This is a genomic window from Paenibacillus sp. PastM-3, assembly GCF_029893965.1.
Lineage (GTDB): Bacteria > Bacillota > Bacilli > Paenibacillales > Paenibacillaceae > Paenibacillus_AQ.
The window spans coordinates 172,193-217,487 of sequence record NZ_JARXXP010000008.1; the positions used below are offsets into that span (position 1 = coordinate 172,193).

Here is a 45,295-nt window from a genome sequence, read left to right on the forward strand (position 1 = left end):
CACCACGAAGCGCTTGCAGGGCTGCCGTTTATTCTGGAGACTCCATGGATCGGAAAGGATGCCAAGAAGCTCCGCCCGATGTATGAGATCGAAATCGCCCTGCTGCGCGGTAATGTGGCAGAACGCTTCGGTGCAGAATTCCTGCAGGAAGTGGAAGAGCTGCATTCGTTCTTCGCCAAGCAGGAGCTTGATTCGCGCCGGTACGTGCTCGATGTATGGGAGCTGCTCAAGAATGACGCCAAAGCCAAAAAGGCTGACCCGCGTGAACCGCTGGAAAGGCTGTATGATAATGTTCTGGCAGCCGGACTCTTCCCGCAGCTTAGTGAGGAAGCCGTCAATCAGCGCCTGATCGCCTGGCTGGCAGGCAGACAGGCACTCGTGAACGCTTAAGCAAAACTACAGAATGTGCTAGAAGATGAGAGGATGGACAGGGGACTATGGAATTACATGTAAAAAGAGATCATTCTTCAGGCGGACAATATCCGGACCGGGCGCGCATGCTCATTTCTTGTCCGGACGGGCCGGGTATTGTAGCGGCTGTCTCGCATTTTTTGTATCAGCATGGAGCAAATATCGTCCAGTCAGACCAGTATACAATGGACCCGGACGGCGGTATGTTCTTCATGAGAGTGGAGTTTGATCTGCCCAAGCTGGAAGAACGGCTGGATGAGGTGCGCAATATTTTTGGCGGAGTTGCCGAGCGCTTTAAGATGGACTGGCAGATTTTTAATGTGAGCCATAAGAAAAGACTGGCGATCTTTGTTTCCAAAGAAGACCACTGTCTGGTTGAGCTGCTCTGGCAATGGCAGGCCGGTGATCTGGATGCGGATATTGCCATGGTGGTCAGCAACCATACGGATATGCAGGCCTACGTTGAATCGTTCGGCATTCCATTCCACCATATTCCGGTTACGGCTGAGACCAAGGCTGAGGCTGAGAAGCGCCAGCTGGAGGTTATCGGCAGCGACATCGATGTGATCATCCTCGCCCGCTATATGCAGATCATCTCACCGTCGTTCATCGAGCATTACCGGCACCGGATTATCAATATCCATCACTCGTTCCTGCCGGCGTTCGTCGGCGGCAAGCCTTACGCGCAGGCTTACCAGCGCGGGGTGAAGATTATTGGTGCAACCGCCCACTATGTCACCGAAGAGCTGGATGGCGGACCGATTATCGAACAGGACGTACAGCGGGTCAGCCACAGCGATGATGTGAACGAGCTGAAGCGGATCGGCCGTACGATTGAGCGGGTTGTGCTGGCGCGGGCTGTGAAATGGCATATTGAAGACCGCATTCTTGTGCATCACAATAAAACAGTAGTGTTTAACTAACCCTATAGTTCGGAAGAGCATCACAGGTAAAAAAGCATTTTACCGGCATTTTGGCGAAGTCTGCCAAAGTGCCTTTTTTCGTTCCAAAAAACAGTACTTAAGGAGGTAAGGGCTTGGTTTCACAGCGCAGACAACTGTTAAAACGCAATTATCTGTTTGCCTTTCTGATCCTGTTCGCCGGGTTCGGCGGCCTGCTCGGCTACGATTTATACTTCAAGCCTTATGTACTCTCACAGACAGTAGTCAAAATTAAAGCGGCCGACGGCGGATTTATTCCAAAAAATGTTCAGCTGCAGCAAAGCGATCTCTATCTCGATTCAGTCCAGACCAAGGACATTCCTTCAGGTGTGATTACGGAGTTCAGCCAGGTAAAGGACAAGATAACCAATGTCAATCTGATGGACGGCAGCATTCTTACCTCATCGCTGGTCGATGTCAGTGACCTGGAGCCGCAGGCTGATGAAGGGATTTTCCCCATTCCCAAGGAGGCGATTTATGCCATCAACGGCTCGCTGCGCAGCAGGGACAAGGTGGATATTTACCTGGTGGAAGGCGATAAAGCAGACAGACCGGGGAGTGGAAGCGGTAATGCTGATGGTGGCTTCCCGCCGTCAGGTACAACTGCACCTGCACCTGACAGCGGACAGAAGGACTCCGGGTCCACAACAGCCGCCCGAAGGGTGTTTCTGAGCGGGGTCACCGTGAACTATGTACGTTCTGAGGATAACAATGATGTGCTGGATTCGGAGAACGGCAACACCAATAACCGCGTTACTTCAACCGGCAAGGTGGCGGCACCTGAATTAAAGCTCAAGAAGAGCGACGGCGAGCTGCTGGGACAGTATCTGGAGCAGGGTCTCAAGCTGTGGATTGTTCGTGTGGAGTAGGAAGGAGGAGCATTCATGAAAATATTCAGTCTGGGGATCGAGCAGCTGACGATTAATGAGATCAAGCTGGCCGGATTTACGGTCATTACGCAAAATGTACTGCCAGAACCGGCGCACACCGAAGGCCATCTGCTGCTTGTAACAAGTGAACAGGTCCCAGTGTCCGCTTTAACCGAACTAAGCCGCCAATACACGCAGTCCACGATCCTGTATCTGTATCTGCAAAGAGGGGTGCACGGCTATCAGGCTATTCACATGCTGTGTGAGAGTCTGGGGATGTTTTTTGTGCCCCCTCGCTCCACAGCCTCGGCAATTATTGAAAAGCTGCGTTTTATTACAGAGGAGGAACGTGTAGAACGCGGTAACCTGGTAGGATTTTTCGGCTCGGGTCCGGGAATTGGCTGTACCAGTGCAGCCAAGCTGTTCGCCAGACGGATTGCCGCCGCAGGGTTTCGTGTGATTTTACTGGGGCTCGATCTGTATGATCCCGGCTATGACCGTAAAACGCATATCAGCCTGGACAGGCTGCGGCCGCGGATCACCGGCAAGATGCTTCATGGTGAGGACTTCGAAGGGCTGGTTAAGCAGGACGGATATGTATACCTGCCCGGCAATTTCGACTATTTGAGCGTCCATGATTACCAGGAGGAGGAGATCGCTTATCTATTGGCAGAAGCGCGTATGCATGCGGATGTGGTGGTGGCTGATTTTGGTTCGATTCCCGAAAGCGCCGCGTGGTATACCGGAATGCAGAAATCGGCACTGCGCATGATGGTTACGCATCCCAGACACGAATACAGGCTGCAGGCTCTGATGGAGCTTGCCGGACATATGGAGCTGCATCCGCAGGATTTTCAGTGGATCATCAACCGCAGCAATGTGGAGGAATTGTCCTCGCCCAAAAGTCTGGCGCTGCGCTTCGGCTGTGAGATTTTGCTGGAGCTGCCATATTATCAGCCGCTGCTTGACAGCCTGCCTTTAGGTAAAAAAGAGCTTCAGCACGTGGATGATAAGGTTCACGCCCTGCTGGTCTCTCTGGGACTTGCGCTGGAAGTGCGGAAGCGGGGGATCTTTCAATGATTGAATACCGTGAGGAGATGCGGCCGAAGCCGCGCAGGGTGAGCGGACAGCGTTATGTCAGTCCGGGAGGGCGGAAGCAGAACCCGCAGGCAACTGAAACAGAATTGCCTTTCAATCTGTCCGAGCAGTGTGGAGCGGATCTGTTACCTGAAGCACGGCCTCTTTTTTCTCTGAAACAGAGTGTTCTGCGTACCAGCAAGCCGGGAAAAGAGGACTTCTATGCTTTTTTGCAAAAAATGAAGCAGGACATGAACGCAGGGCTGGAGCGGGAGGATGACAGCTATTTCGAGCTGAATGCCAAGGCGCTGATTGGTGATCCGCAGGCGGTTAGCTTTTTTATGAATGAGATTGAAAAATATTTGCGTAAGACACCGTTCACCGGCGAAGTGCCGGAGGCTTATGGGACTGCTGCAGAGGCACTTTTTCATGAATGGAAAGGATTTGGTCCGGCTTACCGCTGGTTCACAGACCGTGCCTACAGTGAATCTACCGGGCTGCAGATGATCGGACGGCAGATTTTTTATAATCACCGCGGCAAGTTTGTTGCTTATCCGTATGAGATGCCCTCGCTGGACCGGGTGGAGCAGCTCAAACGCTCTCTCCTCAAAAGCGATCCGGGCAAAAAGCTGAACAAAGACAATCCTTCAGTGGAGTTCAAAATGGATGATCCGCAGTGGCCCGGCCGGTTCATCCGGCTTGCGATTTGGGTATCGCCCAGGGTGTGGGACGGGTTCACAACTATTTCCATGCGGCGGCAGGTGGTTGAGTTTCTTGATCTGGAGGATCAGGCGGGAACAGAATGTATCCCGGCAGAAGCCATAGAGCTAATCCGTGCGCTGGCCGGCACATTCCGCAACACAATCATCGCGGGGGCAGTGGGTTCAGGCAAAACAACCTTTGCCAACACGATCGTCGGCGAACAGCTGCTGGGCTCAAGCTCCTGCATGGGTGTGGTGATGATCGAGAAGCATCCGGAGTCGATACTGCCTTACCAGATTAAAGGTCACCGGATTATTCCGATTCAGGCGGCCAACGAGGAGCTGATGGAGGTCGGGGTGGAGTCACTGCGCCATGATCCGAACATCCTCTATATGACTGAAATGCGTTACAACGAGTGGGAGTTTTATCTCTGGAGCGGCGAGAAGGGCTATGACGGGATTACAGGAACCTTTCATACGGTTGATGCTGAGGATATTCCGTACCAGGGTGCTTTTGCAGTCTCCACACGGATCGGCGGCAGCCTGAAGGGACATCTGATCTCGGCGCTGAAGTCGTGTGAGCTGGTGTTTATTCTGGAAAGTGTTCCGGACGGGAAGAAGCGGCTGACGCGGATCTCGGAGGTCTTTTATGACGAAGAGCGTAACTCGGTATTTGCCAATGATCTGATGCGCTGGGAGGAAGAACGTTCGGCCTGGAGCTATAATGACAAGCTGACCGGGAAGCTGATGGCCAAAATGACCAAAAAGAATGCCGCAGCTATGCGCGTATTCATCCGGGAACTGGGGCACCTGGCAGCAATGAAACCGATGGAGGAGCCGCTCAAGGAAAGCCTGAAGTCAAAGATTGTGCTGAACGAATGAGGGGGCGTTAGGCGTGGAGCTTGCTTTTTATATCATCCGTTTTGCCCTGCATTTGCTGGTTGTTTTTGGTCTATGGCTGATGGTGAAACCGCTGATTGAGCGGCATTTACGGCAGCTGGGGCAGAAAGTCGATTTGCAGATGAATCTTAGAAGGAGTTTGCTCCGCAAAAAAGTCAGCAGGGCGGATAAGCGGGTCTGGCTGTACCGGCACCTGGATGATCTGCTGTATTTTGCACACCGGAGATATGAGCCTGGAATCAGCGTGATACGCTTTTCGCTGCAAACGGCCTTTCTATTCGCTGCCGTCTTTGTGTCCACCATGCTTACGCTAAGGGAGCTGCCCGGGCATATGAGCTTCAGCAATCCTTTTTTGGATGGAATCAGCTTCGGGGAGCGGATGCCTATTGAGGAGGCCTGGCGGCTTCCGCTGTTTGTATCGGTCCTTACGGCAAGTATTCCATACCTGCGGTTGAGATACACCTGCGCCCAGCGGAAAGTACGCGGAAGCTACGATCTGCTTGATGTGATCAAAATTGCTTCTAAGTTCACGCACCTGTCGGTGGACAGCATTTTGTCAAGGACGGCTGATTTTTTGACCGAGGACAATGTGCTGAAAACACCGCTAAGGCTGCTGGGAGCGGGATTTGCCAATTACAGCAATGAATATGAGCTTAAGGAGGAGGCGATGCGGTTCTCGGGTGCGATCGGCACTACTTTTGCCATAGAGTTTGTATCTGATCTGCTATATTGCGAGAAGGAGGGGACCCGTCATCTCAAAAGCTCGCTGATGATGCTGAACCGCTCGATGGAGCAGCAGCGGGAGACCATTTTGACGGTAAAAGCAGGCAGCCGGGATGCAATCAGTCTGGGGATTTACGGGAATTTAGTTGTGCTGGTATCCTCCGTCGGAACCTTCATGTATATGCTGAAGCCTGATGTCTATTTCAAACTGCAGTTTCAGACGAGCGTCGGTCTTGCTTTTCTGATGGTCATTATAGCCGGACTGTTCGTATCCTTCCTGATCAGTACCATACTTGCCAGGCCCAAACTGGACTACCACTGAGGTGATATAAAGATGGAACGGTTATTGCTTTTGATTGCTATTTGCGGCGTTGTTTATCTGGCCTTGCTTGTATTTGTGAGCAGCAGCAGCAAGCAGGAACGTTATGCATTACGGCTGGGGATCAAGTGGACAGCACTCGGTGAAAAGATGCAGAATGAACGGCTCCAGCAGCTGCTGCAATCCAGCGGGCTTTCGGTATCAGCAGGTAAAATCAGGATTTTCCGATATTCGGCGGCACTGCTGTACCTGGCGGTCCAGGCGGTTGGCGGTTTTGTGCAGGTTGCCCCTTTTTCCGGTGCGGACTTATTGATAGCTCTGCTTATCCTGATCGTCAGCAGTCCCATGCGTTATCTGCCGTTTGGCTGGCTGTTGGCCTGGCTGCATCAAAAAACGCTGATCCAAAAGGACGGCGAGCTGATCTCCTTCATCCGGCTATACGAGAACAACCGGCTGCGCAAGCGCGGATATGTACAGTTCGGCGCTTTCTGCGCGGGGACGGCCAATCAATTCCATTATATCCGGCAGGAGCTGTACGAGCTGTCCGAGCGGGCGGTGGATGAGGGAACAGAGAAGGCGATTGAATGGTTTTGCGGGAAATTCCCGGAGAGGCATGCTTTTATCAACGATATCCGCTCTATTCTGCTGGCAACGGAAGGGATGGATGACGATAACGAGGCCGCCAACTATTTGCGGGAGCAGGGCAAGATTATCACCAAAATATCCAGTGATCAGTATTTGAAAAAATGGTCCTTCATCGGCGACGTCTCTACTATTATCAACGTTATCCCCTCAATCGCCACATTCCTGATGATCGTATCGCTCGCGATGCAATACATCATGCTAATTAAAGGGAATTTTAACGGAGTGGGAATGTTCCAGTGATTTTAATCACGATCCGGCATCCAAGAATTTGCTTGGATGAGGTTTTTGATATATTCAAGCAGCGTTTAAAAATATAAAATGAAAAGGGAGATATTTACAATGAAAAAAGACGCTATTTCCACTGGTTTGTTTATCGCTATCGGATTCCTATGTGTGGCAATTGTTATCGCGATTCTTGTCCCTGTAGTCCGTGATGTAGTCAATGATGCGGACGATAACAGACCGGTTATTCCGGGAGTAAGTGTAAGCGTAATTCAGTCCCAAGAGCCTGGCTTAGCAACAACAGCGGTACAAGCTCCAACCCGGCCTGCGGTCTAAGCCGTTATGAAAAAGGATTCGATCTCAGTTGCCATGTTTTTGGCCATCGGTTTTGTAATCGCGGGGATTTTTATCACGGCAGCTACCCATATAATCGGCGGCAGCCAGGATGATATCATCGAACATACCAAGCAAGTTGAGCAATACTAGAAGGAGGGACGGGTGTGAAGGAAACGGTCCTCCGGGCATTGTTTATGTGGCTGGTCTTATTTATTCTCCTTCAGCCTATTTTTACTTACATCGATTATCTGCTCGATCTGCAGGTCAAAGCCAACACTTCCTACCTCACACAAAAGGCAGCTACAGAAGGAATAGTCACCAGCTCTATGAAAAATGAGGTCATTGCCAATCTGAAGGCTGTTGGCTTTCCGGAAGCTTCTATTGTGATTTCCAGCAATACGGAGTTTGTGCAGGAGCGTAAACAGCGGCTTGACGTGTACATTAAGGCTCCGCGGTTAAACCTGTTTCCATATAATTTTTCCAGTGGGTCGCAGCCGACTCATTATTATGGGCATGGTTCTATTATGAGTGAATATCTAGATTAATTGAGGAATGGGTCTGAGCTATGGACTATGTGATTAAACTGGCCTTTGTCCTGCTGATCTTTGTCTACTCCTGGTTTTTTCAGATTCAAAATCAGGAGTGGGACATGGTGCGCAGCATGCTGAAAGATGCCAACAACATGGCTGTACACGATGCATCACAGGAGCTTAATGAAGCCGAGCGTGCACGGGGACGCCTGATTATTGATCCGGCTGAAGCGTACAACACCTTCCGGGAGTCACTGCAGTTAAACCTCGGACTTGATGACAGCTTATCTCCTATCACGGGCAGCAGGCTGCAAACACAAGTGAAGATTATGAAATTCGACATTGTCGATGATTCAACAGGAGCGGGTTTTCCGTTCCTTTACGAAGACAGTACCTACGGCATCACCAAATACATACAAGGCCCTTCGGTCATCGCTGTTATTGAGACACAGCATCCCGTCCTGATCTCCCGCTCCAAAGTCCAGGAGGCTATTATCGTACCGGTGGTGCAGGAGTATAGGACGGATGATTAGGCGAGTGACTGATTAGTCCAAGTCCGCAGTTAAATCTAAAACATTAAAGGGGATACTATTATGAAAAAGTCGATTGTTAAAGTAACTACAGCCGTATTTTTGTTAAGTCAGCTGCTCTCAATGGGTGGGGGATTCCCGGATGGTCGGGTTTCTGCTGCAGCTGCAGCCCCCAGTTCCGCCAAACCTGCAGCCACAGTTATGACTGATAATTTGTTTAAATACGGGCTGAAGAAGGATGTTGAGCTGCCTGTAACACTTACGGCTGGTGGGCTGAGTTATACACTCGAGAAGATAATGATTTTTGATTTTAAGTCAAAGGAAGCAGTCGGTTTACGAAAGACTTATGGTTATGGGGAGGAAAGCGGATTGTTATTAAATCCCCAATATATGGTGTGGACGAAATTTACGGTGAAAAATAACAGCAATAAATTGTTTGATACTCTTAATGGCGGTGAAAAGTGGGTTTTACAATTCCAAGGTCTTAACCCTCTTGAACCCGTTTACAGATTAGCTAAGATGAACGACAAATCAGCTGTGAACCGTATGAGACTTAATCCTGGAGAGCAGCTATCATCCTACCAAGCGTATATGTTTAAAGGCGATTTTAATTATTTTCGAATCAATCTATATTTTAATGGTGCATTTGCAGAAAAATATATTGTAGAGGATAACTAGGATTGTTATGAAAAAACGAATTATTTACGTAATCTTGCTGGCGATTGTGTTCTCAAGTTTACCTGAATTTACGTTTGCTGCCGACTCTACAACTGCCTCTATAGCTATTCCAATATCATCAGGTTTAACCGGCTCCGACAATAGCGCTAAAACATTTTCTTTAGATTTACCGAGTACTGTCACTTCATCATCTATATTAGCAAGTACGCTGAAATACAATGGTAATAACGCTATTGTTGGGAATCTTTCTGTTGTTGAGGGGAAAGTTAAACTTACTCTCAAAGGAAATCAGTCTGTTAAAACAATTGATGTACAGGGTTATAGAGGTTCTCATGAAGCGATATACACTTCTAATATATATAACTCCATTTGGTTGTATTCTGATGGGAGACGTTGGCAAATCAATGAGTACGATGAAAAAAATGATATTAACAATGCACACCGGGATGTTCAAGCAACTGATGGTGTTCCCTCAAAGAATCCACCTTCAACACTCGTTAGTGCGGGGCCTCTGCAGGATAGGGCCTATTTAAAATGGTATAATGGCTCAAAAACTGAAGTGATTGATTCTGATGCTGTTGTTCAGTCAACGATCATACCCCAGATTATTAGTTACAGTAATTATGTGAAAAATGAACCGAAATTTAAGAATAATAGAGTTATTCTTAACTATTGGATTCCTAACTCTGTGAAATACGCACCTGAATCTACAGAAGGACTTTCTGGTGTTGCGGAAGGCAGAAGATATTTTGCTACTGTTAACTACTACTACACAGCTACCGCAAAAGTTACTACATACAGCTATGCTGGTACTGTCACCTTCGAGTACAAGCTTCCTACGGAACCAACCTTAACTGGAGAGGTGGGATTACTTGCACCTAATCCAAACCCCGAGAAATATTCAGATAAGGCAGTACCGGTAAAGTTGTCACTGAAAGGTTCACTGGCTGCTTACACTGATACATCCAACATCCTGGAATGGGTTTTTTATGCCAAAAAGACTGGCAATGATGGATCATTAGTCACTAAAAAGGATACGAAAAAGGTGCTTTCCAGTGACCAGCAGTTTGATTTCGAGATATCAAAGCAGGAAGCTGCTACACAGCCAAAATTCACCCAAAATTACACATTGACTGTTACCGTTAGGTTTGCAAAGCCGGTGGTTACAGCATCCGGAAGCATATCTACATTAAGTGAAACCTTTACCATCAATGCTGGAACCTATAACGGTCCACCGCCAAGTAGCATACCTATTCCTACGCCTACACCAGCTATTGGTAAACCTCCGATTGCCCGAATCACCATGCCTGACCAAGTTGTTGCCGGTGAAAAGTTCATCGTATCCGGAGCCGAATCCTTCGATCCTGACGGCACAATCCTCACGTACTCTTGGCAGCATCCTAATGTAAATCTTGCATTATACGGTAAGTCCAGTGATACCTCATATGGTCTAGACTCCATTGATACTACGCAAACCATCACGCTTACAGTTACAGATAACGACGGTCTTACATCTACTACCACACGCGACATTAAGGTAGTAGCTCCTGCACCAAAAGCCAAAATCGAACTCCTGGGAACCTTGAAGCAGAATCGGAAGATAACAATACGGAACGGGACTAAGAACATATCCGATGATTTTCCAATCGTAGAAAGTAGCACACGCTTTACTATCACTGCAGTCTCTGGTGGGTCCAATGCAGATATAAAATACAGCGGGAGTTTAGTAGGAGTAAAAGAAGTGGATGTCCTGATGAAAACTCCTGGTCAGTACAAAGCTACCTTATATGTCGTTAACACAGCGGGTTATTCCGGCACAAGCTCGTGGACATTCACCGTTGCCCCTGACGAAGCGCCTGTACCGTACATTTCGATGCCATTAATAGTCTACCGTGATCCGGACAATGGGAATAAGGCAAGTGTAACACTGGAGGACTTCACCGTTTCACCTGACTACGACTACCTGGCAACACGAGTCTGGGAATATCGTTATGATTCAGATAACAACGGTAATTTTACAGGAGAAGCATGGACTCAGTTAAGTAACGCTAACCTTGACCGCATAAATTTTTATCCGGCAAAAGTGGGCAGATACGAGATCCGTTTAACCGTGACAGAAGAATTTGGCCAGCCGACAATTGATGCCTTTGTGACTGCGTCAGATCGCAGATCTGCGAATACTGATACGCAGCCGGTGCTTGAACGAATTGTAACCGTTGAAAATCGTCCGCCAACATCTGATTGGTCATGGTAAAAGAGGGGATAATTAGATGAAAAGACGAGAGAAATCATATGTATATATATTTATTTGCAAAATCTTATTGTGCATTGTTTTAATTGCAACTATTTTTCCGTATGCACCAGAGTCTAAAGTGATTGCTGCAGACACATCAGTGGTTAACTACATGGACGTTGAAGTTCCTGCTTTTGACGGAACCATAACTATGCCTAACAATTTTGAACCGCCAGTATGGGATACATGGCAGAGGATCGATAATGATCCGTATTGGGGGTACTATGTGAACTCAAAAGTAACTGCTCACAGAGATAGCTTTAAAGTTACCAATATAAAATGGAACAGAGTAACAAGAATACTAACGTATGACTTGTCCACCATAAACTATTCAATCACTGTAGATAGAGGTCCAGGAAAAGATTCATACTACTGGAACAGCCAAAGTATACCTGGTTGGGCAATGACGCATGCTGAAGGATATATTCAAGGTGACTTTATAGAACCTTGGCAAAATGGAGGGGGGTATACTGACTTAAGGGACTGGTTTGCTTCATATTACAGTACTGTAGGCGGAATTAACGCGCCGGGGCATCTTCTAAGGGAGTATAATTCAACAGGATTGACCTATTGGCAGCCTGCAAGTGTACGAGATCATATGGATTTATCAATACCAGCGAGTAGCTATCATCTTGATTTTTCAGCGGGATCGATTAGTGATTATTATCGTTACATGGTCAGTGATCCGAAAATGATACGACATGTGTTTATTTATACAGACTCTTTGACGAATGGCCGTAACAGTCAGTGGCCTATCATTGACTTTGCAGATGCGAAGTTAGAAGTGAACTCCCCGCCAACCCTGTCTCTGACCACTCAAAGTGGAGCTACACTCTATAATGTGGATGGTCAAAATGTTCTGAATGTAACAGGGTACGCACAAGATCCGGATAATGAAGAGCTGGATGTCATTGTAGAAGTCCCTAATGTATATTACCGCCGGATCAAAATTTACAACTCATACACAGCCCAGCAATTCACTGTCCCTATTGATGCCATTAACGATTCCTTACCGCCAGACAATTATACGGGAACGGTCACAGTAGTAGATAGGCGAAACTATAAAGCGAGTGGACAATTCACCCTCAGCGTAAAAAACAAACTGCTTAATAAAAACTACTATCTGATCAATTCACAGTTTGAGATTGGTACATCTTATAAGGATTATGAAAATGATCCTCAATATTCAACCCGATTTAGGTATGATCATGACCCGACCTTTTTTGATAATCCGTTAGGTACTCTGTATGATTCGGGTTTATGGCGTTCAGCAATGTACACATCATTTGCTTACCCTGGTGTATATAACGCAATTGTTCAAGTCAAGGACAATCCGCAAGGAGATAGCTTTGATGAATTTAGAAAATGGAGCAGAGACAATGAGTCATCGCTTACGTTTCTTATCCATCGGAAGCCAACTGCTCTGTTTGCAGCTAAACTAATCGGAAACAGCATTCAAATCACAGATAATTCCTACGATATTGACCATACAACCGCGTACAATAAGGGTTTAATTGATCGTCAGTGGCAATGGCGTAAAGTAGGAGATGAATCATGGAATGATGGGCAGCTGAATACTCGACCTACAAGTGATGCTTACGAATTACGATTACGTGTAAGAGACATGGACGGTCCGCTAAGTGTAGGCGTCTGGTCCGACTGGACATCACAAGTCCTCGGCACCGGAGCCAATTTACCACCAGTAGCAAACTTTATTATCGATCCCATTAATGTGAGTTACCGGAAGAGCACGGTAATAACAGATAAATCGTATGACCCCGACAATGATTACCTGGACACCTACGAATGGGTAATCCGCAAAAATGGAACCCAGGTGTACTATCACTACGGCGCGTTAACTATTCCACCAAGCTTAACGGGCTACGGAGCAGGAAGTTATCAGGTTGTCTTACGGGTACGCGACAATAGAGGAGCTTGGTCCGATTATTACTCACAATGGGCTAACGTTATTAACAATAAACCGGTAGCAGCGTTTAACATGCCCACCCAAGTGTATCGCGATGATATCCTGACGATGGAAAACACAACTCCGGATCCGGATGCAGACGGAGATGCGCTGACCTACACATGGTACGGCCGCAAGGGTAACAGCAGTTATATTTATAGCGGCAGTACCCGGAATCAGAATGTAGTTATCCGGAATTTGATTAGCGGGCTCGGGATATCAGATAAGGCTGCTATATCACGGGACTGGGAAATGAGGCTTAACGTATCAGACGGCAGCCAGGAGGCTTATGCTACCCGGATGTTTGAAATTCTGAACCATGTCCCTACAGCCGAGCTGTCTGGACCTGCGGAAGCCACACAGTACACCTCGAAGACGTATACTTCTGGAGCAACCGATCTTGACAGCTCAGATGCAAGCAGCCTGCAGTATTACTGGAGGGTCATCGACAGCGAGGGGCAGGCCAGTATCCTTCGCAATCATAAATCAATCGATGTGAATTTCCACCAAACCGGAATATATACGGTCGAGCATTGGGTAACCGACCAGATTGGTGCAAAATCCAATGTGGCCAGCCTCAAAGTCACTGTTCGGGAAAATCTGAAGCCCTCTATGACTCTCACGTCCCCGGCTGGCACTGTAATCAGCCCAACTATAATCGATGCCAGCATTGCAGGTGACCCAACAATTACCTGGACTTACATCGATCCTGAGGGTGATCCCCAGGAAAAATACACACTTGAGTTCTACACCAAAGACAGCATTTTGGCCAAATCAGTAGAAGGCCCGGATAGCGCTGGCACGATAAGGCAATATCAGGTGCCAAACGGAACTTTTGAGAGGTTTAAGCTTTTTACTGTATTGGGGCGGGGTTACTCGATGAAGTCCTGGTCGGATGTCTCCAATGAGAAGGCATTCATCATCGACAATCCGCCGCAGCCAGGCTTTACACTTATAACTGACACTGGCCGTAATGCAGCGCAGGTGCCGATCTACCGTACTGACACGTTGAACATTCAAGGAACGGCAACGGATACTGATATACCAGCTGGCGACACCATCAGCTACAAATATCATCTTAAGCCGTCCGGCGGAACAGAAGGGCTCGCCAGCACACTAAGTACCTTTACCAAACAGTTCAGTACAAATGGAACTTTTACAGTGCGGCAGGTTGTAACAGATTCGCTCGGGCTCAGCAGAGAGCTGACACAGACGATTACGGTGGCCAACCGTATTCCTGCAGCGAATATCACGTATCCGGCCAGCAGCAGCCAGAGTGCTCCAACTGTAGTGAACACACTTACTCCTGTAATGAAATGGGATTATCAGGATGAAGACGGGGATGCGCAGCAGCGTTATAAAGTAAGAGTCATTAATCTGGCTACCGGGGCTGCTACTGTACAGTCAGGGGAACAGACTTCTTCCGTACAGGAGTGGCAGATTCCGGCCGGTACATTAACAGAGAACCAGAAATACGCTGTGGAGATTGAGGTGTATGACGGATTTAACTGGAGCAGTGTGTCTCCGCGCAAGTATTTTATGGTTAATCTGCTGACTGTCCAAGGTGCTGTGCGCCATACGGCGGAATGGAATAACAACCGGCAAGCTTATAATCTGAAAAAAAGCGGAACAGCAGAGAGTCCGCGGAGCTACAGCGTTTTCTGGGCGGGGGAGAGCTTCGTGCTGCAATCGAACGCAACAGGGTTGCCGGATACCGTTGAGGTCACAATGACAGGAGGGTACCGGACCATGCTGACCCCGAATGACAGCGGCAAGACGCTCTGGAGCGGTGAACTGTATGATTCATCATTCGAAAGGCTGCCCGATGGGCCGGTCACGTTTACTTTTACAGCAAGGAATGCGTATAGCACCAAAACAGATACGGTAACGGTGACCATACAAGGGGAGTGGCTGGATTATTTTCAAAGTCACCGGATTAAGTAGCAGATTATGTTGGCGTATAGCCGTATAACACGGGCTGAGGATTGAATCTTTAGATGATTCCCTCGGCCCGTTCTTCTGCCAGCAGGAGTCTGCGTGCGGTTGACGCTACTGAGGAAGTGGCAGATACTTTTGCTGCGTTTATGTAAGTGTTGCCTTGTGTAAGGTGCATATAATAGGACAGCTTGCCGCTGTATATTTTACTTGCGCACAGGGATTCAGCGAAATCCTCTGGTGTGACAAAGCAGGAGGGCTTGGCCACAGGCCGGCAGGAAGCCTCCTCACAGACAGAAGCGACAAAATGGGAGCAGAAATAGGCGTCCTCGCGGTTGAATTTTACGTTCAGCAGCACTCCGATCAGGCCAAGCAGGTGATATTTGTAGCGCTTCTGGTTCTCCATCATGCCCTGTACATGGTTGTACATGGTATCGTATTCCTCAAGACTCACATTCATCTCATAGACCGCGCAATCCGCCGTACTGTAAAAAGGATGGTCAAAATGCTCGCGGATCAGTCCGGCCACAAACGGGTTATGCACTTTTTTCCGCCCGAAGCTGTAGACCTCCTGCAGTTCCCGGTCAAAGGCAATCGAAGCATGATTCAACTCAGCCTTGGTGAACCATTTGATTAATCCGCTGAAGGCGGTGCCCGTTCCGGTCAGTACGATATAAATATTTTTGCGTGCATTCATGCTCTAGATTCCTTTCTGCTGGAAGTTATGGATAATCCGGTAAAATCCTCGTTAGGTAACTTCATCTTACTGTATAATCCGTTTCCGGGAAACAAACTTTAGTCTTAACCTGAAACTGGACTAAAGGCTAAGTACCTGGTCTTGAGACCAGTATGTGATGTGCAGATTAGTTGATATTTCTGTGTGCGGCCAGTGCATAATCCGGCGGGAATCAGCAGAATATAAGCTGTTGAAAGCCTGTGTTTGCAAAAACAATTGGTAATGCTTCCGCATTAGTGATACAATAATAGTCAAAATGACATTCTTGATTTAGAGGAGGATTATTTTAATGACTGAGCAGGCAAAAGAGCAAGCAATCCATAAGGAAGAAAATTCGACGGTGGATAACCTGGCGATCACTACGATCCGTACGCTCGCTATCGATGCTATCGAAAAAGCTAACTCCGGCCACCCGGGTATGCCGATGGGTTCCGCACCGATGGGTTACCAACTGTTTGCCAAAACAATGAATCATAATCCGGATCACCCGACATGGGTTAACCGTGACCGTTTTGTATTGTCCGCCGGACACGGCTCTATGCTGCTGTACAGCCTGCTGCACCTGAGCGGCTACGATCTGCCAATGGAAGAATTGAAGCAGTTCCGCCAATGGGGAAGCTTGACTCCAGGCCATCCTGAGTTTGGTCACACTGCTGGTGTTGATGCGACTACCGGTCCGCTGGGACAAGGTATCGGTATGGCAGTAGGTATGGCTATGGCTGAAGCTCAGCTGGCAGCTACTTATAATAAAGACAACCATGATGTAATCGATCACTACACATACGCAATCTGCGGCGACGGCGATTTAATGGAAGGGATCTCCTCGGAATCAGCTTCCCTGGCCGGACACCTCAAGCTGGGCAAGCTGATTGTAATGTACGATTCCAATGATATTTCGCTCGACGGCAAGTTGAACCTGGCATTCTCCGAGAATGTTGCACAGCGTTTTGAAGCTTACGGCTGGCAGGTTCTGCGCGTTGAGGACGGTAACGATCTTCCGGCACTGGGACAGGCTATTGCTGATGCACAGGCAGACACAAGCAAACCGACCCTGATCGAAGTTAAAACGGTTATCGGCTACGGAAGCCCGAACAAACAGGGTAAAGGCGGCCATGGCGGTACACACGGTTCCCCGCTGGGTGCTGACGAAGCGAAACTGACTAAAGACTTCTACAAATGGGTATATGAAGAGGACTTCTTTGTACCGGATGAAGTTCGTGCACGTTTTGCTGAAGTGAAGGAAAAAGGGATTGCCGCAAATAAAGCATGGGACGAGAAATTTGCAGCTTACAAAGAAGCTTATCCTGAGCTGGCAGCACAGTTCGAAACAGCAATCAGCGGCGGACTTCCTGAAGGCTGGGATGCACAGCTTCCGTTCTTCACAGCAGAAGACAAAGCCGTGTCCACCCGCGTTGCTTCCGGTAATGCACTGAACGGACTGGCAGCCGGAGTTCCGCAGCTCGTGGGCGGTTCTGCTGACCTTGAGAGCTCCACAATGACTCACCTGAAAGGCCTGACCCAATTCACATCCGAATCCTATGACGGCCGCAACATCTACTTCGGCGTACGCGAATTCGGTATGGCTGCTGCAATGAACGGGATTGCCCTGCACAGCGGTCTCAAAGTATTCGGCGGAACGTTCTTCGTATTTACCGACTACCTGCGTCCGGCTGTCCGTCTGGCTTCCATTATGAAGCTGCCGGTAACCTATGTTCTGACTCATGACAGTATCGCTGTCGGTGAAGACGGCCCTACCCATGAACCAATCGAGCAGCTGGCTTCCCTGCGCATTATCCCGGGTCTGACTGTAATCCGTCCGGCTGATGCCAACGAAACCTCCGCAGCTTGGGCTTATGCGCTTGAGAACACAGCTAACCCTGTGGCTCTGGTGCTTACCCGCCAGAACCTGCCGATCCTTGCCGGAACTGTAGATGGCGTGCGTGAGAACATCAAACGCGGCGGATATGTTGTCTCTGATGCCAAGAACGGTACTCCACAGGCACAGATTATTGCTACCGGTTCCGAAGTACAGCTGGCTGTAAAAGCTCAGGCAGCGCTGGCTGAAGAAGGCATCGACGTGCGTGTAATCAGCTTGCCGAGCTGGGATCTGTTCGAGAAACAGGACAAGGCTTACCGCGATTCCGTTATCCTGCCTGAAGTTAAGGCTCGTCTGGCAGTTGAAATGGCACAGACCTTCGGCTGGGAGCGTTACACAGGTGATCAGGGCGACATTCTCGGTATCACTACCTTCGGTGCTTCCGCGCCTGGCGATATCGTAATGAAAGAATACGGCTTTACAGTAGAAAATGTAGTCAGCCGCGTTAAAGCCCTGCTATAATAGACGGAATAAATATAAAGGGGAGAATAAGCGCATGAGTCAGTTTACCAACGCAACAGTTCACAAAGCAGCCAATATCTATTACGATGGAAAAGTAACCAGCCGTACCGTCATTCTGGAGAATGGCACGAAGGTAACGCTCGGCATCATGCTGCCGGGTGTGTATGAATTCGGTACGGAAGGTCCGGAAACGATGGAGATTCTGTCCGGCGATCTGAAGGTACTGCTTCCCGGTACTGACGTCTGGAAAGAAATCAAGGGTGCTGAAACGTTCCACGTTCCCGGAAACTCCAAGTTTGCGCTGGAAGTATTCGCTTTAACTGATTATTGCTGTTCTTACCCGAACCTGTAATTTCATCTTTTCTACAGAAAGAAGCTCTGCTTAATTGCAGGGCTTCTTTTTTGTGAGTTGGGCAGAGGCGAAGAAAATAAGACTTGTCCAAAATAATGGTATTTGGTATATTGAATAAGAACTAATGTTCTTGTTTTATCTAAAAAAGCTGAGAATACTCCATCCTCGATAGGGTGGGGATGAATCTGCGGTTTTTGACTTCAAACCGAACGTATGTGCTATAATAGGAATAATATTACTAAAAATGAGGTGTCGCACATGCTGATTCATCGAGCCTATAAATACCGGATTTACCCTACAGCGGAACAACAGCAACTCATAAGGCGTATGTTTGGCTGCTGCCGCTTTGTGTTCAATACCTTTTTGGACACTTGGAATCAAAGCTATGCGGAAACGGGAAAAGGCCTGTCTTATCACGCTTGTGCGACAAAACTTCCTGCACTAAAAGCACAATACGACTGGCTGAAAGAAGCCGATAGCATCGCCTTGCAGTCGGCTGCCCGTCATGTGGCGGATAGCTTTGATCGCTTTTTCAAAAAGCAAAATCAAGCGCCACGCTTCAAGAGCCGGAAGCATCCGATTCAAAGTTACACGACCAAATTCGTGAATGGGAATATCGCCATTGAGGGGAGTCGCTTGAAGCTCCCAAAACTCGGCTGGATGACTTTTGCAAACTCCCGGAAGCTGGAAGGCCGGATCTTGTCCGCTACCGTGCGTCAAAACGCCAGCGGGAAATTTTTCGTTTCGCTCGTTTGCGAAGTTGAAAAGAACCCACTGCCGCAAGTGGACGCACACATCGGTATCGATTTGGGTTTGAAAGAGTATGCCGTATGCTCGAATGGTGAACGTTATGCCAATCCCCGCTTTTACCGCCAATATGAGAAAAAGCTGGCGCTTTGGCAGCGGCGGATGGCTCGGCGTACTCACGGCGGCTCCAACTGGAAGAAGGCGAAACAGCATGTCGCCCGTATTCACGAACATATTGCAAATAAACGAAATGATTTCCTCCACCAACTGACAACGAAACTGATCCGTGAAAACCAAACGATTAGTATCGAACATCTGCGTGTTGCGAATATGATCCAGAATCCCAAGCTTTCAAAATCCATCGCGGATGCGTCTTGGGGGGAGTGGGTACGGCAACTGACGTACAAAGCCCTTTGGTATGGACGAACCCTTCGGATCGCAGGTATGTTCGAGCCGACCAGTCAGCGGTGTCACGTGTGTGGCACGATCCACCCCGAAGTAAAGAATCTTGCGGTTCGGGAATGGACATGCATCGCTTGCGGTACGCATCATGACCGTGATGAAAACGCCGCTCATAATATTGCACAAGTAGCGGTTTAACCGCCACCTATCCAAATGATAGAACTGCGGGAACGCAGGGATCGCTTGCTAAATAAGAAGAGGTTACTCTTCTGTTCGCAAGAATCCGCCACTTCAAGCGTTAGCTAAGTGGGGGAGAATTCAAGTCCTTGTGTTATTGCAGAGATGCGCGACAGAGAGTTGCCGCAGCATCAGGCTGCAGTCTGTGACAAGGAACTGCTTGAGGAATTAAGTGAAGCAGAACGGGACGAATTCACATCTATTGCAGTAGTGCAGACCAGGACTGCCTGGGAGCGTTATAACCGTGAGATTGTGAGTGCTTTGCAGCTGTCGGATAACGGATTTATGGATCGGATCAAGGCGGCAGGCAAATATCCTTTTAGCTTTGATGCTGACAGGATGGCCCCGTTTCTTAAACCAAGCCTCATTCTGACCGGAAGACAGGATTCCATGACCGGGTACAGGGATGCATGGAGGCTGCTGGATTTATACCCGCACGCCACATTCGCTGTCCTTGACCGTGCAGGGCACAATCTGCATATGGAGCAGGAGGAGCTTTTAGGAGCTATGGTTAAGGATTGGCTAAGCAGAACCGGTGAAGGAATGCTTACCTGACCCGCTCATACTCGATAATGACCTCGCCGTTTACCTCACCTGTAATTTTTCCCGTACGTACGAAGCCGAGCTTCTCATAGAAGTAGTGATTTCTGAGTGCCCAGGATGGGGTGTCCAGGGTCCATTTACGGGCAGCGGGATAGGTTTGAAACAGGAACCGGAATGATTCTTGCCCGTAGCCATGGTTCTGATGCAGCGGATCAATAAAAATGCGGCTCAGGTGACATTCTGCATCGGCAGGGGACGGGAACACAATCATGCCTCCGATGATGTTATCTTCTGCGATAAGCTTATAGTAATGGGCGTTATTCATCTGCTCAGTCTGCCAGTCAGCGGAGTCGTAGCCGGGAGGGCCGTCTTCTTCTTTATTCTGGTAGAGCCTGGCATCGGCATCAAATGTACGCTTCTGTACATCGGCCAGCCTGGGAGCATCCTTTGGATCGGCAAAAGATATGGTAAGCATTTTGTTAAGCCTCCTTGGCATATTATGGGGAACCCTGCTAAGTAATTAATTCTTTTGTATTATGGCGGATACCTGCCCAGCAGCATAATTATGAGTCAAGGACAGAAATGCCTATTCTGGAGCCTCAGACGGTTCAGGAGGGAGCGGCAACTGAAGGTGAAGATTCAGGGCAAATCACCGCGGAGCCAGCGAGCGCCCCGGAAGTGTAAGGCAATCCATTTACCGGAGCTGTTATCCCCCACAAAAAAAGTGTTCCAACTGCCGCAAGGCGGGCTGTGGAACACCTTTTTTAATTGACCTGTACCAGAGTCTATTCCTGGTTTGCCGTGTCTGAGCCAATCTTCCGGCCAATCCATTCCTCATAGGTTTTGACTACTGCGGACAGATCCTCGTCACCGTAGCCTTGTGTATATCCGGCCTGGAACATGCTCTTTGCCAGTCCGAGCATCGGTGCAGGTACACCTGTGGAATCGCTGAGTGCCGATGCAAGCTTGAGATCCTTCAGCATAAGCGCCAGCGAGAACTGGTTGCTGAAGTCATTCTCAATGATTTTGCGGCCCTTCAGCTCAGCCTGCTTGCTGCCAGCAGAGCCGTTCTGGACCAGCTCCAGGAACTTGTCAGCCGGAACGCCGTTTTTCACGGCGATGGAGAACCCTTCGGCAAGGGCAACGTTATGAATGCCGACCATGGTATTGTGGGCCAGCTTGGCCACTGCGCCGCTGCCGTTCCCACCCATATGCAGCAGCAGGCGGCCCATCGTATCAAACAGGTCACGGTGCGCTTCAATAACGCTGGCATCGCCGCCGACCATGAATACAAGCGTACCTTCGATTGCTGCAGGCTTGCTGCCGGTTACAGGTGCATCAAGGAAGCTGCCGCCGCGTTCTTCCACGGCTGCCGCGACTTCTTTGACCAGTCCCGGAGATATGGTGCTGGAGTCGATGATTACCGCTCCCGGCTTGAGCACGGCCAGAATGCCGTTCTCTCCGTAAAAAACCTCACGGATTGAATCGTCATTGCTGATCATGGTAATAATAACATCCTGATCCTGTGCTGCGGCCTGGGGGGTAGCTGCAACAGCAGCGCCTGCTTCCTCCAAAGGCTTGCATTTTGCCGCCGTACGGTTGTATACCGTAACCTGATATCCGCCTTTCAGCAGATTTTCCGCCATGGGAGCCCCCATGGTTCCGAGTCCGATAAAGCCGATCTGTTTCATTCCATCTCCGCCTTCACTCTTTTTTTTACATTCTAACACGGCACATAGGGTTGTTCCACAAGGATAGCAGAGTATGTATAATCAGCAAGCGTTTTCATGTAACTCTCAAAAGCATATCCCAAAAGCGGGCGCTGTGCCCTAAGACCTTGCCAGTCAAGGCAAATTAAAGTATCCTAGATTATAAAGTTGTAACAAACGGTGTCAAATCCAAAGAGATAAACAGGAGGTTACCATTACCGATGTCCAAAAAGATTAATTTTGACTACAGCAAAGCGTTGTCCTTCTTTAACCAGCATGAAATTGACTACTTTGCTGCTCCGATTAAACTAGCCCATGAGCAACTGCATAACAAGACTGGGGCCGGCTCCGATTTCCTGGGCTGGATTGATCTTCCGACCGCATATGACAAGGAAGAGTTCGCCCGTATTCAAGAGGCAGCCAAGAAGATCCAGAATGATTCCGATGTCCTGATCGTTATCGGGATCGGCGGTTCGTATCTGGGAGCACGTGCTGCGATTGAAGCACTTACTCACTCCTTCTACAATAACCTGCCTAAAGAACAGCGCAAGACACCGGAAGTATACTTCGCAGGGAATAACATTAGCTCTACATACATTACGCACCTGCTTGACCTTGTTGAAGGCAAGGACTTCTCCGTTAACGTAATCTCCAAATCCGGGACAACCACTGAACCGGCAATCGCGTTCCGCATTTTCCGCGCAGCGCTGGAGAAGAAATACGGCAAGGAAGAAGCACGCAAACGCATCTACGCTACTACTGACAAGGAGAAGGGCGCACTCAAGAAGCTGGCTACCGAAGAGGGCTACGAGTCGTTCATCATCCCTGACGATGTAGGCGGACGTTACTCCGTACTGACACCTGTAGGTCTTCTGCCGATTGCTGTAGCTGGCATTGACATTGAAGAAATGATGCAGGGTGCCGCAGCCGCAGCCGATGAGTTCAACAACCCGGATGTAGCAACCAACCAGAGCTATCAATATGCTGCAGTGCGTAATGCATTGTACCGCAAAGGCAAGACTACAGAAATTCTGGTCAACTACGAGCCTTCCCTGCACTTTGTCTCCGAATGGTGGAAACAGCTGTACGGCGAAAGTGAAGGCAAGGATTACAAAGGAATCTATCCTTCCTCCGTTGACTTCTCGACAGATCTTCACTCCATGGGCCAGTTCATTCAGGAGGGTAACCGCAATATCTTCGAAACGGTGATCCAGGTTGAGCAGGTTCGTCACCACATTACGCTCGAAAGCGATGCTGACGATCTTGACGGATTGAATTTCCTGGCCGGTGAAACGGTTGATTTTGTTAACAAGAAAGCTTTCCAGGGAACGCTTCTGGCGCACACAGACGGACAGGTGCCGAATCTGGTTGTAACCATTCCGGACCAAACTCCATATACTTTCGGTTATCTGGTTTACTTCTTTGAAAAAGCCTGCGGGATCAGCGGATACCTGCTGGGCGTTAATCCGTTCGACCAGCCGGGTGTGGAAGCATACAAGAAGAACATGTTCGCACTTCTGGGTAAACCGGGCTACGAAAAAGAAAAAGCAGAGCTGGAAGCCAGACTTACTGAATAGCACTTCAGCACATCGCAGATCATTCATACAAATGCAGTAACTGGGAGCAGTCCATAGGTTATCCATACCTGGGCTGCTCCTAAACTATATCAAGTCAATTAATACAAGTAAGGACTGGAATAAGGATGCTTGAACAATATCGGACGGTGCGTTCTCCCGGGTCCCGGGAAGTCGTAATTCGTAAGTCACGGTTTATCGGCCATGTCATGCCGGTGGACAATGAAGAAGAGGCTATGCAATTTATCGAAGACATCAAGAAGCAGCACCGCAATGCGACGCATAACTGCTCTGCTTACATGATTGGCGAAAGAGATGAGATTCAAAGACAGTCAGATGACGGGGAACCGAGTGGAACGGCCGGGAAACCGATTTTGGAAGTAATCCGCAACCAACAAGTTAAAAATGTGGCAATCGTCGTTACCCGTTATTTTGGAGGCATTATGCTGGGGGCAGGCGGACTGATCCGGGCCTATGCTGACGGCGCTGTACTGGCGCTTGAGGCTGGGGAAGTCATTACCCGGGTGCTGAGGCGCGAGGTATTCGTACAAATCGATTATACGTGGCTCGGTAAGGTTGAGAATGAGCTGCGTGCCAAAGGCACCAAAACCGGGGAAACTTCCTTTACGGATACAGTAACGCTGCTGTGTCTGCCGCGGAATGATGAAGGTGACGCTTTTGTAGCATGGATAACGGATCTTACCCAGGGGCAAGCGCTGGTTACAGAAGGGCGGCGGCTTTACTTCAGCGAAGGGGAATAAATGATGGCAAGAAGAGCAGTGGAGAGGGAGTTGTCGAGAGAGAGGATTCTGGAAGCGGCCAGGCATTTGTTTATTACCAAAGGATACCGTGCAATTTCAATGCGCAGCATCGGACAGCATCTGGGATACAGCCATGGCTCGCTCTATTATCATTTCAAAGAAAAGGCGGAGCTGTTCTACGCTATTGTGGTTGAAGACTTCAACCATGTGGCCGCTCTGCTTAACGAAGCAATGAACAACCCGCCTGAACCGGGCATGACCCGGGTGGAGCAGCTGGTGATGGAATTTATCCGCTTTGGACTGGATCATCCGCACCAGTATGAGATTATGTTTATGATCCGGGATGAAGAGCTTCTGGCTTACTGTCGTGCAGAACAAGGGCGATGTTTTGAGTTGTTCGCAAGTATTGTACGCAGGCATATGAAGGAAGAAGGCTATGTTTCCGAGGATTGGCAGAGTGTTCCGCTGACGTTGTTTTTGTCCGCCCACGGATTTATTTCTTATTATATCCAGGATAAAGTATCGTTTGATGATGTTAAACAGGCCGCTCTTACCCATATAAAGGTACTTAGCCGCAGTTTATAGGCTGTCATTCTTTTTTTGGGCTTATCGCTTTAGAGCTGTGCATTGGTATAACTTTGCATAGTGAAAGTGTTATAGAAACTATATATTATATAGAGGCGGCTCCGCCCTGAAATGGCGGAGCCGTATTTTTTAATTATTTCCGCAGGATATTCTATCCCTCAATAATCTTTACATAATACTGGCGGTGTCTGGGCCCGTCGAACTCGCAGAAATAAATGCCCTGCCAGCGGCCGAGCAGTAGTAGGCCCTCATGAATAATGATGCTCTGGGAAGGCCCGGCGGTTATGGATTTCAAATGGGAAGCGGTATTGCCTTCGCCGTGGCGGTATTTCGGATGCTCCCAGGGATACACCTCATCCAGCCTCATCAGCACGTCGTGCTTAACATCCGGATCGGCATTTTCGTTAATGGCGATTCCTGCAGTGGTATGCGGGCAGTAGACCACAGCAATGCCGCTTTGCACTCCGCTCTTTTTTACATAGGAAATAACTTCACGGGTAATATCACGCAATTCGTCCCGTTTGCTGGTCGAAATCTCGATAGTATGTAACATAATGCTATCCCCTCCCTGTACTATAAATAAAATATACTATAGTTTACCCCAAATTGAACGAAAGTAATTGACGGACACAAGCGGCTTTGGTAAAGTAGTGATAATTATAATACCAAGTATATTAATAGGAATAATGCTGGGCTTAATGGCTACTATACCGACCGGATATCCGGAGGTGGGGGGACTTCTAATTTGAATTCGTTGCTTAGACACAAAGGCTGGACCTGGGGATTTCGCACAACGATTCTGTTGTATTTTGTCGTGCTGATTGTTTTGCCGATTATCGGCGTATATTACAATTCCTTTTCGCTGGGCTTCAGCACCTTTATCGAAAGTGTAAGCGACCCGATTGCCTGGAAATCGGTCCTGTTAACACTGAAGCTGGCGGTTATCGCCACTGTCATTAATGTTCTGCTGGGTACGATGATTGCCTGGGTATTGATCCGTTACCGGTTCCCCGGTAAGGCGCTGCTCAACAGCCTTGTTGATCTGCCTTTTGCCTTGCCAACGGCGGTCGGAGGCCTGATGATTCTGCTGCTGCTGGGCCCAGGGAGTCTGATCGGAGGACTGGCGGAGAAGCTCGGCTTCGAGATTGTGTTCCATCAGCCGGCGATTGTCATTGCGATGATCTTCGTAACATTCCCGTTCGTCATCCGGGCGGTACAGCCGCTGCTGGAGGAGCTTGATCCTTCCGAGGAGGAGGCAGCCTATACAATGGGTGCGGGGAGCAGCCGGGTATTTCGGCAGGTGATTCTGCCCTCAATGGCTCCGGGAATGATCAGCGGCGGTATGCTGGCCTTCTCGCGGGCGCTGGCTGAATTTGGTGCAGTCGTACTGGTAGCCGGCAATATTCCGGGACGGACGCTGGTGTCCTCGGTCTTTATTTTCGGTGAAGTGGAAAGTGATAATCCGGTTGGTGCCGCCGCGGTGTCGGTCATTCTGCTGACCTTGTCGTTCCTCATTCTCTGGCTGATTAATTTGCTGCAGATGCGGGGGAGAAGATCATGAGAAAACTATGGATTATCCTTACTTATCTTGTTTTCATTCTGCTGATTGCCGCTCCGCTGGGTAAAATGGCAACTGAGGCGTTCAAGGGCGGGTTCAGCGGATTCTGGGCATCATTGTCGAGGCCGGAGGCGCTGCATGCGCTAATGATGACGGGGTTCGTCGTAGTGGTGGTTACGCTGCTCAATACTCTATTTGGCATTATGCTGGCATTGTATCTGGTGCGGGCCAACTGGATGGGCAAACGGCTGAAGGGGCTGCTGAACAGCATTGTCGATCTGCCGTATGCCGTATCGCCGGTTATCGGCGGGCTGATGATTGTCCTGCTGCTTGGTCCGGACAGCGCGCTGGGTGCGCTTTTTGAACAAATCGGAGTCAATATTGTTTATGCTTTTCCCGGAATGGTCATTGCCACGCTGTTCGTAACCTTCCCGCTGATGGTGCGTGAGGTGATGCCGGTGCTGCAGGAGATCGGTTCACAGCAGGAGGAGGCCGCTTCGACGCTCGGGGCATACGGCTGGACAACCTTCTGGAAGGTTACCTGGCCCTCCATCCGCTGGGCGGTTATCTATGGCGTGATTCTGACGGTGGCCCGCTCACTGGGCGAATTCGGCGCCGTGCTCGTTGTATCGGGCAACATTATGAATAAGACTCAGACCGCAACTACGCTGGTCTACCAGGATGTAGAGAATTTTAATGTAACTGCTGCGGGCGGTGTAGCCTTGGTGCTGGCAGCCTTCTCCGCTGGTCTGCTGCTGCTGATGGAATGGAGTAAGAGACGAAAGGGTGTGCATTAGAGATGCATGTAGAGGTTCGGGGACTAAATAAGCATTTTGGAGATTTTCACGCCGTGAAGGACGTTAATTTCGGGATTACCAAGGGTCATCTGATCGGCCTGCTCGGCCCAAGCGGCGGCGGCAAAACCTCGATTCTGCGCATGCTGGCAGGACTGGAGACACCGGATAGCGGTGAAATTGTTTTTCATGGCAAAACGGTTAACAACCTCCCGCCGCAGGAGCGCGAAATCGGCTTTGTGTTCCAGAACTATGCGCTCTTCAAGCACATGACTGTGTATGAGAATATCGCTTTTGGGCTTAAGGTCAAGAAAGCGAACAAGAATACGATCCGTGACCGGGTTACTGAGCTCGTTGAGCTTACCGGACTTAAGGGGTTTGAAAAGCGTTATCCTCATCAGCTGTCCGGGGGGCAGCGCCAGCGTGTCGCTTTTGCCCGGGCGCTTGCGCCTGAGCCGCAGCTGCTGCTGCTGGATGAGCCGTTCGCCGCAATCGACGCTAAGATCCGCCAGGAGCTGCGTTCCTGGCTGCGCGAGCTGATTGAACGTGTCGGCATCACCTCAATTTTCGTCACACATGACCAGGATGAGGCGATTGAGGTAGCGGATGAGATTATGATCATCAATCAGGGACGTCTGGAGCAAAAGGGCACCCCGTGGGATATTTACAAAGAGCCTAAGACGCCGTTTGTGGCAACCTTTATCGGAGAATCGACACTGATCGAGAGCGCGAGCGAGCTGAAGGGCTTCAAGAATGCGGGCGGCGGGAACAAGGCCAAGGCGCTGATCCGTCCGGAGTATATCGAGGTAGGCCATCTGAATGAGTTCAAAATGGCTTCGGCTACTGAGCAGGGCATCGTGAAGCATCTGCATTTCCGCGGCAGCGAGTGGCTGGTGGAGGTAGAGGTGAACGGGCACAAGCTGGTGACGTACCGTTCGCTTGAGAAGGAGACTCTTACGCCAGGCCAGGAAATCTCTGTTCTGGTCCACCGCGCCTATCTGTTCAATGACGAGCGCAGCTGGATTCAGGAGAACGGGCTGAAGGAAGATCCGATGCCTGTGTTTATCTAAGTAAAGGAAGTGTGCCGGAATGAGGGTTCACAAAAGGAGCAGACAACTGCACGGATGGCTGGCAGCCCTAATGCTGGCATTGCTCGCACTGGCTCTGGCCGGCTGCGGTGATAGCAAGGAAACGGCTGATGGTGAAGCGGCTCCCCAGCAGGGCGACTTGACCCTGGTGGTCGGAGCGTACAGCGTGGTCAAAGATGCAATGGGCGACATTCTGCCCCTGTTCGCCGCGGACTGGAAGGCCAAAACTGGCCAGACAATTGTTTTTCAGGAATCCTATGAAGCTTCGGGGACACAAGCCAGAGCCATTGCCGGCGGATTTGAAGCGGATGTGACCCTGCTGGCGCTGGAAGGGGATATTGAAAAGCTGGTCAAAGCGGGACTGGTCGCAGATACCTGGAAGGAGCACGGCGCGGACGGTATGATTACCCGTTCAGTGGTGGCGCTGGGGACGCGTGAAGGTAATCCGAAGGGGATAAAGGACTTCTCCGATCTGGCGAAGCCGGGTGTGAAGGTGCTCTACCCCAACCCCAAGACCTCCGGCGGAGCGCAGTGGGATATCAACGCGATCTATGGAGCGGGCCTGAAGATGTCCGAGGAGCAGACCGGAGTGAAGGACACTGCGGCTGCAAAAGCTTTTTTGGAGCAGGTACATGCTAACGTGGAATCTCTGGATAAAAGCGGGCGGGCCTCGATGGCGGCTTTTGAATATGGTGTAGGGGATGTCATCGTTACGTATGAGAATGAGCTGCTGGCACGGATCGCCAAAGGCGTGAAGTATGAAGTCATCATCCCTAAGGATACGATTCTGATTGAAAATCCGGCGGCTGTCGTGGACAAATATGTGGATGAGCGCGGCACGCGGGAAGCAGCCGAGGCGCTGGTCGATTATCTGTCAACACCTGCTGCGCAGGAGGTATTCGCCGAGCACGGCTTCCGTCCGGTGAACGAGCAGGTCTATGCGGCCAATGAGAGCCGTTATCCGGTTCCCGCCGGGCTGTTCGGCATCGATTATCTCGGCGGCTGGACGGAAGTCCGTGAGACATTGTATTCCAAGCGCGGCGTCTGGTATCAGGTGCTGGCGGGGATCTAGTGTCCTGACTGCCGGTCAGGGAAGCAAGAAGGATGGTAAGCGGGCCGTTCCTCCAGAGCTGGAGGGCGGCTTTTTTTGATGCGGAAAACGGGGCGGAGTGGAGAGACTGGATGAGATGAGCAGTGATATGTACTATAATGAGGATTACTAATCTTAGCTGTTTGAATTGAAGGAGTGAGTGCAGATGAATACGTTGGTGTTTTTGGGGACAGGCGACGCGATGGGCGTGCCGCGGGTGTACTGCAGCTGTGAGAACTGTACGGAGGCTCGGACTGGCGGGCTGAATGCCCGGCTACGCTCATCCGTGCTTATAGATAACGGCAGTGATTTCTTTGCGATTGACTGCGGACCGGACTGGCGGCGGCAGATGGAGCAGCAGGGGCTGCGCAGCATGCACAGGCTGCTGATTACCCATGCCCATTTTGACCATATCGGCGGGCTGCCGGAATGGGCGGATGCCTGCCGCTGGATGGGCTACAGAGGAGAGCTGTATGCTCCGGCCGAGGTAATCCCGATTATTCAGCGGCAGTACCCGTGGCTGGGCGGTCATATTGATATGATTGCCTGTGACGAGGGCATGGAGCTGGACGGCTGGCAGATCAGCACCTGGCGGGTAAACCACGGCAAGAACGGCTACTCTTACGCGTACAAGCTGGAGAAGGCTGAGTATACCTGGGTCTATTGCTCCGACTCCATCTCGCTCGGACCGGAGGAGACTGCTCCGATGCAGGGAGTAGACCTGCTGGTGCTGGGCACCAGCTTCTATTATGAAGCCGCTGAGCTGTCCACCCGCTCTGTATATGATATGACGGAAGCGGCAGAGCTGCTGAAGGTGGTCCAGCCGGCCCGTACCGTCTATACGCATATGTCGCATGATGTGGACATCCGCAAGGACTACATATTGCCGGAGGGCGTTACCCTGGCGGTTACTGGGATGAGGATTGCGCTGGAGCGGGTGTAGAGTCAGGCTGGACGGCTGGAAGAAGGGGATATGTTTCTTATTCCGGTGCAGGCTGCGGAATGAGCGGAATGAGCGAAATGAAGGGCAAAAATGCCCTTGAATTGGTTTACCTGCATTCGGCCCAACCAGCAGGCACATAAGATTTATCACTTCCAGAAAAAGGTTTTTTGAATATAATTCCGGGAAGGAAACTTAATTAGACAATAGGAGGGGCTAACAATATGTCTGAACCGGTAATTCCAATCCTGCTAGATATTTCTGAAAGTATAGAAACGGACAGGCTGCTGATCCGGGCTGCGCAATGGGGCGACGGGGCGGAGATGAACGCGGCAATCATGGAGAGTCTGAATGAGCTGCAGCCGTGGATGATCTTCGCCCAAAAGGCGCAGACACCTGAGGAAAGTGAAATTTTCGTACGGGAAGCGCGGATCAATTATTTGAAGCGCACTAACATGCACATGGGCATCTATAACAAGACTGACGGAACGTTCGTGGGCTGCAGCGGACTTCACCATATCGACTGGGATATCCGTTCTTTTGAACTGGGATACTGGATCAGAACTTCCTGCTCCGGAAAAGGGTACATGACGGAGGCGGTAAATGCGATCACGGCTTTCGCCATCCATGAGCTTGAAGCTAACCGGATAGAAATCCGCTGTAGCGGACGCAATGCCAAAAGCGCTGCCGTAGCAGAGCGTGCCGGTTATAAGCTGGATGGAGTTCTGCGGCTCAGCACCCGCGGCTTTGACGGAGAGCTGCATGACAGCAAAGTGTATGCGAAGGTGCGCGGATCGGAATTTTAGGCTGAAGACGAGCAGAACTGTCTGAGCTGCAAAAAGAAGGGTGCGCTGCGCCGGTTGATTGGAAAACCGGCGGCAGCGCACCCTTTTGTCATACGTGTAATTATTCTACTGTCTTCAAAATAAACTTGTCGATCGCATATTTCACGCCGTCTTCATTGTTGCTGAGGGTGACGAAATCGGCAATTTCCTTGAGTGCAGGGATGGCATTGGCCATAGCCACACCAAGACCAGCTGCTTCGAGCATCTCATGGTCATTCCAGGAATCGCCGACTGCAATCGTTTCGGACAGCTCACAGCCGAAGTGGCCTGCCAGGAACTCAAGCGCGATGCCCTTGGTGCCTTCACTGTGCATAATCTCGAGGAAGTGCGGCTTGGATTTGGTAATGTGGACGGAATCGCCCAGCAGCTCACGCAGGATCGGGGACAGCTCGTCCAGGTAGGCCGGGTCATCGATGATGAGCATTTTTGGGGTCTTCTGCGGAACGAGCTTGTTCTCCCAGTCCGGTTCAATGAAGTATTGGGTCCGGTTCAGCTGCGAATATTCAATCAGCTTCTGGTTCTCTTCGCGCGCATACAGCTTGTCATCAATATAAGTCTGCAGGTGCAGATCATGCTCCACACAATACTGGAAAAGCTTGCGTACTGCGTCCTGCGGCACATAACGCTCGTAGAGCACTTTTTCGTCCATCAGGTTCTTCACCAGGGCACCCTGGTAAGTAATGATTGGTACGTTGAGGCCGGTCTGGCGGGCAATAGCCTGGGCAGAAGCATAGGCGCGGCCGGTGGCCAAAGTTACTACAACACCTGCAGCGACAGCCTGCTCGAGCGCGGTCTGGGTGGCAGGGGTTACTTCCTTGTCATCATTAATCAGTGTGTCGTCGATATCAATTGCAATCAGTTTGTACATTCGGGTTCTCTCCTAAAGGTTATTGTACTAGTATAAATGAAATTATCCGTCTGATGAAGCTAAAGGAATGGCATTCTCTTCTGAGCGTCCGTCCTTGTCAGGCACAGGACTGAGCTCGGCGGTAAGCATCGCCGCAAGGATGAGCAGGCAGCCAAGCCCGGCGGACAGGCCGAGCTTCTCACCGCCAAAGACCAGTCCGGTAAAAGCGGCGAACACCGGCTCCATCGCGTAGATAATGGCCACCCGGGACGGTGTGGTGTATTTCTGGCAGGCGGTCTGAATCCAGAAGGCAAATGCGCTGGTCGGCCCGATGGAGATCAGCAGCGCCCAGAGCACATCAGGCTCCCTGACCAGCTCCGCACTCTGCAGCAGCGGACCGCTGCCGTCAACAATCAGCGAGGCGGCGATGCTGAGCAGCCCGACAACAGCAAGCTGCAGCGTTGCCAGCGGCAGTGCCGGATACCGCGGCGCATATACGCCGGTATAGGCGATCTGCAGGGCAAAAGCGACCGCGCAGAGCAGAACCAGGCTGTCACCCCGCCCAAGCGAAAATGCCGAGCCGGTGAAGGTCAGCAGATACAGTCCTGCAACGGCAATAGCTGCACTAAGCCATGTGTAGCGGGAGATGGAATGCTTCAGCAGCGCAAGCGACAGGAAGGGGACAATCACAACGGACAATCCGGTGATGAACCCGGTATTGGAGGTGCTTGTGTACAGCAGTCCCATCGTCTGCAGACCGTAGCCCATGAACAGAAAAAGGCCCAGCAGCAAGGCATGCATAACCATACGCCAGCTCAGCTGTTTCCATTCATGAGAGTAAAAGACAGCCGTAATCAACGCCAGCAGCAAGGCGGCGCCTGTGAACCGGATGCTGTTGAAGGCAAGCGGCGGCAGTACCCTGACGGCATGCTGGACGATCAGGAAGGTACAGCCCCACATCAGCGCCACCAGCAGCAGGCTGAGATCGGCGATTCGCGAGCGGCTCACAATCGTCATCCTTTCATGAAATACAGAAAACGTATCAAGTTGTCCAAATTGTATCCTAAAACACAGGGGAGGACAAGCCAAAACTATAAGGAAGCCCGGCGGATAAAGGCTTTAGACACGCATAATGCAACTGCAGGCTGGACAAAAAAACGCTCTCTTAGTATACTTTGGTAACCGCACATTTGTTCTTATTTTTGACAGCTTAGAAAGGGGCGGTTTCAAAGATGATGGGCAAATCCCATTTTATTATCAGCACCGGGATTACGCTCTCTGTGATGAATCTGCTCGGTTACGAAATCACGGTTCCGGCAGTTGCTGTAGCGGCGGTCAGCTCCCTGCTGCCCGATATTGATGAGCCGAATTCGCTGCTGGTACGCAGTGCTGTACCGGAATCGGCGTTGAGGCTGCTGCAGGTGGCGTTGATCGGCGCGGCGATTTATCTTTATTTTGCCGGCATCGCTGAACCGCCATGGCATATCGTGCTGGCACTGCTCGTGGGCAGTGTATCGTTCCTTCCGGGCAGAAGGCTGCGGCAGCTGGTTATGCTGCTAATCGCTCTGGCGCTGTTTGCATTCGCCGACGATTATGATCCATGGAACTACATCGCCGCCTGCATACTCGTGGTAGCTTCCGTTGTTCCGCACCGGGGAATCACGCATACCCTGTATGCGGTGGCCGGCTGGGGGGCACTGCTGTACTTTGTCTCCCTCGGCATGAATGACGGCGGCAGCCTGTGGATTGCCGGAGGCCTGTCGTATGCGCTGCATCTGCTGGCCGACTCGCTGACCCAGCGCGGGATTACCCCGCTGCCGCCGCTGCCCTTCAAGCTTCGTCTGAAGCTGATGAGTACCGGCACGAAGAAGGGCAGCGGAGTGGAGAAGGTGTGCATTGTGCTCACACTGCTGCTGGTTGTCTATGTGTTCGTTATTACCCCCTCCTAAACGGGGAGGGAGCCCGGAAGGGCAGGATAAGGCTCTCCGCTGTCTGCAGCGGGGGCTTTTTTGGCGTTGGTTGGGCAGGCTGTGTGCAAAGAGAAGGCAGCAACTATGGGGAATGAGCGGTAGCTCACTGCCTCTGCGCAAAAGCTCTGATAAATTGGTTGTATCACCATTTTGAAATAAATGGAATAAGAGGTGCTGCATGGAGAATGAGGCGGTTCTGGCGGTGAAGGGTCTGAGCAAGCAGTATGGGACGGTGTCCGCCGTAGACAACATAAGCTTCACAGTGCACAAAGGGGAAGTGTTCGGCCTGCTGGGGCCCAACGGAGCCGGCAAAACAACCACGATCAGGATGCTGTGCGGTTTGCTAAAAGCGGATTCAGGCCGGATTCATGTCAATGGTATGCCAATGACCTCCGGCAGCTATGAGCGGATTAAGCCGATGATCGGACTTTGTCCGCAGGAGATTGTCATCTGGGAGCTGCTGACCTGCCTGGAGCAGCTGCGTTTCGCAGGCATCGCCTACGGACTCTCTTCCAGGGCAGCGGGCAACCGGGCAGAAGTTCTGCTGCACGCACTGGGCCTGTGGGATAAGAGAAACAAGCTCGGCCGGACGCTCTCAGGCGGGATGCAGCGGAGACTGAATATCGCGCTGGCGCTTGTCCACGATCCGCCGCTGATCATTCTGGATGAGCCGCAGGCGGGACTGGACCCGCAGAGCAGAATTTTGGTGCGTGACTTCATCAGAGGACTGGCCCGGGATAAGACGGTAATCCTTACTACACATGACATGGATGAAGCTGACAGGCTGTTGGACAGGGTAGCCATTATCGATCATGGAGAAATACTGCTGCTCGACATCCCAGACAGGCTTAAGGCTAAGGCGGGCACGGGAGAGCTTGTGCAGCTCCGGGTGACCGGAATCAGCAGGGAGCTGGCTGAGAAGGTTCTCCAGATGATGCCGCCGGAATGTACAGAAAAAACCTACACCGATGGACTGTTCCTCCTTGGCGGAGGAAGCGTTCTTGAATGGATTCCGAAGGTGCAGCAGCGGCTGAGGGCTCACCAGATCCAGACTCTGGATATGACCATCCGCAAACGGACGCTTGAGGATGCGTTCATTGCATTGACCGGAAGGGGGCTGCGGGAATGAGGCTTGCGGCAGCGGTTAACAAGTCCGTCAGGGAGAGTATCCGGGACTGGAAAATGCTCGCCATGGTGCTGCTGTTCTCGCCGTTTTTTCTGCTGCTGATGTCCTTTTTTTACGGGGGAGACGCGGTTACCTATAAGCTGGGCGTACTCAATCTGGATCCGGGGCGCGCGTCGGTTCAGCTTATCAGCAGTCTGGAGCAGATGGAGGGGCAGGCGAACGGGTCTCCGGTATTTAAGATAAGAAGCTTCCCGAACGGGGAAGAGCTGCAGGCGAAGGTGAAGCAAAAGGAGATCGATATCGGCCTGGTCATTCCCGAGGACTATTCAGCGGCACTGGCATCCGCAGCCAAAGGGGACAATATCAGCGCGGCGCAGGTAAGCTTTTACGGGAGTATGGGGAATGTGAGGTATCCTGTTGCAGCAGTCTGGGCGGCCGAGCAGGTGAACAGGCAGGGAATGAATGCAGCCGAAATCACGCTTCCGGCCGTTATACAAGAAACCTTTGTTGAGAAAAAGCAGCCCTTAAACGAATTCGAAAGCTATGTCCCGGGGCTGATCTCCCTTGCTGTACTCATGGTTCTGTTCACGGCTTCAGCCTCCATTGTGAAAGAAAATGACAATAAAACACTGCTTCGGCTCAAGCTCAGCCGGCTTGGCGCTTTTAACTTTCTGGGCGGAATCTGCATTACCCAGGCGGCTGTTGCCTCCGGTGCGGTTGTTCTGTCATACTGGACGGCCCTTGGATTAGGTTATGAACCGGAAAGGCATTTTGGCGCTATTCTGGCTGTCGGAGTGCTGTCTAGTATGGCTATGGTTGCTGTGAGCCTGATTGTGGCCAGCTTTTTGAACACGGTGTTTGATGTGCTGACAGTCGGCTGTTTTCCGTTTTTTATACTGATGTTTTTTTCGGGCAGTATGTTTCCCCTTCCGGAGCTGAATCTCATTACTGTATACGGGCGCGCTTTTGGCATGACAGATCTGCTGCCGCTTACGCATACTGCCAGTGCCTTTAATCAAATTTTGAATGATGGTGCGGGTCTGGCGGAGGTGGCAAGGGAGCTCTTAATGATCGTGCTGCTCACGGTTATTTATTTTGCCATGGGGATTTTACTGTACCAGAAGCGCAGGCTTTCCAAGGCGTAAGCAGATTCTGCTAAAAAAACCAGCCGACCCGGGTAGCCCGGAATTGGCTGGTTCTATTTTGCCTGCGAATAAAAGGTATTCCAGAAGAGCTACTCCTCCAAAAACACCAGTCCGATGAAGTCCTCCGGCTCAATCCGTCCAAAATAATGCTTCAGATCAAGCCCGGACAGCGCCTCTCTGACCTCTGCATTCTCGTAACGCTTACCGCGCAGCGCATTTTCTACATCCGCTACGTCACCTACGCCGAAGAAATCGCCGTAGATTTTGATATCTTTAATGTAGGAATCCTCAATATCCATGCGGATATCGACCAGACCGGCCGGGAATTTGCGGGTGTGCTTCACATTGCTCTTCGGCGACAGGCCGTAGTTCCAGTCCCAGTTCTGGTAGTGCTCCTTGGAAATTTCGTTAATGCGGACCCAGTCGTCCATCGTCAGCTTGTACTGCGGAACCCCGGAAGGCTCCATGCCAAAAATCGAACGCAGCAGCCCGTCGCGGAACTCCTCGATCGTCATGTCTGTGCCCAGCAGTTCTTTGATGTTGGCAACCCGGCTGCGCACGGACTTGGTGCTCTTGGATTTGAACTTCTCCGGGTTCACGTTCAGGGAGGCTTGTACATCATCCAGATTCAGGTCGAACATCAGGGTGCCATGGCTGAACATCCGTCCGCGGGTGGAGAACTGGGCGTTGCCGGAGATTTTGCGCTCGCCGACCTGCAGGTCGTTGCGTCCGCTCAGCTCAGCGTTGACTCCCATAGACTGCAGATAGTCGATGACCGGCTGGGTAAATTTGAGGAAGTTATGGAACGACTCGCCGTCATCCTTGGTGATGAAGCTGAAGTTCAGATTGCCGAGGTCATGGTACACCGCTCCGCCGCCTGAGAGCCGGCGCACGACCTGGATGTTGTTTTCTTTTACATATTCCTGGTTGATCTCTTCAATCGTATTCTGGTGCTTGCCGATGATGATGGACGGGCTGTTGATATAAAAGAGCAGGTAGCTGTCGTCCATCGGGAGGTTTTTGAGCGCGAACTCCTCAATGGCCAGGTTGATCGAAGCGTCTGTAATGCCGGTGTTATCAATAAAGAGCATGGTATATTCCTCCGCCTGTACATGGTTAACTACTGCATTTATTCTAAACTAAAAGCCCACATTTCACAAAATAGAAAGTGTCCTTCAGCTGCTACAGGAAAGTTGGGCGGAGTTGGAGCAGGTGCAGGGCACTCAGAGCAGGCCCGGATTAAGGCAGACCGGCTACATTGACAAAATAGTCCCACATCCATCATTGACGCGCTTCTGCGCTAAAGGCAATAATTGGGGCTATGGGTAACTCAATACGAGGCAAACAGAGGGAGTGTAACGATGCTTGAAAAATATGGCCACGGGGGCGATTTGCTGACGGCAGCGGAGCTTTACGGTGGAGGCAGCGGGGACAGGGATAGCGCTTTTGTTGACTTCAGCGCCAATATTAACCCGCTCGGCCCGCCGCCAGCTGTATTGGAGCTGTTGCGGGATGCTGCGGCTGCCGTCACGGCCTATCCTGATCCGGGGCACCGCCGGTTAAAAGCGCTGCTGGCCGCCGAGCTGGGTATCAGCACGGAATGGATTACTGTCGGCAACGGGGCTGCCGAGTCCATGGCGCTGCTGCTGCTGGCTGCAGCCCCGCGCCGGGTAGGGATCGTCGAGCCCTGCTTCTCCGAGTACCGCCAGCTCGCTGAGCAGTTTGGTGCGGAGGTGCTCTCCGTTCAGGGAACGGAGGAGCAGGCATACCGGGCGGATGCGGAAGAAATCGCCGGACTGCTGGAGCAGGTTGATCTGCTGTTCCTCGGCCAGCCGAACAACCCCAACGGCGTCCAGTATGCACTGGACGACCTGCGGTTTCTGGCCCGCAAGGCAGAGGCCTGCGGGACCTTGCTTGCCGTGGATGAAGCGTTCATCGACTTCATCCCGGAGGAGCGGCGGCAATCGCTGCTGCCGGAGCTGGCCGGGTTCCGTCATACGGTGCTGATCCGCTCGATGACGAAGTTTTTTGCCATTCCGGGGCTGCGGCTGGGGTTCACTATAGCAGCCCCGGAGCTTGCCGCGAGGATGAGCGGCAAGCAGGTGACCTGGAGCGTGAACGGCCTGGCGCAGCTGGCCGGGGAAGCGTGCCTGCGCAGCGGGCGCGGGTACGCCGCGCGCACGCGTGAGCTGATCGCAGCAGAGCGGGAGCTGCTGCGGGCGGGGCTTAGGCGGCTCGGCTGCAGCGTGCCGCCGGGCGAAGCGAACTTCCTGCTGGCGGAGCTGCCGGAAGGGTGGACAGCTGCGGCCGCGCAGGAGCAGCTTGGCCGCCGGGGCATCCTCGTGCGCAGCTGCGCGATGTACCCGGGCCTGGCCGCCGGGCATATCCGCGTGGCCGTCAAGGGGCCGGAGGACAACGCCCGGCTGCTGCGGGAGCTGGGGGCGGTTTTAGCGGGCGAGTAAGTTTTGCGGCGGCTGGATGCTGCAAGGCTAGTTAATGAATGCTGCAGGATGATGCTGATTGCTACAGATTGCAAATGGATGCTGCTAGATGCTACGGAGTACTATGGATGCTATGATGCTGTGGGTGCTGTGGGTGCTACTGGATGCTACTGGATGATACTGGATGCTACTGGATGCTACTGAATGCTACTAGATGCTACGGAGTGCTATGGATGCTACTGAATGCTACTGGATGCTACTGGATGCTACGGAGTGCTATGGAATGTATAGGTCCATCTGGCGGGGATAAAGGCATCCAGGCTGATTAGGCGGTTGCGGTACACAGTTTGCTAGAAGGCAGGTAACTGGCAGGGATGAAATTGGCTCTGCTGAGCATTTCAATTCAATTAAGTGGATTTTCGTCATCTATTTCGGGGCTACCTGCTGTCAGGAAGAAACTAGTTGGATAAAGGTCACTTAATTCTGCCGATTTTGCCCATAACGAGAATTCCGGACCGAAATAGGTGAGGTTTTTCCAACTAATCATTGAAATTGCGGAGAAATGAAGGAATTAGGTGTCAAAAATCCAACTAATGTTTGAGGAGTAGCGTAGAATTAGCGGACTTTAAGTAGAGCAAGTAGAGCAAGTAGAGCAAGTAGAGCAAGTAGAGTAAATAAAGTAAATAGAGTATGAAAGAAAGTAACTTAAAGTAAAAGTAAAGGGCGTGATTAGGAATGGCAAAAGTAAAGACTCCCTTTGAGCTTGCAGGCGGGGCGCGAACGTATTATTCCGGCGTCTGGCCGGGGCTGGCGCTGGAATGGAAGGAGGAGCACCTGCTGCTGGAGTTTCCGGCTGAGGCTGAAAGTATTTCCAGTGCAGTGTACGGCGGAGGAATGGGCCGGTTGAAGCGGGCTGTGAACCAGTATGTCAGCCGTGACTATGAGTGCAGCAATCCGGTGCGCGATATGGAGAATAAGCTGGCAGAGTGGGGATATCCGCTGGAGGGCTGCGCGGGCCTGATGACGGCAGTGCCGCTGGAGCATGCTGCGGTTGCCGAGGAGGATACCGGCTCTGCGGGGATTTTTTGCTGCGTGACTGCAGCTGCGGGCAATGCGGCCCGTGCGGGGGTGGAACGGAGTGTGCTGAAGGCTTACCGCCCAGGTACGATCAATATTATGCTTGGCATAGACGGTCTGCTGACTCCCTCGGCGATGGTGAACGCCGTCATTACGGCAACCGAAGCCAAGGCCGCTGCTCTGGCAGATCTCGGCATCACCGATCCCGAGAACGGGCTAACCGCTACAGGCACGACGACAGATGCAATCGTGCTGGCAGTCAGCGGCAGCCGCCGTTACGGGGCAGAGCATGTGTATGCCGGTACAGCGACTGATCTCGGCGGAGCGATTGGCAGGCTGGTGTATGCAGCGGTAACGGGCAGCCTCCGCTCGGTGCGTGCTGTGCAGGTGCAGGCAAGGAAGAACGGCGAATGAGCATTTATCTGCGCCGGATCTTTAACAACCGGCAAATGGACGGTGCACTGAACCGGATATGGCGGGCCATAAATACTGGTCCAGCGCATTACCGGATATGGAGAATTAGACAAGCGGTCGCTGGTTTGCGGAAAATATGGAGTTTACAACTGACCTGCACTCGCATGCCCCGAATGCGGGGAGCCTGGCAAGCAGGCAATGGTTCGCGGATAATATGGAGCGCTCAGCTGAGCTGCGCTGAGTTGAGCCGAAGAAAGCGGAGGACTCGCCCGGCAGAAAGAGCGCTGGGCCAGACAGGGCGAGTCCAACAAGCAAGCACAGCGCTATGCCAGCCATGGAGGACTTGCTCATGACGGTTGCAATCGTGCTGCTTGCCGCGTATGTACTGGACCGTCTTATCGGCGATCCCCGCAGCCTGCCCCATCCGGTTGTGTTAATGGGTAAAGCAATTAGCGCGCTGGAGCGGGCAATCCGCCGTTTTGTCCGCAACCCGCGCAGTCTGAAGCGTGCCGGCGTTCTGCTACCCCTGCTGGTAGCAGGAGGTAGCTGGCTGATAACAGCCGTGCTGCTCTGGCTGCTGTCACAGCTTTCGCCTTGGCTGGCGCTGGCGGCCGAAGCCTGGCTGATCTCTACAACCATTGCTTCCAAGGGGCTGAAAGATGCCGGGATGGCAGTTTATGCAGAGCTTAAGAAGGGGGACCTTCCGGCGGCCAGACTTGTGCTCGGCATGATCGTCGGCCGTGATACGTCGCAGCTGGACAGTCCGGAAATTGTCCGGGGCACGGTAGAGACGGTTGCCGAGAACATTGTCGATGCAATCATTTCTCCGCTGCTGTACGCGCTGCTTGGCGGTGCGCCGCTGGCGATGGCCTACCGGGCCGTGAACACACTGGATTCCATGGTCGGCTATAAGAATGATAAATACATCAATCTCGGCTGGGCCTCTGCGCGGCTTGACGATGTGGCGAATTACATACCGGCGCGCATAACTGCGCTGCTCCTAACCCTCTGTGCATGGCTGCTGCGGCTGGATTGGCGCAGATGCTGGCAGACCGTGCGGCGTGACGCCCGCCTGCATCCCAGTCCCAACAGCGGCTACCCGGAATCGGCAGTGGCCGGAGCACTGGGCATCCGCCTGGGCGGGGTGAACGTCTATCACGGCGTAGCCTCGTTCCGGGCTCATATGGGCGAGCCTCTGCGTAGTCTGGAGCCGGATGATATTATTGTCACTTCAAGGCTAATGCTACTGTCGTCCACTATATTTGTGGTCCTATGTGCAGCAGCAGCCTTCTTATAGTTTGGGGGATAAGCGGAGCATGGATGATCAGGAACAGGGAAAGAGAATCAAATTGGAAAAAGGGCAGACTGCCAGTCTGGCAGAATTGGATCCAGCGCAGCTTACCTCTAGCATTCCGATAGAATCGGACCCAGCGCAGATTATGTCCAACAGTCTGGTAGAAATAGATGCTGCGAAGACTGCCTCCAGCAGCCCTGCAGAACCGGACAAGGCTTCAGCAACCAGCCTGTGTCCGTTAGAGCTGGTACTGCTGCGCCATGGGCACACACAATGGAATAAGGAGCGCCGCTATCTCGGGAGCAGCGACCTGCCTCTGCTTCCTGAGGAACGGGACAGGCTGGCTGCACACAGAGAGCTGTCGGAGCTAACCGGAGACTTCTGGCGGGTATACTGCAGCGATCTGCTGCGCTGCCGGGAGACTTTGGCGGCAGCAGCCCCATCACTGGAAGCCCGGGCTGTATATGACTCGCGTCTCCGGGAGATGTCCTTCGGGGAATGGGAGGGCTGCAATTATGAGCAGCTCAGCGATAATCCGCTGTACAGAAGCTGGATTGATGATCCGGCGGCGGTTACTCCGCCTGGAGGAGAAGCCTGGACTGCTTTTGCAGCCCGGCTGCAGCAGTTCCTGACAGACCTGCTGCAGGAGGCCGGGCTGTCAACAATCTGCTGCCCGGACCCGCAAAGAGAAGACGGGCAGACAAGCAGCCAGGCAGCCGTTCTACAACAGAATGAGCGGCAGAAGCTGCGCGTGCTGATTGTCACGCACGGCGGCGTAATCCGTCACTTGCTGGCCAAGACACAGCCGGGAGTTACGTTCCGCACCGCGATCGCTCCGCCTCCGGGAACGGCAGCGGTAATTCAGCTGCAGTAGAATGGACCTGCTCGCACAAACGGCTACGCCATCCTGATCAGGACGGCGTAGCCGTTTGTATATTTCAAATCCAGTGTCCTATTGCAGATTCAGCCAACCCTCAGCCATGCGCCGGCCGAGTTCTTTTGCCGAAGCCGCGTTATAATGCAGATAGTCACCTTTATGAATAAGTCCGGCCGAAGCCGCCAGAAAGAACCTGTCAAAAACCGTAGCAGCTGACTCCAGCGCCCCGTTAATCTGGCCCGTATACGGGTATTCTTCCGGCCGGATGAATCCGCCCAATTTTGCCGCAACAAAAGGAACCTCCTCTGCATCCAACTCCTTCCGCAAGCTGGTGATCAGGCTGAATAACCGGTCTTTGTAGACCGCCGCATCAGCTGCCAGTTCAGAGTCGCTCTCCCCTTGGGCCCATAAAATGCCGCTTAGCTGACCGCTCTCCAAAGCCAGGCGTGCCCGCGCAACAGCCCGCTCATACAGATCCCCGCCGGGTACCCAGCGCTCGATTTTGGTTCCGCCGACTGCACAGGGAATCAGCCCTATCTTTTCCCCGCTCAGGGTACCGAGAACTGTCCGTGCGAACGTCAATCCCGGGCCTACACCTACCAGCTTCGGCTTGTCATTATGTACCGGCTCTTTTGCGTTCAGCCAGCCCCCGTTGTCGTCCAGCTTATAAATATTTTTCTCAGGCTCCGCGTTAACGTCCGGCTCTTCAAGTGGACCTCTGCCTGCCATATTGGATTGTCCGATTAACAAGAATAAGCGCATGCTGCAACACCCCTGTTTATTTTTTCCGCAACTCTCAATTTCAAAAGGACACTAGCACAGATAGATTAGAATGACAACGACCAGGGATACGTGAGCGGGAAAGCGGATACATCGGCAGAAAAAAGCTCGAATCTTACAAATGAAGCTTATTTTTTTCCATTCCAGTGCCCGGGCGGAGCATGATACGATTCAGGCAATGAGAGATTTGCAGAGGGGGCAGAGGGATGCCGAAGATTTATCTGGCTCAGTGTGGATGATGAGCGGATTGTGGAGGCTAAGGGAGGCAGCCGGACAAATCTCGTGTAATAACGGCAGTACATAACTAACAGGGAGGCTTTTTGAACAATGAAGCTGGACTTATCTAATCTTGATCTGAAAAAGGTTACCGACAGCGTAGTCAATTACACACTCGGTATGGATCTGACCTGGAACTGGCCTTGCGGTGTTGCTTATTACGGAGTCAGCCGGGCTTTTGAAGTCACGGGGGAGCAAAGCTACCTGGAGCGGATGGCCGACTGGTGTACGGAATACATTGAGGCAGGACTGCCGGCGGAGTGGACGGTTAATACCTGCGCAATGGGCCATATGCTGCTCACGCTCTACGAACAGACCAAGGAGCAGAAGGTTCTTGACCTGATTGTCAGCAAGCTGGATTATCTGCAGAACCGGGCTCTGCGTTTTGGTGACAGGGTGCTTCAGCATACCGTTTCGGTAAAAAATGATTTTCCGGAGCAGGCCTGGGCCGACACGCTGTTCATGGCAGCCTACTTCGAATTGCGTGCAGGGGTGCTGCTTGGGGAGAAAAAGTGGATCGATGACGCACTCCACCAGTTCTTCTGGCATATTAACTACCTGCAGGATGAAAACACCAGCCTGTGGTATCACGGATACAATCACATTGAGCAAAATCACATGTCCGGCCTCTACTGGGCCCGCGCCAACGCCTGGGCAGCCTACACCATGTCCCGAGTCGGCAAAATCCTGCCGGAAGCCTACCTGTATCCGCCGTATATGCATATTTCCAGCTCACTCCGCGACCAGCTCGCAGCGATCAAAAAGCTGCAGAAGCCTGACGGCCTCTGGGGCACCGTGCTCGACCATACGGAGGCGTATGGCGAGGTGTCGGCTACAGCGGGAATTGCTGCTGCCATGATCATGCAGGGGAATCCGCTGCACGGGAAGTATGTCAACCAGGCGCTGCAGGGTCTGCTCGATAATATCGCCGATAACGGCCGCGTGCTGAATGTATCCGGCGGAACGGCAGTAATGAACGACCTGGCCGGCTATCTGGGCATTGACCGGAAATGGGCGCAGGGATGGGGGCAGGGGCTGGCGCTTGCCTTCCTGTGTGCGGTGATTGAGCTGGCGCAGTAAGCGGGAACGTCAGGCCCGGTCCAGCATCTCATTTGCATCCTGCTCGCAAAAAGTTAGGTGAAGTAAAAGTGGGATTCGTTAGGTAACTGATCGTTAAAAAAGCAAAGCCAGGCGGAGCAGCGGCGTTCTTCATTGGCAATATCACAAAAGGTCCCGCAGAACACTGCTGCTCCTTTATTAAGTAACTATATGCAAAAAAAATCAGGCGAACCGGTATTGCTCCTTGGATTGGGGGCGCTGGTTCGCCTGTTTAATTGCGGCTCCGGTCCCGCTAACAGACCCAGGAGGCGTTATTTGCTGGGGTTTGCGCGTTTTTGAATTCTAGCGGACTCAGCAGCCGTTATTTGCCGCCAAATGACCCCGGAGGCGTGAATTAGCAGTAAATAAGGTTATTTGAGTCCGTTACGTTGGGCGAAGGGTCAAATTTGTATAAATAACGTCATCTGAGTCCGTTAGCCTGGTGGATAGGTTAGTTATGGAGCACCAGCACCCATTATAAGCTCTCGCAGAAGAATTCAGCAGTAGATTTCAGTAGTAGAGCCCAGTAGTAGAGCCCAGTAGTAGAGGCCAGTAGTAGAGTCTGGCAGCAAAGT

At 51.5% G+C, this 45,295-nt stretch carries 43 protein-coding genes (1 of these 43 only partly in view); 35 read left to right on the forward strand and 8 right to left on the reverse strand.

Annotated elements, in window-relative coordinates; genetic code table 11:
- From M2108_RS14580 to M2108_RS14645, 14 genes are all read left to right on the forward strand, one after another.
- Nucleotides 1–390, forward strand: partial view of a deoxyribonuclease IV gene (locus M2108_RS14580; protein ID WP_277470024.1) — the 3' end only. Its footprint begins 738 nt before the window's first position; only the last 390 of its 1,128 coding nucleotides appear in the window; the start codon falls outside the window, past its left edge; its stop codon occupies nt 388–390.
- A gap of 47 nt (nt 391–437) precedes the next feature.
- Nucleotides 438–1,334, forward strand: a complete 897-nt coding sequence (gene purU, locus M2108_RS14585; protein ID WP_277470023.1) for a formyltetrahydrofolate deformylase — start codon at nt 438–440, stop codon at nt 1,332–1,334.
- A gap of 113 nt (nt 1,335–1,447) precedes the next feature.
- A complete protein-coding gene (locus M2108_RS14590) occupies nt 1,448–2,221 on the forward strand; it encodes a CpaB family protein (protein WP_277470022.1) in 774 nt (257 codons plus the stop codon).
- 15 nt (nt 2,222–2,236) lie between these two features.
- Nucleotides 2,237–3,301: a CpaE/TadZ family protein gene (locus M2108_RS14595; protein ID WP_277470021.1), complete on the forward strand. Its 1,065-nt coding sequence runs from the start codon at nt 2,237–2,239 to the stop codon at nt 3,299–3,301.
- Nucleotides 3,298–4,881: a P-loop NTPase family protein gene (locus M2108_RS14600; RefSeq protein WP_277470020.1), complete on the forward strand. Its 1,584-nt coding sequence runs from the start codon at nt 3,298–3,300 to the stop codon at nt 4,879–4,881. The genes M2108_RS14595 and M2108_RS14600 overlap by 4 nt, the downstream gene beginning before the upstream one ends.
- Nucleotides 4,882–4,894: 13 nt before the next feature.
- Complete coding sequence (locus tag M2108_RS14605; RefSeq protein ID WP_277470019.1) at nt 4,895–5,944, forward strand: hypothetical protein; 1,050 nt, start codon at nt 4,895–4,897, stop codon at nt 5,942–5,944.
- Between the two features lie 12 nt (nt 5,945–5,956).
- Nucleotides 5,957–6,826 (forward strand): hypothetical protein, encoded by an 870-nt coding sequence (locus M2108_RS14610; protein WP_277470018.1) that lies wholly within the window; start codon nt 5,957–5,959, stop codon nt 6,824–6,826.
- Nucleotides 6,827–6,925: 99 nt separating this feature from the next.
- Nucleotides 6,926–7,144 carry a hypothetical protein gene (locus M2108_RS14615; protein ID WP_277470017.1) on the forward strand — a complete coding sequence of 73 codons (219 nt, stop codon included), beginning with the start codon at nt 6,926–6,928 and terminating at the stop codon, nt 7,142–7,144.
- 6 nt (nt 7,145–7,150) lie between these two features.
- On the forward strand, nt 7,151–7,294 hold the full coding sequence (locus M2108_RS14620) for a hypothetical protein (protein ID WP_157889954.1): 144 nt from the start codon (nt 7,151–7,153) through the stop codon (nt 7,292–7,294).
- Between the two features lie 14 nt (nt 7,295–7,308).
- A complete protein-coding gene (locus M2108_RS14625) occupies nt 7,309–7,689 on the forward strand; it encodes a hypothetical protein (RefSeq protein ID WP_277470016.1) in 381 nt (126 codons plus the stop codon).
- A 20-nt stretch (nt 7,690–7,709) separates the two neighbouring features.
- Complete coding sequence (locus tag M2108_RS14630; RefSeq protein ID WP_277470015.1) at nt 7,710–8,207, forward strand: hypothetical protein; 498 nt, start codon at nt 7,710–7,712, stop codon at nt 8,205–8,207.
- 60 nt (nt 8,208–8,267) lie between these two features.
- Nucleotides 8,268–8,882: a hypothetical protein gene (locus M2108_RS14635; protein WP_277470014.1), complete on the forward strand. Its 615-nt coding sequence runs from the start codon at nt 8,268–8,270 to the stop codon at nt 8,880–8,882.
- 7 nt (nt 8,883–8,889) lie between these two features.
- Nucleotides 8,890–11,136, forward strand: coding sequence for a hypothetical protein (locus M2108_RS14640; RefSeq protein ID WP_277470013.1), 2,247 nt, complete (start codon nt 8,890–8,892; stop codon nt 11,134–11,136).
- 16 nt (nt 11,137–11,152) lie between these two features.
- Nucleotides 11,153–15,085: a glycoside hydrolase family 78 protein gene (locus M2108_RS14645; protein ID WP_277470012.1), complete on the forward strand. Its 3,933-nt coding sequence runs from the start codon at nt 11,153–11,155 to the stop codon at nt 15,083–15,085.
- A gap of 49 nt (nt 15,086–15,134) precedes the next feature.
- On the opposite strand, the gene M2108_RS14650 is transcribed toward M2108_RS14645, so the two are convergent.
- Nucleotides 15,135–15,773 carry a hypothetical protein gene (locus M2108_RS14650; protein WP_277470011.1) on the reverse strand — a complete coding sequence of 213 codons (639 nt, stop codon included), beginning with the start codon at nt 15,771–15,773 and terminating at the stop codon, nt 15,135–15,137.
- A gap of 328 nt (nt 15,774–16,101) precedes the next feature.
- Here M2108_RS14650 and tkt point away from each other — a divergent pair, with 328 nt between their 5' ends.
- From tkt to M2108_RS14670, 4 genes are all read left to right on the forward strand, one after another.
- Complete coding sequence (gene tkt, locus M2108_RS14655; protein WP_277470010.1) at nt 16,102–18,150, forward strand: transketolase; 2,049 nt, start codon at nt 16,102–16,104, stop codon at nt 18,148–18,150.
- A gap of 34 nt (nt 18,151–18,184) precedes the next feature.
- Nucleotides 18,185–18,502 carry a pyrimidine/purine nucleoside phosphorylase gene (gene ppnP, locus M2108_RS14660; protein ID WP_068722189.1) on the forward strand — a complete coding sequence of 106 codons (318 nt, stop codon included), beginning with the start codon at nt 18,185–18,187 and terminating at the stop codon, nt 18,500–18,502.
- A 258-nt stretch (nt 18,503–18,760) separates the two neighbouring features.
- The gene (gene tnpB / locus M2108_RS14665; protein ID WP_277470009.1) at nt 18,761–19,849 is read left to right on the forward strand and encodes an IS200/IS605 family element RNA-guided endonuclease TnpB; all 1,089 of its coding nucleotides are present in this window, start codon (nt 18,761–18,763) and stop codon (nt 19,847–19,849) included.
- A 144-nt stretch (nt 19,850–19,993) separates the two neighbouring features.
- Nucleotides 19,994–20,443, forward strand: a complete 450-nt coding sequence (locus M2108_RS14670) for an alpha/beta fold hydrolase (RefSeq protein ID WP_277470008.1) — start codon at nt 19,994–19,996, stop codon at nt 20,441–20,443.
- On the opposite strand, the gene M2108_RS14675 is transcribed toward M2108_RS14670, so the two are convergent.
- A complete protein-coding gene (locus M2108_RS14675) occupies nt 20,436–20,906 on the reverse strand; it encodes a GNAT family N-acetyltransferase (protein WP_277470007.1) in 471 nt (156 codons plus the stop codon). The two genes, M2108_RS14670 and M2108_RS14675, sit on opposite strands and share 8 nt — an antisense overlap.
- Nucleotides 20,907–21,216: 310 nt before the next feature.
- The gene (locus M2108_RS14680) at nt 21,217–22,122 is read right to left on the reverse strand and encodes an NAD(P)-dependent oxidoreductase (protein WP_277470006.1); all 906 of its coding nucleotides are present in this window, start codon (nt 22,120–22,122) and stop codon (nt 21,217–21,219) included.
- 239 nt (nt 22,123–22,361) lie between these two features.
- On the opposite strand from M2108_RS14680, the gene M2108_RS14685 reads away from it, so the two are divergent.
- The 3 genes from M2108_RS14685 (at nt 22,362) to M2108_RS14695 (ending at nt 25,060) form a co-directional block, all read left to right on the forward strand.
- Entirely contained in the window at nt 22,362–23,717 is a 1,356-nt protein-coding gene (locus tag M2108_RS14685) for a glucose-6-phosphate isomerase (RefSeq protein ID WP_277470005.1), read from the forward strand.
- Between the two features lie 125 nt (nt 23,718–23,842).
- Nucleotides 23,843–24,475: a YigZ family protein gene (locus tag M2108_RS14690; RefSeq protein ID WP_042173638.1), complete on the forward strand. Its 633-nt coding sequence runs from the start codon at nt 23,843–23,845 to the stop codon at nt 24,473–24,475.
- Between the two features lie 3 nt (nt 24,476–24,478).
- Nucleotides 24,479–25,060: a TetR/AcrR family transcriptional regulator gene (locus M2108_RS14695; protein WP_277470004.1), complete on the forward strand. Its 582-nt coding sequence runs from the start codon at nt 24,479–24,481 to the stop codon at nt 25,058–25,060.
- Between the two features lie 151 nt (nt 25,061–25,211).
- Here the strand turns inward: M2108_RS14695 and M2108_RS14700 are convergent, their stop codons facing one another.
- Nucleotides 25,212–25,613 (reverse strand): secondary thiamine-phosphate synthase enzyme YjbQ, encoded by a 402-nt coding sequence (locus M2108_RS14700; protein WP_277470003.1) that lies wholly within the window; start codon nt 25,611–25,613, stop codon nt 25,212–25,214.
- A gap of 192 nt (nt 25,614–25,805) precedes the next feature.
- Between M2108_RS14700 and cysT the strand changes: the two genes are divergently transcribed.
- The 6 genes from cysT (at nt 25,806) to M2108_RS14730 (ending at nt 31,336) form a co-directional block, all read left to right on the forward strand.
- Nucleotides 25,806–26,621: a sulfate ABC transporter permease subunit CysT gene (cysT, locus tag M2108_RS14705; protein WP_277470002.1), complete on the forward strand. Its 816-nt coding sequence runs from the start codon at nt 25,806–25,808 to the stop codon at nt 26,619–26,621.
- A complete protein-coding gene (locus M2108_RS14710) occupies nt 26,618–27,415 on the forward strand; it encodes a sulfate ABC transporter permease subunit (RefSeq protein WP_277470001.1) in 798 nt (265 codons plus the stop codon). The genes cysT and M2108_RS14710 overlap by 4 nt, the downstream gene beginning before the upstream one ends.
- A gap of 2 nt (nt 27,416–27,417) precedes the next feature.
- Nucleotides 27,418–28,482 carry a sulfate/molybdate ABC transporter ATP-binding protein gene (locus M2108_RS14715; protein WP_277470000.1) on the forward strand — a complete coding sequence of 355 codons (1,065 nt, stop codon included), beginning with the start codon at nt 27,418–27,420 and terminating at the stop codon, nt 28,480–28,482.
- A gap of 19 nt (nt 28,483–28,501) precedes the next feature.
- Nucleotides 28,502–29,572: a sulfate ABC transporter substrate-binding protein gene (locus tag M2108_RS14720; protein WP_277469998.1), complete on the forward strand. Its 1,071-nt coding sequence runs from the start codon at nt 28,502–28,504 to the stop codon at nt 29,570–29,572.
- A 184-nt stretch (nt 29,573–29,756) separates the two neighbouring features.
- Nucleotides 29,757–30,533: an MBL fold metallo-hydrolase gene (locus tag M2108_RS14725; RefSeq protein ID WP_277469997.1), complete on the forward strand. Its 777-nt coding sequence runs from the start codon at nt 29,757–29,759 to the stop codon at nt 30,531–30,533.
- A gap of 221 nt (nt 30,534–30,754) precedes the next feature.
- Nucleotides 30,755–31,336, forward strand: coding sequence for a GNAT family N-acetyltransferase (locus tag M2108_RS14730; RefSeq protein ID WP_277469996.1), 582 nt, complete (start codon nt 30,755–30,757; stop codon nt 31,334–31,336).
- A gap of 100 nt (nt 31,337–31,436) precedes the next feature.
- Here the strand turns inward: M2108_RS14730 and M2108_RS14735 are convergent, their stop codons facing one another.
- Complete coding sequence (locus M2108_RS14735) at nt 31,437–32,243, reverse strand: Cof-type HAD-IIB family hydrolase (protein WP_068722176.1); 807 nt, start codon at nt 32,241–32,243, stop codon at nt 31,437–31,439.
- A 42-nt stretch (nt 32,244–32,285) separates the two neighbouring features.
- Nucleotides 32,286–33,230, reverse strand: coding sequence for a DMT family transporter (locus tag M2108_RS14740; RefSeq protein WP_277470167.1), 945 nt, complete (start codon nt 33,228–33,230; stop codon nt 32,286–32,288).
- A gap of 224 nt (nt 33,231–33,454) precedes the next feature.
- Between M2108_RS14740 and M2108_RS14745 the strand changes: the two genes are divergently transcribed.
- From M2108_RS14745 to M2108_RS14755, 3 genes are all read left to right on the forward strand, one after another.
- Nucleotides 33,455–34,171, forward strand: coding sequence for a metal-dependent hydrolase (locus M2108_RS14745; RefSeq protein WP_221803955.1), 717 nt, complete (start codon nt 33,455–33,457; stop codon nt 34,169–34,171).
- Nucleotides 34,172–34,370: 199 nt separating this feature from the next.
- The gene (locus M2108_RS14750) at nt 34,371–35,321 is read left to right on the forward strand and encodes an ABC transporter ATP-binding protein (RefSeq protein ID WP_277469994.1); all 951 of its coding nucleotides are present in this window, start codon (nt 34,371–34,373) and stop codon (nt 35,319–35,321) included.
- Nucleotides 35,318–36,463: an ABC transporter permease gene (locus M2108_RS14755; protein ID WP_277469992.1), complete on the forward strand. Its 1,146-nt coding sequence runs from the start codon at nt 35,318–35,320 to the stop codon at nt 36,461–36,463. Before M2108_RS14750 ends, M2108_RS14755 begins: the two co-directional genes overlap by 4 nt.
- 89 nt (nt 36,464–36,552) lie before the next feature.
- Here M2108_RS14755 and lplA read toward each other — a convergent pair whose 3' ends face one another.
- Nucleotides 36,553–37,554 carry a lipoate--protein ligase gene (lplA, locus tag M2108_RS14760; protein WP_277469990.1) on the reverse strand — a complete coding sequence of 334 codons (1,002 nt, stop codon included), beginning with the start codon at nt 37,552–37,554 and terminating at the stop codon, nt 36,553–36,555.
- Nucleotides 37,555–37,824: 270 nt separating this feature from the next.
- Here lplA and cobD point away from each other — a divergent pair, with 270 nt between their 5' ends.
- From cobD to M2108_RS14780, 4 genes are all read left to right on the forward strand, one after another.
- The gene (gene cobD, locus M2108_RS14765) at nt 37,825–38,925 is read left to right on the forward strand and encodes a threonine-phosphate decarboxylase CobD (protein WP_277469989.1); all 1,101 of its coding nucleotides are present in this window, start codon (nt 37,825–37,827) and stop codon (nt 38,923–38,925) included.
- Between the two features lie 714 nt (nt 38,926–39,639).
- Nucleotides 39,640–40,395 carry an adenosylcobinamide amidohydrolase gene (locus tag M2108_RS14770; protein ID WP_277469987.1) on the forward strand — a complete coding sequence of 252 codons (756 nt, stop codon included), beginning with the start codon at nt 39,640–39,642 and terminating at the stop codon, nt 40,393–40,395.
- Nucleotides 40,396–40,744: 349 nt separating this feature from the next.
- A complete protein-coding gene (cbiB, locus tag M2108_RS14775) occupies nt 40,745–41,692 on the forward strand; it encodes an adenosylcobinamide-phosphate synthase CbiB (protein WP_277469986.1) in 948 nt (315 codons plus the stop codon).
- A gap of 19 nt (nt 41,693–41,711) precedes the next feature.
- Nucleotides 41,712–42,563 (forward strand): histidine phosphatase family protein, encoded by an 852-nt coding sequence (locus tag M2108_RS14780; protein ID WP_277469983.1) that lies wholly within the window; start codon nt 41,712–41,714, stop codon nt 42,561–42,563.
- A gap of 78 nt (nt 42,564–42,641) precedes the next feature.
- Here the strand turns inward: M2108_RS14780 and M2108_RS14785 are convergent, their stop codons facing one another.
- Nucleotides 42,642–43,328, reverse strand: a complete 687-nt coding sequence (locus tag M2108_RS14785; RefSeq protein ID WP_277469982.1) for a sialate O-acetylesterase — start codon at nt 43,326–43,328, stop codon at nt 42,642–42,644.
- A 345-nt stretch (nt 43,329–43,673) separates the two neighbouring features.
- Between M2108_RS14785 and M2108_RS14790 the strand changes: the two genes are divergently transcribed.
- Nucleotides 43,674–44,702 carry a glycoside hydrolase family 88/105 protein gene (locus M2108_RS14790; RefSeq protein ID WP_277469981.1) on the forward strand — a complete coding sequence of 343 codons (1,029 nt, stop codon included), beginning with the start codon at nt 43,674–43,676 and terminating at the stop codon, nt 44,700–44,702.
- The last annotated feature ends 593 nt before the right edge of the window (nt 44,703–45,295 follow it).

What these genes read in the sequence shown, in the direction of transcription:
- purU (WP_277470023.1), top strand. Translation starts at nt 438, where the DNA reads ATGGAATTACATGTAAAAAGAGATCATTCTTCAGGCGGACAATATCCG.
- M2108_RS14595 (WP_277470021.1), top strand. Translation starts at nt 2,237, where the DNA reads ATGAAAATATTCAGTCTGGGGATCGAGCAGCTGACGATTAATGAGATC.
- M2108_RS14600 (WP_277470020.1), top strand. Translation starts at nt 3,298, where the DNA reads ATGATTGAATACCGTGAGGAGATGCGGCCGAAGCCGCGCAGGGTGAGC.
- M2108_RS14610 (WP_277470018.1), top strand. Translation starts at nt 5,957, where the DNA reads ATGGAACGGTTATTGCTTTTGATTGCTATTTGCGGCGTTGTTTATCTG.
- M2108_RS14615 (WP_277470017.1), top strand. Translation starts at nt 6,926, where the DNA reads ATGAAAAAAGACGCTATTTCCACTGGTTTGTTTATCGCTATCGGATTC.
- M2108_RS14620 (WP_157889954.1), top strand. Translation starts at nt 7,151, where the DNA reads ATGAAAAAGGATTCGATCTCAGTTGCCATGTTTTTGGCCATCGGTTTT.
- M2108_RS14630 (WP_277470015.1), top strand. Translation starts at nt 7,710, where the DNA reads ATGGACTATGTGATTAAACTGGCCTTTGTCCTGCTGATCTTTGTCTAC.
- M2108_RS14635 (WP_277470014.1), top strand. Translation starts at nt 8,268, where the DNA reads ATGAAAAAGTCGATTGTTAAAGTAACTACAGCCGTATTTTTGTTAAGT.
- M2108_RS14640 (WP_277470013.1), top strand. Translation starts at nt 8,890, where the DNA reads ATGAAAAAACGAATTATTTACGTAATCTTGCTGGCGATTGTGTTCTCA.
- M2108_RS14645 (WP_277470012.1), top strand. Translation starts at nt 11,153, where the DNA reads ATGAAAAGACGAGAGAAATCATATGTATATATATTTATTTGCAAAATC.
- M2108_RS14650 (WP_277470011.1), bottom strand. Translation starts at nt 15,773, where the DNA reads ATGAATGCACGCAAAAATATTTATATCGTACTGACCGGAACGGGCACC.
- tkt (WP_277470010.1), top strand. Translation starts at nt 16,102, where the DNA reads ATGACTGAGCAGGCAAAAGAGCAAGCAATCCATAAGGAAGAAAATTCG.
- ppnP (WP_068722189.1), top strand. Translation starts at nt 18,185, where the DNA reads ATGAGTCAGTTTACCAACGCAACAGTTCACAAAGCAGCCAATATCTAT.
- tnpB (WP_277470009.1), top strand. Translation starts at nt 18,761, where the DNA reads ATGCTGATTCATCGAGCCTATAAATACCGGATTTACCCTACAGCGGAA.
- M2108_RS14670 (WP_277470008.1), top strand. Translation starts at nt 19,994, where the DNA reads ATGCGCGACAGAGAGTTGCCGCAGCATCAGGCTGCAGTCTGTGACAAG.
- M2108_RS14675 (WP_277470007.1), bottom strand. Translation starts at nt 20,906, where the DNA reads ATGCTTACCATATCTTTTGCCGATCCAAAGGATGCTCCCAGGCTGGCC.
- M2108_RS14680 (WP_277470006.1), bottom strand. Translation starts at nt 22,122, where the DNA reads ATGAAACAGATCGGCTTTATCGGACTCGGAACCATGGGGGCTCCCATG.
- M2108_RS14685 (WP_277470005.1), top strand. Translation starts at nt 22,362, where the DNA reads ATGTCCAAAAAGATTAATTTTGACTACAGCAAAGCGTTGTCCTTCTTT.
- M2108_RS14690 (WP_042173638.1), top strand. Translation starts at nt 23,843, where the DNA reads ATGCTTGAACAATATCGGACGGTGCGTTCTCCCGGGTCCCGGGAAGTC.
- M2108_RS14695 (WP_277470004.1), top strand. Translation starts at nt 24,479, where the DNA reads ATGGCAAGAAGAGCAGTGGAGAGGGAGTTGTCGAGAGAGAGGATTCTG.
- M2108_RS14700 (WP_277470003.1), bottom strand. Translation starts at nt 25,613, where the DNA reads ATGTTACATACTATCGAGATTTCGACCAGCAAACGGGACGAATTGCGT.
- M2108_RS14710 (WP_277470001.1), top strand. Translation starts at nt 26,618, where the DNA reads ATGAGAAAACTATGGATTATCCTTACTTATCTTGTTTTCATTCTGCTG.
- M2108_RS14715 (WP_277470000.1), top strand. Translation starts at nt 27,418, where the DNA reads ATGCATGTAGAGGTTCGGGGACTAAATAAGCATTTTGGAGATTTTCAC.
- M2108_RS14720 (WP_277469998.1), top strand. Translation starts at nt 28,502, where the DNA reads ATGAGGGTTCACAAAAGGAGCAGACAACTGCACGGATGGCTGGCAGCC.
- M2108_RS14725 (WP_277469997.1), top strand. Translation starts at nt 29,757, where the DNA reads ATGAATACGTTGGTGTTTTTGGGGACAGGCGACGCGATGGGCGTGCCG.
- M2108_RS14730 (WP_277469996.1), top strand. Translation starts at nt 30,755, where the DNA reads ATGTCTGAACCGGTAATTCCAATCCTGCTAGATATTTCTGAAAGTATA.
- M2108_RS14735 (WP_068722176.1), bottom strand. Translation starts at nt 32,243, where the DNA reads ATGTACAAACTGATTGCAATTGATATCGACGACACACTGATTAATGAT.
- M2108_RS14745 (WP_221803955.1), top strand. Translation starts at nt 33,455, where the DNA reads ATGATGGGCAAATCCCATTTTATTATCAGCACCGGGATTACGCTCTCT.
- M2108_RS14750 (WP_277469994.1), top strand. Translation starts at nt 34,371, where the DNA reads ATGGAGAATGAGGCGGTTCTGGCGGTGAAGGGTCTGAGCAAGCAGTAT.
- M2108_RS14755 (WP_277469992.1), top strand. Translation starts at nt 35,318, where the DNA reads ATGAGGCTTGCGGCAGCGGTTAACAAGTCCGTCAGGGAGAGTATCCGG.
- lplA (WP_277469990.1), bottom strand. Translation starts at nt 37,554, where the DNA reads ATGCTCTTTATTGATAACACCGGCATTACAGACGCTTCGATCAACCTG.
- cobD (WP_277469989.1), top strand. Translation starts at nt 37,825, where the DNA reads ATGCTTGAAAAATATGGCCACGGGGGCGATTTGCTGACGGCAGCGGAG.
- M2108_RS14770 (WP_277469987.1), top strand. Translation starts at nt 39,640, where the DNA reads ATGGCAAAAGTAAAGACTCCCTTTGAGCTTGCAGGCGGGGCGCGAACG.
- cbiB (WP_277469986.1), top strand. Translation starts at nt 40,745, where the DNA reads ATGACGGTTGCAATCGTGCTGCTTGCCGCGTATGTACTGGACCGTCTT.
- M2108_RS14780 (WP_277469983.1), top strand. Translation starts at nt 41,712, where the DNA reads ATGGATGATCAGGAACAGGGAAAGAGAATCAAATTGGAAAAAGGGCAG.
- M2108_RS14785 (WP_277469982.1), bottom strand. Translation starts at nt 43,328, where the DNA reads ATGCGCTTATTCTTGTTAATCGGACAATCCAATATGGCAGGCAGAGGT.
- M2108_RS14790 (WP_277469981.1), top strand. Translation starts at nt 43,674, where the DNA reads ATGAAGCTGGACTTATCTAATCTTGATCTGAAAAAGGTTACCGACAGC.